Raw genomic sequence first — 57671 nt, 5'->3', positions numbered from 1 at the left:
GGCGGCACCTTTACTATCACTGCTAGCCGGCACACCCGCCTGCCGGGGATGAATCCGCATGAGCACCCGATCTGCTGCAACGATGTCCTCCCCCCGCTCGCGCCGCGTGCTGCCGTGGACGGTGGTGATCCTGGTGGCGCTGGGCCTGGCGCTCTATGGGCCGATTCCGCAGCTCGAGCACTATCACGACTTTGCGGACAAGCGCTCGTGGCTGGGCATTCCCAACGCGGGCGATGTGCTGTCCAACCTGGGCTTTGCGGTGGTCGGGTGGTATGGCCTGGCGCTGGTGCTGCACTCGCGCCGGCACCCTGCGCTGGATGCGATCCGGCCTGGCTACACGGTGTTTTTCCTTGCGCTCTTGCTGACCGCGTTCGGGTCCGGCTGGTATCACCTGGTGCCGGACAACGCGCGCCTGATCTGGGACCGCCTGCCCATTGCGCTGCTGTGCGCCGGCATCCTGTCCGCCGTGTGGCGCGAAACCGTGGGCGACGGCCGCTGGGTCGATGTGCTGTGGACCGCGCTGGCGGTGGGCAGCGTGGCGTGGTGGTGGTACACCGATCACACGTCGACGGGCGATCTGCGTCCTTACCTCTTTGTGCAGTTCATGCCGCTGGTGCTGGTGCCGCTGCTGCAATGGCGCAACGGCACGCCCATGCGCGAACGGCTGTATTTTGGCGCGGCGATCGGGTTCTACGTGCTGGCCAAGGCTGCCGAGCTGCTCGATCATCAGATCTACGACACCTTTGCGTTCCTCAGCGGGCACACGCTCAAGCATCTGTTTTCTATGGTGGCGGGGCTGATGGTGACGCTGAACTTCGCGCATCGCAAGCGCGAGGCGGATGCTGCCGTCCGCCCGTACCCGCCGGCCTGAACCGTTAGCGCTTGCGCGGCGGCACCACCATGAAGCCTGCCTCGAACTGCCTGACCGCTTTCTGATCGCCCTGGATCGTCCACATGGAAGGGGTCATGCCGGTGTTGTCGGCCAGCACCGCGCGGGGCTGCTGCACTTGCGGCGTGGTCGACGCCCCCGGCTGATACGCCGCCATGATCCGGCTGACGTAGTTGCGCGTCTCTTCAAAATTCGGGATCCGGTTGCCGGCGCGCTGCACGGCGCCTTCGCCTGCGTTGTAGGCGGCCAGCGCCAGCTCCAGATTGCCGTCGTAGCGGTCGAGCAGGGCGCGCAGGTAGCGGCTGCCGGCATCGACGTTCAGGTCCAGCTTGCGAAGATTGGCCTGCAGCGCGTCGTCCGTGCCGGGCACGCCGTACTGGCTGCCGGTGGCGGGCATCAGCTGCATCAGGCCGACGGCGCCTTTGGGCGACACCGCAAGCGTATTGAAGCCCGACTCCGCCTGCGCCACGGCATGCAGCAGGGCGTAATCCAGCCCGTGCCGCTGCGCGGCCTGTTCCAGCGCCTTGCGGACATCCGGACTGGGTTCGGCCGCGCGGCGTGCGCCGCGGCTGCCCGCGGACATGTCGCGGAACAGCAGCCGGTAGCTGTCGTCCAGCGCGGTGGGCGCGAAGTGCGCCATGCCTTGCGCGTCAAACGACACGTAGACGTCGGCGGCAAGACTTGCGGTGGCGGACAGCGACAACAAGGCCGCGCCCAGACAGCGGCGGCTTCGCAACAGAAATGCGGTCATGGCAGCAGGAATCAGCCACGGCGCGCTTCAGCCGCCAGGGCATCGGATCAACAGAACGAAGCGAATTCTACAAGAATAACAATCATTCTTATTTACAATAAGATTAAATCTTGTTAACTTTTAGCCCGTTGCTGTTGCGATATGAATCGTGATCCCATAAGCGCCTGGCTCGAAGGCGCAAGCCTCACGGCTTACCGGGATGAATTTCTGATGCGTGCGGCATGAGAAGTTCGGCGACAAACGCTGGCGGAATGAAGGCACACGCGAGCGAGGAAATTCATGCGGATACTGTTAATCGAGGACGACAGCAAAGTGAGCTATTGGCTGGCCAGCAAGTTCCAGGCTAGCGGCCACCAATGCGTGCCCGTCGACTCGGGCGAACAGGCGCTGATCGCCCTGGACCGCCAGGTGTTCGACATTGCCGTCCTGGACCGCATGCTGCCGGGCATCGACGGCATCGAGGTGCTGCGCCGCCTGCAAGGCCGTCCGCACCCGCCCGTCATCATCCTGTCAGCCGTCGACCAGGCCTCGGATCGCGTCGAGGGGCTGCGCGCCGGCGCGCAGGACCACATCGGCAAGCCCTTCGACTTTCTTGAACTGATGGTGCGCATGGAGCTGCTGGTGCAGCGGCACGACGCCACGCCGCCCAATACTGCGCGTCTGTGCGTGCAGGATCTGCAGATCGACCTGCTGCGCCGCAAGGTCACGCGGTCCGGCCGCGACATCAGCCTGACCGACAAGGAATTCCTGCTGCTGCGCACGCTGGCCGAACACGCCGGGCAGACCGTGCCGCGCGGCATGCTGCTGGAGAAGGTGTGGGGTCTGCAGTTCGATCCGCAGACCAACCTGATCGACGTACACGTCTCCAAGCTGCGCTCGAAGATCGACAAGGATTTCGCGCAGCCGTTGCTCAAGACCGTGCGGGCCATGGGATACGTGCTGAGCTGATCCGATGAATACCGTGCCGTTCGATTTTCCTGAGACCTTGCGGGCGCTCAGGCAGGGACCGCTGTCCCGCCTGTTCGGTTCGTGGCGATCATTCTGGCGCGACGGCCGCGTGCCCGAGAGCGCGTCGGAGCCGCCGCCCACGCGCACCACCAGCCATTTCCGGTACACGGCGTGCTTCGCGTTCATTTTCCTGCTGGTCACGCTGGGTTCCATCGCCTGGGGCCAGAACCTGCTCGAGCACGTCATGGTGCGGCATGTGAAGGACATGGTCGCCGCCGAAATCCGCGCGCACCAGACGCTCAGCAGCCGCGACAGCGCGGTGGACCTGGCGCGCGCGCTGCGCCAGCGCGAAGCCGCCGTGCCGCGCCGCGAGCGCGCGATCTCCGTGCAGGCTGCCGATGGCAGCCTGCTCTACGGCGCCGGCGAACTGCTGTCGCCGCTGATGTGCCGGGGCGGGCAGCAACCCTGCCGCGGCTGGCTGCGGGCGTCGCTGACGACGGGCGAAGGCTCTAGCGAATGGCTGGGCCATGCGTCGCTGCTGCCCGACGGCGGCCGCTACGTCATCGCGTACGACATCCTGCCGATGCTCAACCGCATCTATCCCGTGCCGCTGGTCGTTGGGCTGAGCGTCTTCACCGCGCTGCTGCTCAGCCTGGGCGCGGGCCTGCTGTTCAGCATCGGCGCCGCCAACCGCGTTACGCGCATCCGCCAGACCATGGCGCGGTTTGCACGCGGCGACCAGAACGCGCGCGTGTCGCTGCAAGGCAGCCAGGACGAATTCGACGAACTGGGACACGACGTGAACCAGGCGCTCGAACGTATCGACTTCCTGATGGAAGAGGTGCGCAATGCCACCAATCACATCGCGCACGAGCTGCGCACGCCGCTCACGCGCCTGCAGCAGCGGCTGAGCAACGCCGCCGAGTCGATGCGCAACAACCCCGCGGCGGAAGCGGAGATGGCGTTGGCCGAAGAAGAGGTGCGGCGCATCCTGTACCTGTTCCGCACCGTCATGCGCATCAGCGAGGTCGAGACGGGACGCTGCCACCACGAACCCGCCGAGCTGGACATCCATGCCCTGCTGGCCGATCTGCACGACTACTACGACGTGCTGGCCGAGCAACGCGGTCTGGTCCTGCAGACCCGCATCGAGGACGATCTGCCGCTGCTGGGCGACCGCGCGCTGCTGTTCCAGGCGCTGGTGAACCTGGCCGACAACGCCATCAAGTACGCGCCGTCCGGCACCGTGGTCACGCTGCTGGCGCGGCGGCGCGGCGCCTGGATCGAACTGGGCGCCGCCGACGAAGGCCCCGGCATCGACGCCGACCAGCGCGGCCAGGCCGTGCAGCGTTTCCGCCGGCTGACGCGCGACCGGACGATCTCCGGACATGGCCTGGGCCTCGCGCTGGTGCACGCGGTAGCCGCGCTGCATGGGGGGTCACTGGTGCTTGCCGACAACGATCTGGATGCGCGCGATCCGGACGCACGCGTCACCGCGCGCGGCCTGCTTGCCGTGCTGCGCCTGCCCTGTAGAAGCGCGGCCGGCAGGAGTTCCTGAACGAGTCTTAATGATTCGCAGGTTGATCGCTAGCTGCAAATGAATCCTAATATCGTCTGCGCAATGACGGCTGTCAAAGCCTTCGTTTTTTTCCTTCACGACGATTCTTTTTTGGACTTTTCCGTGACCTCCCGCATCCAACAATTCCTTCGTGACGAAAGCGGCGTGACCGCAATTGAATACGGCATCCTCGCCGCTGCCATGGCCGCCGCCGTGGGCGTGATCTTCGGCTCCGACGGCGCGTTCATCAGCGCGCTGCGCGACAAGTTCGGCGCCATCGCCAGCGACATCACCGAAGCCGGCACCGACGCCCGCTCGGGCGGCTGATCGCCGGACGTTTCGTGGCGTACTCCCTGCCCAGCATCATCCTCCTGCCCGCTCTGGCGTGGGTGGTGGTGTCCGACCTGCTCTATCGCCGCATCAGCAACCGCCTGGTGCTGGCGTTGCTGCTGGCATGGGTCGCGTATGCCGGATGGACGCTGGCGCAGGGCAACCCCGCGCTGCGCGCGTCGCTGATGACCGGCATCCTGGCCGGCGCGGGTGTGCTGGTGGCGGGGTATTGCCTCTTTGCCATGCGCTGGATGGGCGCCGGCGACGCCAAGCTGATGGCCGTACTGTGCCTGTGGCTGGGCGAGCACACCTTCGTCTTCCTCATCGTGACGGCACTGGCCGGCGGCGCGATGGCCCTGGCGCTGCCGCTGCTGCGCGCGCTGGAGCGTGCGCTGGCGCTGTTCCTGATGCGGATCAACGTCTGGCTGTCCGGCCTTGTCATTCCCACGCCGCACGCCCTGCGCGACGAGCCCATGCAAGGCATTCCCTACGGGCTTGCGATTGCCTGCGGCGCGGTCTTCGTGCTCTGGAGCGCCAGCTAGCTTTCATCCAGGCACGACCATGCGCCGACGGCGCGCCATCAGGGGTCATTGCGCACCCCCGATGCAATTGAAAAGACAAATCACTCCTATTTGCTATGAAGACCCGATCATTGATCCTGCTTGCCTCGGCGATCGCGCTGGCCGCGGGAGCGGCCCTGGTGGGCCGCGCGCTCATGCGGCCGCCGCCTCCCGTGACCATCGTCAAGCAGGTCGAGGCGCCCCGCGCGCCGGTGCGCATGGTGCTGTCGGCGGCCGGACCGCTCGCGCCCGGCGACTTCGTCGCGGGCCGCACGCTGGCGTGGCGCGAACTGCCGGCCGGCGAGATCCGGGCTGAACACTACACCGCCGACACCGACGAAGAACGCCGCAAGGTCGAGCGCGCCGTCGCCGGCTCCACCCCGCGCCGCGCCCTGCAGGACGGCCAGCCGCTGACGCGCGACGGGCTGGTGTTCAGCGGCGATCATGGCTTTGTCGCCTCGGTGCTCAAGCCCGACATGCGGGCCGTGTCGATCCCGGCCAGCGCCGTCACCAGCAACTCCGGCCTGGTGTCGGCGGGCGACCGGGTCGACGTGATCCTGCATCTGGAACGCGACACGAGCCAACCCCCCCTTCCCGGCCAGCCCGATACCTCGTTCACCACGCTGGCGTCGCAGACCATCGTGCGCAACGTGCGCGTGCTGGCGCTGAACGGCAACCCCGCCGGCATCGCGCCCGCCAGCAGTGCGCCCACCGACACGGCCGATAAGGACAAGAAAGCCGCGCCGCCTCGCAATTACTACGAAAGCCTGACGCTGGAAGTCACGCCCCACGACTCCGAGCGTCTTGCCCTCGCCCGCGAAGTGGGCCTGTTGCAGCTGGCGCTGCGCAGCGCGCAGGCCGATTCGGTTGAACAGCCGCATGACGCCATCAGCGCGGTGACGCGGATCAACGACGCGACGGACATCTTCAACAAGCCGCCGCGCCAGCCGGTCGTGGTGCAGATGTTCAAGGGCGAACAGCAGAAAGCGCAGACCTTCGACAAGGCGGCGCCGCAAGACGCATCCGCCCCGCAACCCGCCGCCCCGTAACCCATGCGCTCCCAACGCCTGCCCGCGGCGACGCCCGCGCATCCCATTGCCCTCAACTCCGTTCACGCCATGATTCCCAAGCAGCCCCGCCGCGGCGCGGCCCTCCTGTTGCCCGGCCTGTGCCTGGCCGCGCCGCTGTGCCTGACCGGCGCCGGCGTCCTGGCGGCCCCCGCCGCCGCGCCCAGCGAGCGCCCCGCGGTCGACGTCAAGAACACCCCGACGGCGTTGCCCGCCAGTCTGAAGAAGATCGCGCCGACCGGCGAGATCACGCTGCATGTGCGCGAAGGCCAGTTGCTGAAACTGAAGTCCGACGCAGCCAAGGTGCTGGTCGCCGACCCGCGCGTGGCCAGCTTCCAGGTGCCGTCGCCCAACAACATCTTCGTCTTCGCCCAATCCGTCGGCACCACGACGCTGTACGCGCTGGATGCGCAGGACAACGTCATTGCCGCGATCCGCGTCGTGGCCGAACACGACCTGTCCACGCTGCGCACACAGATCCTGCGTTCGGTGCCGGGCGCGGACATCGAGCTGGAACCGTCGCTGAACAACCGCATCATCGTGCGCGGCAACGTGCGCACGCCGATCGAGGCGCGCCAGATCGTGGATCAGGTGCAGGCCTATCTGGACGGCACGTCCGCCGGCGCCCAAGGCGGCGGCGGGGCGCGCGGCGCGGGCAGCACGCGCGATGGCGTCATCAACCAGCTCAAGGTGGAGCTGTCGTCGCAGATCAACATCCAGGTGCGCGTCGTGGAAGTGTCGCGCACGCTGTCGCACGAGCTGGGCTTTGACTGGGCCGCCACGCTCAACTCCGGCAGCGGCGCGTGGGGCATCATGACCGGCAGCGGCGCGCGCGGCTTCGCGCCCGCCACCGACACCATCAACCCGTCGCTGTTCGATTCGGTCACGGGCAAGAACTTCTCCAGCCTGATCCCCGGCCGCACGACGTCGACCTTCGCGGCCGGTGGCATGACCACGCGCGGCCGCTTCACCATGGGCGGCCTCATCTCGGCGCTGTCGGCCGAGGGTTTCGCGTCAGTGCTGGCAGAGCCCAACCTGACCGCGATGTCCGGCGAAAGCGCGGCATTCGCGGCGGGCGGCGAAGTGCCGATCGTCATCATCACCAACAACAACGTGCAGATCGACTTCAAGTCGTACGGCGTGATCCTGCGCATGACGCCGACGCTGCTGTCGGCCAATCGCATCAGCCTGCACATCGCGCCCGAAGTCAGCGAGCTGACGGAAGACGGCGCCGTGACGTTGCAAGGCATCTCGATCCCCGCGCTGAAAGTGCGCCGCGCCGACACCACCGTGGAACTGGCCAGCGGCCAGAGCTTTGCGCTGGCCGGCATGCTGCGCTCGACGCAGGCGCAGACCGTCTCCGGCGTGCCGGGCCTGAGCAGCATCCCGCTGCTGGGCCGGCTGTTTGAACACGAGGTGTCCGCCAAGGACGAGACCGAGCTGGTCATCCTGGTCACCGCCAACGTGGTCGACCCCGTGGCGGCCGGCGAACTGCAGGTGCCCGGCCAGGGCCTGGCCGGCATCGACGACCTGCTGCCGCCGCAAGCCCCCATCGGCTACCTGTACTGAACGCGGACGAGAGACACGCCATGCACCACGACAAGACCGCCTCCCCGACTGGCCGCGCGCTGCGCCGCCTGCTTCCCGCCGCGCCGCTGCTGGCGGCCCTGCTGCTCACCGGCTGCGGCACGCAGTTGAACGACATGCGCGCCAAGCGCTTCGGCGCAGGCCAGGCCGCCAAGACGCCCACCGTGGCCCCGCGCGCCGTGGCGCTGGCGCTGCAGGCCGCGCCGGACGGCAACGGCCTGACGGCCGATTCGCTGAACGCCGCCAATGAACTGCTGACCCGGCAGGGCCGCATCGACGCCCAGGTGCTGACGCTGACACCGTTCAACGCGCGCGGCGAAGCGCTGGCGCAACGCCTGGCGCAGGCGCTGGCCCGTAGCGGCGCGCGCGCCCCGCGCGTCGAATCCATGCCCCGCGACACGCAACGCCTGGCCGAGGCGGCACAGGCGGGCTGGGACCTGGAGCTGCAATCCGAAGCGCTGACCGTGCAGGCCACGCGCTGCACCGTCGCCAATCCCGACGACTGGACGATCCATCCCTACTACGGCGTCGGCACGCTGGGCTGCGCAAACCGCGCCAACCTGGCGCGCATGGTCAGCGACCCGCGCGACCTGTCCCGGCCGCGCGCGCTGGAAGGTGCGGACGGCAAGGCGGCCGCTGGCGCCGTCGACCGCTACCAGACCGGCGAAATCCGCGACCTGATCGACATCGACTTCGACAACTGACGGCCATGAGCAACACGACACCGACCCGCAACGGCGCGCCCACTCCTGGCCCCGCCGTCTTTGCCGCCCAGGCCGACCTGGCCGTCATCGGCGAGCAACTCGTCCGCCTGCAACGTCCCGCCTGCGCGCTGCAAGCGGGCGGCCCCGCCGCCGCGGCCGCCTGGTGCGCCGCGAATCCGCTGCCCGCCGTGCTGCTGGCCGACATCACCGGCGAGCCGCATCCGATCGCCGCGCTGCTGGAACTGGCGGCCCTGACCGGCCCCGCGTGCCGCATCGTTGCGCTGGGCGACAAGCAGGATGTGGACCTGTACCGCCAGCTGCTGCAGGCCGGTATCTTCGACTACCTCATCAAGCCGCCGCGCCTGGACGTCCTGGCCGACACGCTGGCACGCGCCGACGATGACGCGCCGCTGGGCCAGGGCGGCGCCGCGCGCGCCGGCCGTTCCGCGGCCATCGTGGGCGCAGCGGGCGGCCTGGGTGTCAGCACGCTGACCGCATCGCTGGGCCTGTGGCTGGCGCATTCGCGGCAGACCCCGACGGTGATGGTCGACTTCGACCGGCGCAAGGGCGACCTGCCGCTGCTGCTTGGCCTGGAAGCCGACGCGGGGCTTGCCAGCCTGCTGTCCGCGCCCGACATCGATCCGCGCCTATTGCAACGCACGCTGCTTGCCGCCGGCCAGGTGCCCGCGCCGCAGCAGGCGCAGCCTGCCGCACGTCTGCAACTGCTGGCGCAGCGTCCCGGTCCTGAAACGCCCTTCGACCCCGAGCGCGCGCTCGAAATCGGCGGCGCCCTGTGCCAGTGGTTCTCGCTGTCGCTGTGGGACCTGCCGTCGCACCGGCCCGGCGGCGCGGACGAGGTGCTGGCGCATGCCGACATCCGGGTCGTGCTGACCGAGCTGACCGTGCAAGGCGCGCGCAACACGCATCGCCTGCTGGCCGAGCTGGGCGAGGGCAGCGCCAATCAGCGTCTGGTCCTGGTGGCCAGCGACGCGCGCCAGACGCAGGCCGCCGCACTGACCGCGGCGCAGTTCGAGGAATTCGTCGGCCGGCGCATCGACCAGCATCTGCCCTACGCCGGCCAGGCGCTGGCCGCCAGCCTCCTGAAAGGCCCGCTGTCGCCGCAAGCCGCGCCCGCCTATGCCCAGGCCGTCGCGCAGCTTGGCGCGCGCATTCTCGGTCTGCCATCGGCCGCGCCCGCCGCCGAGCAAGGCACGCTGCATCGGCTGCGTTCCTGGCTGAACCGCTCGGCCCCGGCCGGCCGCGCGGCACGCGCCTGATTCCCGCAAGACTCGACAGACCGACATCATGCTGCCCCGCCGAAAGCCCGCGCCTTCCTCCTTCCCTTCAGCGGCCGCCGCCGCGCCGGCCATTGCCACGCCCGCCGCTGCCGCCCCGGCCGTCCCGTCGCCGGTCGTCGCGCAGCCTGCACCCATGCCCAGCGCGCCCGTTGCACCCGCCCCCCGGGCACCGCAGCCCGCCCCGCGCCCCGCCGCCGCCGCGCCCAACGCCGAAAGCACCGCGCAGCGCCGCGTGATCCGCAACGAGCTCTTCGAGCTGATCGACCCGCTCAAGGCGGCGGCCATGCCGCGCGACCGGCTTCAGGCGCAGATCGACGCGCTGATCCGCCGCATCTGCGACGAGCAGCGGCTGCAGCTGTCCGGCCAGGAAGAGGAACTGATCGCACGCCAGATGCTGGACGAGATGGTGGGCGTAGGCCCTATCGAACCGCTGCTCGCCGACGACACGGTCAACGACATCCTGGTGAACGGCGCCAACCAGATCTTCGTCGAACGCTTCGGCAAGCTGGAGCTGTCGTCCATCACCTTCATCGACGAAGAGCACGTCTTCAACACCGCGCAGCGCATCGCCGCCCGCGTCGGCCGCCGCATCGACGAAGCCAACCCGATGGTCGACGCCCGCCTGCCGGACGGCAGCCGCGTCAACGTCATCACGCATCCGCTGGCGCTGGACGGCACCACGATCTCGATCCGCAAGTTCATGCGGCGCGACCTGTCGCTGGAATCGCTGGCGACGCGCGGCGCGATGTCGATGGACATGGCCGTGCTGCTGCGCCGCGCGATGGAAGCGAGGCTGAACATCGTCGTGTCGGGCGGCACCGGCGCCGGCAAGACAACGCTGCTCAATGCGCTGTCGCAGAACATCAGTCCGCTCGAACGCATCATCACCATCGAGGACGCCGCCGAACTGCAGCTTCAGCAGGAACACGTCATCCGCCTGGAGACCCGCCCCGAAAGCGCCGAAGGCGGCGGGCGCGTCGACCAGCGCGACCTCATGAAGAACGCGCTGCGCATGCGCCCGGACCGCATCATCCTGGGCGAAGTGCGTGGCGGCGAGTGCTTCGACATGCTCCAAGCCATGAACACCGGCCACGACGGGTCGCTGTGCACCGTCCACGCCAACACGCCGCGCGATGCGCTGATGCGTCTGGAAAACATGGTGATGATGGCGAACATGCAATTGCCGCTGGCCGCCATCCGCCGCCAGATCGCCAGCGCCGTCGACCTCATCGTGCAGATCGAACGCATGCGCGATGGCGCCCGGCGCGTCGTATCCATCATGGAAATCTGCGGCATGGAAGAAGAAGTGATCCAGACGCAGGAGCTGCACGTCTTCCGCTCGCGTGCCGGCTCGACGGCAACGCAGGTGCTGGGCGAACACACCGGAAGCGGCCTGCGCCCGAACTTCTACACCGAGAAGTCGCACCTGTTCGACCAGGATCTCGCCTGACGGCGGCAAGGCAGTCCGGACATGCTCGACCTCTTCACCCTGCTCATTTTCCTTCTGGTGTTCATCGGCTTTTTCGCGGTGCGCGCCAACAGCCGGCGCCAGCGCCGCGAAGACGCGATGGCCGCCCGCCTGGCGGCGCTGCGCCTGCAGATGCAGCGCGAGAGCGGCCTGGCGGCCGCCGTGCTGCAATCGCCCGACTCCATCGCGCTGCCGGGCCAGGACGACCTCTTTCCGCGCTGGCCGTGGCTGGGGCAGCGTCTGGCGCGCCTGCGCGACGGGCTGCGCGCGCTGGGCTGGCTACCCAAGCTGCGTGAGCGCATCCTCATTTCGGCCGTCGTCGCATTGGTTGGCGCGCTGGCGCTGGTGCGCATGACCGGCACGCCGTTCCTCCTGGCGCTACTGGCCGCGCCACTGCTGTGGGCGGCGCTGTGCACGATGCTTTATCAACAGGCCATGGCCAAGCACCTGGCCGCGCTGGCGCGCAGCCTGCCCGAAGCGATCGACGGCATCACCCGCATCTGCCGCTCGGGCGTGCCGCTGCAAAGCGCGTTCGGCATCGCCGCCGATCACCTGCACGGCCCCCTGGCGCCCGAGCTGCGCGAGATCGAGAACTGGCTCAAGCTCGGCGTGCCGCTCAAGCAGGCCATGCAATCGTCGGCCGAGCGCGTGCCGCTGCCGGAGTACCGCTTCTTTGCCGTCATTCTCATCATCAGCCAGGAGTCGGGCGGCCGGCTCGGCGACACGCTGGAACGCCTGTCCGCCACGCTGCGCGCGCGCGCCGAACTGGGCATGAAGGTGCAGGCCAAGACGTCCGAGGCGCGCGCCTCGGCCAAGATCGTCGCCCTGTTGGTGCCGGGCGTGCTGCTCTACATGTACCTGAACTCCCCGGACGACTTCCGCTTCATGTTCAACGACGCGGCGGGCGTCAAGGTGATGATCTACGCCGCCGCCAGCGTTGGGCTGGGCCTGTTCATCACCCATCTGATGGTCAAGCGGATCCGCTGACCTTGCCCCGCGACTAGCTGCCATGCCCCTCTTTTCCGATCCCCTGGCGCCCCTGCTGCTCCTGGCCTTCATCGCCGGCATCGTGCTGGCCGTCTGGCTGCTGCGCGCCGAGTCGCGCCGCAATCCTTTGCACGAGCGGCTGGGCCGCCGTGGCCGAGGCGCAGGCGAAAGCACGGCCTCCATCGCGCTGGACTCCAGCTCGCCGCTGCCTCCCGTCGCCCAAGGCATCGCCGCCTTCGGCATGAAACTGGCCGGCACCGAGCAGGACCGCCTGGCCACCGAACGCCTGCTGGCGCAGGCCGGCTGGCGGCGCCCCGAGGCCAGCGGCCTCTTCATGGCCGCCAAGTACGGCAGCGGCGTCGTGCTGTGCGCGCTGGCCTTGTGGCTGCTGACCAGCCCGCAGACGCGCTTCGGCCTGACCGGCCTGGCCGTGGGCCTGATCTCGCTGTTCGTCGGCACCACCTTGCCCGAAGTCCTGGTCAAGCTGCGCGCCGGCCGGCGTCACGAAGCCCTGGCCCGCAGCATGCCCGACGCGCTGGACCTGATGGTGATCTGCGCCGAGGCCGGCCTGCCGTTTCCGCGCATCTTGAAAGTGGTGTCGCGGGAACTGGCCTTCAGCGCGCCCGCCATGGCCGATGAATTGGCCTTCACCAGCGCCGAGCTGCAACTGCTGCCCGACCGCGCCGCCGCGCTGCGCCACCTGGCCGACCGGACGCGCGTGCCCACCATCGAAAGCATGGTGGGGTCGCTGGTGCAGGCCGAACGCTACGGCACGCCGCTCGCGCAGGCGCTGCGCACGATTGCCGAGGAGAGCCGCAGCCGCCTCATCCTTGAACTGGAAGAGAAGGCCGGCAAGCTGCCCGCGCAGCTCAGCGTTCCCCTCATGACCCTCATCCTGCCGCCGGTGGTCGCCATCGTCGCCACGCCCGCGCTCATGCGCGTTATCCGGACCCTGATGCAATGACCGCTACCCTTCCGATGTTCCCGCTGCCCACAATGCGCCTGACCCGCGCCGCCGGCGTCGTGCTGATGGCCGCGCTGCTGGGCGCGTGCAGCACATTCAGCAAGTCCGATTCCGCCACCGCGCCCAGCAGCCGCAACCTGTTGACCCAGTCCAGCGGCAACACGGCCTCGCCGCGCCCGCTCGCCAGCAACGGCGACGCGGCGGCCGAAGGTCTGAAGCTCGCGCGCTTATTGCGCGACCAGGGCCGCTACGAAGGCGCGGCCGGCGTCTACGCCCAGCTTGAACAGCGCGGCAGCCTGAAGCCGCTGGAGCTGCTGGAGTACGCCAGCGTGGCCGCGCCCACCCAATCGCCGCGCGACAACCTGGCCCTGTTCGGCCGGGCCCGCCGCGCCCTGAACGAAGCGGGTACGACGCTCACGCCCGCCGCGACAGTCACGCTGTGCAACGGCCTGGGCCGCGCCCGCATGGCGATGGGCCAGCGCGACGCCGCCCTGCAGGACTTCGATTGCACACTCGCGGCCGACGCCAACAACGTCGCCGCATTGAACGCCAAGGGCGTGCTGCTGGACGCCAGCGGCGACCACGCGCAGGCCCGCAAGCTGCTGGCGCAGGCGTGGGAACTGGATCCCTCGGACTTCCGTGTCCTGAACAACCTGGCGCTGTCGCACCTGGCCAGCGGCGATGCGCAGGAAGCCATCCGCCTGTTGTCGCAGGCCGACGCGGTCCAGCTGCCGACACTCAAGCTGAACCTGGCCTTCGCGCAGGTGCTGCAGGGCGACGACGCCGCGGCGCGCAAGACGCTCGAAGGCATCATGGCGCCCGCGCTCGTGCCGCAGGCGCTGGCCGACTTCGCGCAGCGCCGCCAGCGCATCCGCGACGGGGCCGCCGTGGGCAGCGAATTGATGGCCGCCAGCCGCCACGTGCTGCTGCTGCGCGAAAAGGAGGCAAACGGCAATGGCTGATCACGCGTGCGGCGCGCGCCGGTCCCTGCGCAGCCAACGCGGCTCGCTGTCCGTCGAAGCCGCGTACGTCCTGCCCGTCGTCATCGCCGCGGCGATGATGTTCATGGAGCTGGCCAACATCGGACTGACCATCAACATGGGCGCCAGCGCGCTGGAACGCGCCGTGCAGCAGTTCCGCCAGGACGGCGCGGCGGGCATGCAGGACGGCGGCGCCATCGAGTCGCTGGTGCGCTCGCGCATGGTGGCGGCCTCGCACAACTACCTGGACGACGAGAACATCGCCACCGTCGAAGTCGAGCGCTTTGCTTCGCTGGACGCGATGGGCGGCGGCGGTGGCGCGGACGAGACCCAGGCGGCGGCCTTGACCAACGTGCCCGCGTGGCGCATCGAGGTCGACGTGCGCAAGGACTTCATCACGCCCCTGCCGCGTCTCCTGGGCGTGGACAGCGGCGCCTTCCGCTATCGCTATCAGCAGGTGCTGGCGTACCTGCCGCAACGCAACCAGGAATCCCAGCCGTGACCGCCGCCCCGCGTCCACCCCGCGACGCCGCGACGCCGCGCCGGCGCCAGCGCGGCGCGCTGGCCGTGGAAGCGGCGCTTGCGCTGCCCATCCTCCTGGGCGTCGGCATGATCGGCGCCGACATGCAGCGCATCCACAGCGAACGCATCCGCGTGGAGAACGCCGCGGGCGCCATGGCGCTGAACATCGCGGCGCAACCTTCCCTGACCGCCGCCGGCGTCGACATGCTGGCGCAGCTTGCCATGCAGGGCCACGAAGAGATGCAGCAGCTCATCATCCTGAACGTGCTCGAGTCCGGCCGCATCGCCTGGGCGCTGCAGCGCGGCGGCGCAGGCGACCTGTGCGACGCGCCGGCCTCCGGCGGTCAATACACCGGCGTCCTGCCGCAAGACCGCCCCGACACCGGCGAAAGCAACGTGGACAACAGCACCCTGTCGATGATCGTGGTGAAGGCCTGCCGCGACACCGCCGACATCTCCATCTGGGCCGGCATGCCGCTGCCCGACCTGCTGCAAACGGCCGCCGTGTTCCGCGCCACCTCCCGAACCATCACGCTGGATGAAACGCTGCGCGCGGAAAGCGTCGCTTCCGGCCTGGCCTACGCCCAACCATGAAGCAATGTCCCGACCGCGTCCTCTCGCTGGCCCGCCAACGCGGCGCGTCCGCCGTATTCCTGCTGCTGTTGATCGGCGCCGTCGCCGCCCTGGCCGCCTATGCCTCGGACGGCACGCGCATGACCGCCGACGCCGCACAGCTCAAGCGCGCCACCGACGCCGCGGCGCTGGCATCCGCCGCGGCCTACGCCAAGTCCCGCGACGCCGACATCCAGGACATCGCCGAACGCTACGTGGCGGTCAACCTGGGCATGGATCGCGCACAACTGGGCCGCGCGTTGTCCGTCCGGGCCGAGACCATCACGAAGAACGACATGCCCGGCACGCGCGTCACGGCGACGTTCGAAGCCTCGAGCATCCTCTCGCAGACGCCAGACCAGGCCGTCACCGTCGCGTCGGCCGCCGTCTCGCGCCAGCGCTCGCTGGAAGTGGCGCTGGCGCTGCCCAACTCGCTGGGCGAAGACGCCAACAATCTGGCCGCGCTGCGCCGGCTGGGCAAGTCGTTCGCCTCGCGCCTGCTGGAAGACGCCGACAGCGCCTGGCTCGCGTTAGTGCCCTACAGCCAGGCGGTCAGCGTCTACGATCCGGCGCAGTCCAACCGCATCCGCCTGTGGGGCAAGCCGGGCGCGCTCAACCCCGTCGAACTCACCTCGCTGTTCCGCTCCGGTTACGCGGGCCTGGCCGATCGCCGCATTCCCGACCGGCGCGCCAACCTGCTGTGCATGTACCGCGGCCTGAACCGCGGCGACAACTATTTCTGGACCGAACCGCCCGCCGGGCAGTTTGGCGTGTACTACCGCCACGATCTGCCCGACAACGGCAGCCCCGGCGCCCCGCCCATCCGCTGGATCGGCCCCAATCCGTTCTTCGGCCAGGCCAACGGCGTGAACGACACGCGCTGGATGGTCGCCGACCGCGGCTGCCCCCACGCGGCGCTGCTGCCACTGACCAACGACCTGGGCAAGATCGGCGAACGGCTCGACGAAATGAGCACGCGCTTCAACACCAACCATGCCATCGCCATGGGCTGGGCCGCCATGGCGCTGGCGCCGGCCTTTCGGGGCGGGTCCGGCTGGGGCCTGGAGGACGATCTGCCCCGCGACTTCGACGACGGCACGGGCGATCGCGTCAAGGCCATCGTGTTCCTGGCCAACTCCACGGGCCAGCGCTGGTTCGACACCGATTCCTACAACGCCTACGTCGGCCAGAAGATCGATGGCGACTCGGACAACGGCGGCGGCGACGACAACGTGGTGACCGAACGCTTCGCCCGCCTGTGCAGCAGCTTTCGCGCCCGCGATCTGAAGTTCTACCTGATCGTCACCGGCAGCGACGAGGAAACGGACGAAGACGGCCAGATCCGCAGCGCATCCAACTTCCGCCGCATTGCCGGCCCCGGCCTGGCCGTCTGCGCGGAAAAGGGATCGGACCAGATCTACCTGTCCGGCAAGGACTTCGTGGTCTCCGAAGGCCGCATCCAGAGCCGGCTCGACGACATCGTCGACGAACTGCGCCAGCTCGCGGCGCTGACCACGCTCGTCGAATAAGCCAACCCCCGCATCACCACATTTGTTCCAGGACTTCCATGACTTCCCGCCGAATCCCCACGCTCCGCCGCCAGGCATTGGCCCTGGAACCCCGCTTCCTGCTTGATGCCGCCGCCGTGACGACGGCGGTGGATGTGGCCGCGCAGGCCGTGCCGCCGACCGAGACGGCGCCCGGCGTGGACGCGACGCCGACCGAAGCGACCGTTGTCGTCACCGACACCAGCGATACCTTTGCGCCGGTCGATCTGTTCAGCGGCGTCGACGTGCACGCGCAGACGAGCGGCACGGACGAATTGACGCAACTGGTCGTTACGGTGGATCGCAGCGGCGCGAACCAGGCGCTGGTGATCGACGGCAAGACCATCGCGCTCGAAGGCGGCAGCGGCACGACGCGCGCCGATTACGACGGCTACTTCTACACGGTCGCCGTCAGCGGCAACACCACCACGATCACTCTGCAACTGGATGCGTTCAACCCGGCTCCTGCCAGCGTCGCGGCGCTGATCGACAGCATGTCGTACCAGATCCTGGACAAGTCGGTGGACGGCGGCAAGGTGTCGGTCTCGCTCAAGAGCCTGTCCGACGCGGGCGGCCAGACGACCGACCTGTCCGCCATCACGGCGACTATCGACATCGACAGCCGCATCAACGTGGCGCCCGAGGTGAAGGGCGACCTGCTGCAGGAAGCGGATCACTTTGGCGCCGGCAGCCTGGCCGGCGCCACCGAGGTCGCCTATTCGGCCGACGGCAGGTTCGTCTACGCGGCGGGCAGCAACAACACGCTGTCCATCTTTACCGTGGACGCGGCCTCGGGCCTGCTCAGCAAGACGCAGGACCTGACGGTGGCCGATCTGGGCACGGTCAATCATCTGGTGGTCAGCGGCGACGGCAAGTCGGTCTACACGATCTCCAGCAACGGCAATCTGATCCAGTTCAGCGTCGATGCGACCGGCACGTTGAGCCATGCGGCCACGCGATCGGTGGGCGGCGGGTCCACCGGCGGATTGGCGCTCTCCGAAGACGGCACGCAGCTCTACGTGGACGCGTCGAACAACTTTGGCCGCGAGGCGCACGTCTACAGCCGCGACACCGACACCGGCGCGCTCACGCAGATCCAGCGTCTGGACGCCGTGCGCAACGCCAGTCTTGCCACGGCCGGCGGCTATGTCACGGTCATTCACAGCGGCGCGGGCATCAACGCCAATCACACGCTCAAGATCTATCAACGTGACGCGGATGGCGTGCTGAATCTTGTCGACAGCCTCCTGCTGGACAAGACCGGCCAGGACGCCGTCGACTACGCGATCAGCATGTCCGCCGACGGCAAGCTGCTGTTCGTGGGCGAACCGGGCGCCAGGAACATCTCGGTCTTCCGGCTTGGCGCCGACAATCTGCTGACGCGCGCGGGCACGGTGGCCAGCGACAACATCGGCAGCCTGACGCTGAACGCGGACGGCACGCTGCTGTATGCCGCCACCACCGCCGGCACCGTCAGTGTCTACGCCGTGTCCGGCGACGGCGGCTTGACGCTGCTGGGCAGCGCCGCAGGCAAGACCAATGGCGCAGACATCTCGCTGTCCAAGGACGGCATGTCGCTGGTGGTGGCGGGCAATGGCCTGACCCGCTACACGACACTGCAATCGCTGACGCTGGGCCAGGACACCGTTCTCGGCGACCGCGTCAGCCTGTCCGACCGCAATTACGATCTGCTGGACGGCGGCGCCGGCAACTACAACGGCGCCAGCGTGACCATCAAGGCGTCCCTGCCGGGCGGCGCGTTCGGGTTTGAGAGCAGCAACGGGCTGTCGATGACCAACGGCGTCATCCTGCGCGGCGGCGTCCAGATCGCCACGTACACCATCGATGGCGACTCCCTGACGCTGCGCTTCACCGGCGACGCCACGACCGCCGTGGCGAACCAGGTGCTGCAACAGGTGAGCTACGGCAATTCGGCCGTCGCGGCCGGCACGTTCATCACGCTGACGGTGCAGGCCAACGACGGCGCGTTGAACAGCGAAGCCCTCTCCATCAGCTTCCGAAGCAACACGGGACCACAGATCGATGCCGGGGTTGCCAACGGCTACACGCCGGAGACCGTCACCACGGAGAAGGACTACCAGCTCGTCCTGCCGGAGAACCTCTTCAACGACGCGGACGGCGACCGGTTGACCTGGCGCGTCACCGGGTTGCCCGCCGGCATCAGCTTCGACCCCGAGACCCGCACCCTGTCCGGCACCGCACTTGTCGCCGGCGCCTATCCCATCCGCATCACCGTCACCGATGCGTACGGCGCCAGCGTGACCCTGGATCTGAACCTGGATGTCGTTCAGACCCCCAATCGCGAGCCCGTCGTCAGCAGCAGCGCACCGGCGTCGTTCGGGCAGGTCACCGCGGGAGAGGGCGGCTTTACCGCCACCCTGCGTGCGGACATGTTCACCGATCCGGACAGCCGTTACGGCGACACCCTCACCTGGAGCATCGTCGAAGCGCTGCCGGCAGGCCTCGTGTTCAACGCGGCCACGCGCACGCTGAGCGGCACGCCCACCACGCAAGGCGATTACATCTTGACCGTGCGCGTGACGGACAAGGCAGGCCTGACCGCGGACCACAAGATGACGCTGCGCGTCGTCTCGGCCGCCGAAGCCGCCAACAGCGCGCCCGCGTTCGACATCGACGGCAGCGATCTGAGCTACACCTCGGATGGCCGGATCAACGGCTATGACCAGTACGTCTACAGCGTTCAGGTGTCGGACGACGGCTACACCGTCATCGTGCTGGGCAACGGGACGAACAACCATCAGGTCTCCCCCGCGGGCAACAGCACGCTCAGCGTCTTCACGCGCAATCCGAACACCGGTGAACTGACGCTGGTGCAGCGCTTTGTGCAGGGCGCCGTGAACGACGGCAACGATGCCAACGGCATCGAGATCCAGGGCCTGCTCAGCGCGGCGTCGGCCGTGTACTCGGCCGACGGCAAACACGTGTACCTCGTCGGCCAGAAGGCCGACGGCGGCAACTATTTCCTGACCGGCTTCAACGTCAACACGGACGGCACGCTCACGGCCAGCGGCCACAGCGCCGAGCTTGGCAGCACGCAGGTCAAGCAGCTTGTCGCGTCACAGGACGGCCGCCTGTACGGCATCGCCGGCAACACCCTGTACGCCTACGGCATCGGCGCCAACGGCGAACTGACGGCCTCTGGCACGTACGAGAATCAACCCTTCAGCACCGCGTCCGCCATCGAGGTCGACGCGCAGGGCCGCGTGTTCGTCGCTGGCGCCAATACCCTGACCATATACGCCGCCGATCCCGACGGCAGCCTCACGCAACTCGCGACGCATTCGGGTGACGTCGGCACCTTCGCGCGCAGCATCGCGGTGTCGGGGGACACCATCTACGTGTCGGCGGGAAGCAATGGCATCCTGACGCTGCGCTTCGACCCGATCGCGAAGACGGTCACGAAGGTTTCGTCCGTGGGCGCCCAGATGTGGGGTCTGGAACTGTCGGCGGACGGCAAGACCCTCTATGCCGGCGGCTTGACCGGCGCCCTGAACGTCTACCGCATCGGCGCCGACGGCTCACCCACCCTGGTCACGACCATCGCCCATGAGGGCGCCTCGGGCAACTATCGCGCCTTCCGCTTTGGCATTTCCCCGGACGGATCGTCGATGTATGTCGGCGGCTTCTACAACGCCGCCGGGCTGGGGCACATCGACATAGAGAAGGCGCTCACGGGCGCCTATGCGGAAGGCCAGACGGTCAAACCGGCGGCCGGGCTGACGTTCGGGGATGCAGACTACGACGCGCTGGCCTCTGGCGCGGGCGACTACAACGGCGCCACCATCACGATCGGGCGCGACGGCGGCACGAACACCAACGACCGCTTCGGCTTCGACAACGCCAATGGCCTCACGCTGGCCGGCACCGAAATCCGCTTGAACGGCGACAAGATCGCCGATTTCACCAGCGCCGGAGGCATCCTCACCATCGCCTTCACCGGCCAGGTCAGCACCGCCACCGCCAACGCCGTGCTGCAGCAGGTGACCTACACGCACGACAGCAAGGACCCCGGCGCCGCCATCCGCCTGAAGGTGCAGGTGCGCGACCAGTACGCGAGCGGTGTCGACAGCGTCGCGCTGGCGCTGACGGTCGCGCAGGTGAACGACGCGCCGGTTGTTGTCTCCACGCCGGCCGACGTCAAATACAGCCCCGGTGAATCCGCCGTTGGCCTCTTCGACGGCACCACGATCTCGACCGTCGAGAATGGCCAGACGATCGCCGGCCTGACCCTCACCGTATCGCCCGTGGCCAACGGCGCCAGCGAAACGCTGACCGTGGACGGCACCCCCATCGCGCTGGTCGCGGGCAACGGCACGACCTCATCGGGCCACGCCTACACGGTCACCATGGCCAACGGCGTGGCCACCATCACGATCACGCCCGCCGCCGGCATGACGGGCGATCAGGCGGCGGCGCTGGTGGACGGCATTGCCTACGCGAACGATGCTGCCGCCCCGACGACGGGCGAGCGCAGCATTTCGCTGACCGCCGTGCGCGACAGCGGCGGCACAGACAACGGCGGCAAGGACACCGCCGAACCGGACGTCGTCGCCAAAGTGAACGTGCAGTTCGAAGCGCCGGTGCTGACCACGCCCATCGATTCGGTAGGCTCGAATGAACTGATCAGCCAACTTGCCGACGGCGCGCCGTCCAGTGCGCTGGAAGGCGTGCTCGATGTTTTCGAGGTGGACGGCAAGTTCTACCTGCTGCGCACCTCCACCGAGTGGAACATGGACGCGCAGGCCGACCTGGAGGTCAACACGCTGTACGTGCTTGAGCGCAGCGCGGACGGCACGCTGCGCATCGCGCAGGCCATCGGCAACGGTGAAGTCGGCGCGCTGGCCGGCGCCGCGGATCTGCGCGTGTCGGCCGACGGCAAATCGCTTTACGTTGTCGCCAACCAGGGTGTCGTGCTCTTCATTCGCGATGCGGCGACGGGAATGCTTACCGCGCAGGGCACCTTTGGTGCCGACATCGTCACGGAATACGGCATGATCCGCGACGTGCTCGCCACCGGCGGCCTCGTCTACGCGACGGCGGGCGACAACCTGCTGGTCTTCCGGCAGGACGGCGCCGCGCTCGCGCTGATCCATACCTATACCGACGCGGGCGACACCGGCCTGCAACTGGACGGCGCCAATGCGTTGACGCTGTCGGCCGACGGCCGCTTCCTTTTCGTGGGCACGTCCGGCGGCAGCACGCTGGCGAGCGTCTTCTCGCTGGACCCCAGCGGCGTCCCGGCGTTCGTCATGGCCGCTCAGGGCAAGGACCCCGCCGCGGCGGACCAGTTCTACTTCACGCAGACGCTGGCGGTTTCGCCGGATGGCAAAACGCTTTACGTGGTCGACTTCGACGACAACCAGCATCGCCTGCATACGCTTGCTGTGGACGCAGATGGCCGGCTCACCGCGCTGGCCGCGACGCTTCCGGCCGGAGACGTCAAGCAGATCGTCGTGTCGCCGGACGGCTCCGCCGTGTTCGTGATCGCCAGCGACCGGATCGGCGTGTACAGCCGCGGCGCGGACGGTGTGCCCGTGCGCGTCGGCGAGATCTCGGGCTATGGCGACCCGTTTGGCGACGGCGTGAGCTTCGGCGAGATCCGCAGCGCAACGATTAGCGAAGACGGCACGAAGCTCTATCTGACGGGCCAATTCTCGTTCGACGACGGCGTGCTGGTGCTGGACCTGAAGCCCGCCGCCGCGCACTACACGGAAGGGACAGCGCCTGTGGCCATCCTGCCGTCGGCCACGCTGTCCGATCCGCAGCTCGATGCGCTGAACAACGGACAGGGCGACTACAAGGGCGCCAGCATCTCGGTTGAACGCGCCGACGGCGCGCACGCCGACGACCGCTTCGGCTTTATCGACGGCGACAACCTGCGCCTTGACACCCCCAGTGGCCAGATTCTGTTGAACGACGTCGCCATCGCGACATTCTCGCAGACGAACGGCGTGCTGACGCTGACGTTCACGGGCGCCATCAGTAAGGCCGATGCGCAGAACGTGCTGCGCCGCATCGCCTACAGCAATGCCAGCAACGATCCCACCCGCGACGGCGCGACCATCGTGCTGCGCACCACGCTGCACGATGGCGACGGCCATCAGGATGAACTCCAGACCGAGATCGAGCTGGAAGGCGTCAACAATGCGCCGATCATCGACACCACGCCGCGGAACCCCACGTTCCCGGCCGAAGGCGAACCGGTCAAGCTGTTCGAAGGCACCACGGTCGACACGGTGGAATCCGGCCAGGAGGTGGCCCGCGTCATCGTCACGATCAGCCCGGCCAACGCGCAGGACATCCTGGGCGTGGACGGCGGCAAGATCCGTCTGGACAGGGATTCCAACGGCCCGCAGACCACGGCCTCCGGCCTGCAGTACATGGTGACCATCGCCGACGGCGTCACCACCGTGACCCTTTACCTGAACTCGTCGGGCGAACGCGCCGCGCAGGTCATCGACAGCCTCACCTACGCCAACGCCGCCAGCCCGCTGAGCGGCACGCGCACGATCAGCCTGACCGTGCAGGAATGGGACACCGTCAATGGCTCGACGGATGCGGATGACGCCGCAACGGTCACTTTGGCCGGCCCGACCAGCCCCAACACGCCGCCCACCGTCACCGGCGGCGACGACGTGTCCTACACCGAACGCGCCGATGCCGTCCTGATCGCGCCCGATAGCGTGATTGCCGATGCGCAGATGGACGCCTTCAACGGCGGCGCGGGCAACTACGACGGCGCTGTCTTGACGATCACGCTGGGCGCGGGCAAGAGCGCCACAGACGCGCTGGGCTTTGAGCCCGGCAACGGCCTGACGCTGGAAAACGGCGTCCTGAAAAAGGACGGCGTGGCGATCGGCGCGGTGTCGCACGCCGACGGCGTGCTGACGATCCGCTTCAGCGACGAGGCCGGTTCCATTCCCACCAAGGCCGACGTGCAGAACACGTTGCGCCAGATCACCTACGCCAACAGCAGCCATGCGCCCGTAGACAGCGTGGCCATCAGCGTGACGCTGGCCGACCAGCGCGGCCTCGCGTCGACGGCAATGGACTTCTCCATCAACATCACGGCCATCAACGATGCGCCGGTCGTCGATGCCGATCCGGTGCTGTCGCTGGGCGACCTGACGCACGTGCAGGATCTGACGACGATTCCCGGTCTGGAAAAGCCCACCGCCAGCGTCGTGTCCGACGATGGCGCGCGCGTCTACGTGGCCGACGGCAAGGGCGCCATCGCGGTTTTCAGCCGCGACGGCGACACCGGCTCGCTGACTTACGTGCGCACGTTCGCCGGCGTCGGCAATCTTGCGGGCATCAAAGAGTTGGTGAGCTCGGCCGACGGCAAGAGCCTGTACGCCCTGCGCGCGGACGGCAACGCCATTGGCGTGTTCGGCGTGAGCGCCGACGGCGCGCTGACCCACCAGGCCACCATCACCAGCAATTACGAACTGGATGGCGGCAGCCTGAACGACATGAAGGGCATTGCGTTGTCCGAAGACGGCAAAAACCTGTACCTGATCAACAGCTACGGGATCGCCTACTTCAACCGCGACGCGCAGAGCGGCGCGCTCACATATATCGGCGCCATCAGCGGCGATATGAACGCGGAGCCGTTCCTGTGGCAGCCCACCGACATCGCGGTGCGCGGCGACCTGCTCTTCGTGGTGACCAACACCAGCTCGAGTTCGACGCTTATCGTCTATCGCCGCGACGGCAGCGGTGCCTTGTCGGTCCTGACGCACATCCAGGGCGGCGGCACGGACGCGGCCGGCCAGACCGTCTCGTTCTCCAACCTGCAGCACATCGCCGTCAGCGCCGACGGCAGCACGATCTTCGTGTCCAACAGCCGCACGTCCTCGTTCAACGGCTGGACCGGCGGGTATGAAGTGCACGAGAACCCCCAGGCCATCGATGCCTTCCGCCTGAACGCGGCGACCGGCGCGCTGACGCATCTAGGCACGCTCACCGGCAGCCAGACGGTGGAGAGCATCGCACTGTCCGCGGATGGCAAGGCGCTGTTCGTGACCCTGGCCGACGGCACGCTCAACTACTACGCCACGGCAACGCTCAATCTGATCAGCTCGCAGAGCGGGCTGGCCGGGGCCGGTCAGATTGCGGTGTCGGCCGATGGCGGCGTGATCGTGGTGGGCGACGAACTGGACGTCCTGAACGCCCCGCCGGCCCCGCAGCCCGTCTACATCATCGACGGCGATGGCGTGCCGGTCGCGCCGACGCTTGCGCTCTCGGACGCCGAACTGGATGCGGCGAACAACTATCAAGGCGCCAGCGTCACCCTCGGCGGACAAGCCGGCGACCGCTTCGGCTTCCTGGCCGGCGACGGCTACACGCTCGCCGGGGACGTCATCTCGTTCAACGGCCAGCCCATCGCCACGCTGACGCAGACCGGCGACAACGCGACGCTGCGCTTCACCGGCGCCGTCGACCGCGCGCAGGCCAATGCGCTGCTGCACCGCGTGACCTACGCCAGCACCGGCGGCACGCCTGGCACGCGCAGCGTCACGATCACGCTCAACGACGGCGACATCGTCAGCGCGGGCTATGACGTGGACGTGACCGTCCGCCTGCCCAACCAGGCGCCGGTCGCGGGCGCCGACCCGTACACGCCCGAGACCGCGCTGGCCGGACGCAATTACACGGTGACCTTGCCGGAAACGCTTTTCAGTGATCCGGAAGGCGGCAAGCTGACGTGGAGCGTCAGCGGCCTGCCTGCGGGGCTGACCTTCGATCCGGCCACCCGCACGATCTCCGGCGTGCTTGCCGCGACGGGGCAATACACGATCGTCATCACCGTGACGGATCCCGAAGGCGCATCCGTGTCGCGCGACGTGATCTTCGAAGCCGTCGAGCCGCCGAACACCGCGCCCGTCGACAGCGGGATCGCGCTGACACCGGGTGTCGTCCAGGTGGGCGAGCCCTACGCATACACGTTCCCCGCCGGGCTCTTCACCGACGCCGACGGCGATGCGCTCACGTGGCGGATTGACGGCCTGCCGGAAGGACTGACCTTCGATCCGGCGACCCTGACCATCCGAGGGACTGCGACAGCCGAAGGCAGCGTTGCCGTGGTCGTGAGCGCCACCGACACGTCGGGCGCCAGCGTCTCGCGCATCATCACGCTGACGGTCGCCACCGCGCAGCCCGAGCCGAACCCGGGCACGAATCCTGGCACGGATCCTGGGTCCAATCCCGGCACGGATCCGGGCACGCAGCCCGACCCCAACGCCAACCCGAATCCCGGCAACCCCGCCGACGTGCCGCCGCCGGATCTGAGCGCGTGGCAGCGCGACCCGGTGTTTGCCTCCGGCACGACTGCCGACGACACGCGGGACGACGCGTTCCGATCGCTGCGCCAGGCGCTCGGCGGTATTCCCGCACCATCGGTCGATGCGTTCAGCGTTCCCATCCGCGACGGCCTGTCGACGCCGCCGCAATGGACATCGACGGCGCTGCTCGACGAACTGCTGGCCGACTCGCTGGAACGCCGTGACGCCGACGCGGCACGCCCGTTCACGATGGATGCGGGCGGCGGGGTCCGTTCGCCGCTCGTGGTCCTGGCCAGCCCCGACTCGCCCGGGCTCTCGTTCGCCAGCGCCGCGATTACGGGCCTCTGGCGCGCCGACGTGGCGGGCAACCGGCAGACCTACGCCTTGCCGCACGGCCTGATCCGCAGCAGCGGTCCCATCGCCTCGCTGGCGTTGCGCATGGCGGACGGCTCCGATCTGCCGCCGGGCGTGCGGCTCGATGCGGCGCGCGGCCTCATCGTGGCGCCGGGACTTGCCGACGCCCAGACGCTATCGCTGCAACTGGTGGTGCGCGCGGCCAATGGTGAAACCCGCGCCATTCCCGTCACCGTCTCCGCCGAGCGCGTGGGCGCCTGGCACGGCAGCGATGCCGTCGCCAAACGTGACGACACCCATGACGACACCCTCGCCGCCGACAAGCCCGCGCTGACCCAGCAGCTTCGCCACAGCGCCGCGCACGACGTGCTGGAAGCGGCGCGGCAGTTTCTCGCTTCCCTGGACGACGGCGCCGCGGGCGGCGCCTCCGACACGGCCGCCGGCGCCCGGCAGGCCATCACCATCAATGCAGCAAGCTGATTCCAGACATGACTCCTACCTTTGATTCCGCCACGCCCATGACACATCGCGCCCGCCGCTTCGCCCTGACCGTGCTCGCCACGGCCGTTCTCGCCGGTTGCGCCGTCACGCCGCCCGAGAAGCTGAGCACGCAGGACCTGCTGCAACTCGACCAGGCCGACCGCGGCGCCATGTTCGCGCAGCAGGAACCGGTGACGGGCCCGATTACGCTGGACGAGGCAATCGCCCGCGCCGTCAAATACAACCTGCAGCAGCGCCTGGCCCTGATGGAGCGTGCGCTGGAAGACGACCTGACCGACGTGCAAAAGCAGGGCATGCTGCCCAAGCTGACCGCCCGCGCCGGCATGCGCGCCCGCAACAACGATTACGGTTCGTCCAGCGAGTCGCTGGCCACCGGCACGCAATCGCTGGTGCCGTCCACCAGCCAGGAACGCGACACGCACACGGCCGATCTGCAACTGACGTGGAACGTGCTGGACTTCGGCCTGAGCTACTTCGGCGCCAAGGCGCAAGGCAACAAGGCGCTGGCGGCCGAAGAGCGCCGCCGCCGCGTCGTGGCCGACATCATCCGGCAGACGCGCACGGCGTACTGGAACGCCGTGACCGCGGAACGCCTGAAGGACCGCGTGTCCTCGACACTGGCCGAAGCGCGCCAGACGCTGGAATACGCGCGCCAGACGGAGCAAAAGCGTCTGGTCGCGCCCATCCTGGCGCTGCGCTACCAGCGCGATCTGCTGAACATGGTGCGCCAGACCGAGGCGCTGGACAACGAACTGGCGCAGGCTAAGGCGCGCCTCGCCACGCTGATGAACCTGCCGCCCAGCGCGGACTTCCAGCTGGCCACGCCGGACGCCGCCACCATGGCGCCGCCCGTGCTCGCTTACGAACTGCAGGACCTCGAAGCCCTGGCGATGGTCCGCCGCCCCGAACTGCGCGAAGAAAGCTACCTCGCGCGCAACGCCGTGCTGGAAACGCGCATGTCGCTGCTGCGCCTCTTGCCCAACGCGTCGCTCTTTGGCGGCCTGAACTACGACAGCAACAAGTATCTGGTCAACAACAGCTGGGCGGACGCCGGCATGCAGGTGAGCTGGAACCTGCTCAGCGTGCTGTCGTGGTCGTCGATCACCCGCGCCGGCGAGTCGCGCGAACAGGTGGCCGAACTGCGCCGCCAGGCTTTGCGCATGACCGTGCTGAGCCAGGTCCACATCGCCTGGCTGGAACGCCAGCGGGCCGAGACCGCCTTCCGCCGCGCCGATGAACTGAGCCGTTTGCAGGACGCGATTCAGGTGCAGACCGAGAACGCCGCGCGCAGCAGCGCCGAGACGCATCTGGAAGTGGTGCGCGCAAAGGTCGAGACCCTGCTCGCCACGCGTGCCCGCGACCTGAGCTATGCCGAACTCGTCAACGCGCAGAACACGATCTACCAGGCCGCCGGGATCGATCCCCTGCCCGAACGCATCTCCGATGAAAGCCTGACCAGCCTGGCGCGCGACATCGCCGAGACCAACCAGCAGATCGAACGCGGTCACGTCGACATTCCGCGTCTGGCCGTGGCGCCGCAAGCCATCGACACGAACGGACAGGCCATCGCGACACCCGTGATCGACCCCGTTGCGTCCGTGACCGAACCCGCCGCGCCGCCCGCACTGCGCACCGTCTCCGGCAATCTGTGGAGCAGCGTCGGTTCCGTCGCCAGCGCCGGCAGCGCGGACAACCAATCGGTGAAAGCGCGCTGACATGCCGATTTTGCAAGCCTCCGTATCGCGGCATGGCGCGCGCCTGCTGCTGGCAGCGGGCGTTGCCGCGTCCGCGGCCGTCCATGCCCAGACGCCGCCGCTCGTCCCCATGCCCGCCCCGGCCGCCGCCGACACGGCCCGCGCCCAACTCGTGGCCGCGCGGCGCGCGGTGATTTCCAGCAGCCTGTCCGGCAAGATCGACGCGCTGCCGTTTCGGGAAGGCGACCGCTTCAAGAAGGGCGACGTGCTTGTCGCCTATGACTGCGCGCTGAACCGCGCCCGGCTGGAACGCGCCGTGCTGGCCGAATCTGCCGCGCGCAAGAAGCAGGCGGTCGCCGAGCAGCTGGAAGCGCTGCGCTCCATCAGCCGATCCGACGTCGAACAGGCGCGCGCGGCGGTCGCCGTCGCCCGTGCCGAAAGCAACGCCGAAAGGGTACTCGTGGATCGCTGCGTCATTGCCGCCCCGTTCGCGGGCCGGGTCGGCGAAACCTATGCGCGTGCATCGGAAAGCGTGGCCGAAGGCGAGAAGCTCGTCAGCATCTACGACGACTCCGCCTTCGAACTGGAAGCGATCGTGCCTTCGCGCTGGCTGGCGTGGCTCAAGCCCGGTTCGCCGCTGCGCGTCACCGTCGACGAGACGGGACGCACGTACGAGGCGTCGGTCTCGCACATCGCGGGCGCCGTGGACCCGGTCAGCCAGTCGGTCAAGATCATTGGCCGCCTCGCCGACGCGCAGAACACGGCCGCCGAACTGCTGCCCGGCATGAGCGGCAGCGTGCGCGTCGACCTGCCCGCCGCGGGAACGCCGTGACGGACATTGCTACACGAGAAAATCTGCTGGCCGCGCTGCTCCAACTGGAAAAGCGCGCACGGGCCTGCGCGGACGCGCAGGCGCTGGCGTTCCTGATGGTCAACGACACGCATGCGCTGGCGCCGTATCGGCAGGCGGCGCTGTGGCTGCCGGGCGCCGGTGGCGACGGCGTCATCTCCGCGCTGTCGGGCCTGGCGGTGCCAGACCCGAACGCGCCCTATACCGTGTGGCTGGCCGGCCTGCTGGCAAGCCGCGCGCGCGAGGGCGCAAGCGGCCCCTTTGACGCGACGTCCGACGAGCACGCGATGTGGGCGGAGCATCTGCCGCGCCACGGCCTGCTGCTGCGCCTGCCTCTGGGCCACGCGACAGCAAGCGATGGTCTGCTTGCCCTGTGGCGCGATACGCCGTGGACGGGCGCGGAGATTGCCGTGCTGGGTCTGCTGGCGGACGCCTACGCGCACGCCTGGCGCGCGTTGGCGCCCACGCAGCGCACGGGCCGCGCGGCCGGCTGGTGGGGCCGCCTGCGCCATGGCGAACGCCGCACGCGCTGGTGGCTGGCGCTGGGCGCGGCCGTCATCGCGCTGATGTTCGTGCCGGTTCGCCAATCCGTGCTTGCGCCGGCCGAGGTCGTCGCGCGCGCGCCCATGGCCGTGCGCGCGCCACTGCAGGGCGTCGTCGACCAGATCGCCGTCACGCCCAGCCAGACCGTTGAGAAAGGACAACTGCTGGCCGCGCTGGACGTGCGCGACCTGGAAGGTCGGCTGGAAAGCGCACGCCAGGCGCTGGCCGTGGCCGACGCCGAGCTGCGGCAGAACCAGCAGCAGGCGCTGGTCGATGACCGCAGCAAGGCCACGTTGGCGCTGGCGCAAGGCAAGCGCGCGCAGGCCGCGAGCGACGTGGACTTCTATGCCAAGGCGGTGGCGCGCACGCAGCTACGCGCCGAGCGCGACGGCATCGTGCTGTTCGACGACCCCGCCGATTGGATCGGCAAGCCCGTGGCACTGGGCGAACGCATCATGATGGTGGCCGACCCGGCGGACGTCGAGCTGGAAATCCACTTGTCCGTCGGTGACGCGATTGCGCTGCCGGCCGAAGCGCCGATCCGGCTCTTCCTGAACACCGCCCCCGCCGATCCCTTGCCCGCCACGCTGCTGCGGGTGGGCTACCGCGCAGCGCCCACCGCCGACGGCGCCATGGCCTATCGCGTGCGCGCACGCCTCACCGACGACGCGCTCGCCACGCAGCCGCGCGTCGGCCTGAAAGGCACCGCCAAGCTGTACGGCGAATCCACGCCGCTCTACGGCTACCTGCTGCGCAAACCCCTGGCGACGCTGCGCGTATGGCTGGGACTGTAAGCGGCGCGCTGCCCGCGCTGCGCGAAGAGCTGCTGCTGCATCGCGCGCCGTCCAACCACGACGGTTCGCCGGCCTGGACGCTGGAGGACCCCGGCCGCGGCCTGTTCTTTCAGATCGGCTGGGCGGAAGCGGAGATGCTGGCGCGCTGGCGTCTGGGCAGCGCCGACGCGATTGCGGGTGCGGCGGCCAGTGAAACCACGTTGGAGCTCAGCGCGGACGACGTCGAGGACTTTGCAAAGTTCCTGCAGCACAACAGCCTCGTGCAACTGCGCGGCCCGGACGCGATTGCCCGCTACGCCAAGGAGGCCGATGCGCGCCGCAGCAGCCACTGGTTGAAAAGCCTGATCCACCAGTACCTGTTCTTCCGCATTCCGCTGGTCCGGCCCGACGCGTTCCTGACCCGCACGCTGCCTGCCGTGCGGCGCCTGTTTCTGTCGCGCGCCTTCCTGCGGTTGACGGTGGCGGCCGGCGTACTCGGCCTGTTTCTCGCAGCGCGCCAGTGGGATCAGTTTCTCCACACGTTCCTGCACTTCTTCACCCTGGAAGGCGCACTGGCGGCCGCCGTCACGCTGGGCGCGGCCAAGGTGCTGCACGAACTCGGCCACGCCTACGCGGCGAAGCATCACGGCTGCCGCGTCGCCACCATGGGCGTGGCGTTCATGGTGATGTGGCCGGTGCTGTACACCGACAGCTCGGGCGCCTGGCGGCTGTCCAGCCGCCGCAAACGCATGTCGATCGGCGCCGCCGGCATGCTGGCCGAAACCGCGCTGGCCGCGTGGGCGACGTTGGCGTGGAGCTTCCTGCCCGACGGTGTGCTGCGCAGCGCCGCGTTCACGCTGGCAACGACCACCTGGCTGCTGACGCTGGCCGTCAATCTGAATCCGCTAATGCGCTTTGACGGATACTTTTTGCTGACCGACGCGCTGAACGTGCCCAATCTGCAGAATCGTTCCTTCGCGCTGGCCCGATGGAAGCTGCGCGAATGGCTGTTCGGACTGGGCGACGAGCGCCCCGAAGTCTTCGCGCCCTGGCGCGAACGCACCCTCATCACCTACGCCTTCTGCGTCTGGATCTACCGCTTCTTTCTGTTCCTGGGCATCGCCCTGCTGGTGTATCACATGGCTTTCAAAATGCTTGGCATCGTGCTGTTCGCCATCGAGATCGTGGCGTTCGTGCTCAAGCCCATCTACACCGAACTGCGCGCATGGCGCGAGCGCCTGACCAGCCGTCCCGGCGGCGGTTGGAACCGGCGCAGCCGCATCACCGCAGGCGTCGCGCTCGTCGGCGTCCTTGCCGCCGTGGTGCCGTGGCGCACGCGCATCGAGGCCCCCGCGCTGATGCACGCGGCGCAGCAGGCCCGCATCGTCGCGCCCGCCGGCGCCCGCATTCAGCGTATCGACGTGCACGCCGGGCAAACGGTCAGCGCCGGCGCGACGCTCTTCGTGCTGGACGCGCCCGACATGAGCCACGAGATCGACTCGCTGACGCGCCGCATCCAGGTGCTGCAATGGCAGCAGTCGTTCCAGGCCATGACCCGCGACACCGCCGCCGCCGTGCCCGTTGCCGCCGGCGAACTGCAGGCGGCGCGCGAACGCCTCGACGTGCTATCGCGCCAACGCCAGCAGCTCACCATCCGCGCGCCGTTCGACGGCATCGTCGCGGAACTGGCCGAGCCCCTCGCGGCGGGAGAGTGGATCGCCGAAGGCGAATGGCTGGGGTCGCTGGCCGATCCGTCAGAGGCGGTCGTGCAAGCCTATGCGGCCGAAGACGATCTGCACCGGCTGCGAGCGGGCGGCCACGCGCGCTTTCTGTCCGAAGATCCCGGCGAGCCCGCCGTCGCGCTGGTTGTGTCAGACATCGCCGCCACCGCGACGCGACGCCTGGCGGCCGCGCCCGAACTCAGTTCGACAAACGGTGGCGCCGTGCCCGCGACGCAGGCGCCGCGCGGCGAAGCGCGCCCCGATCCCGAATCGCAGGGCCTTGTGCCGGAACGCGCGGTGTATCGCGTGATCCTGCGCCCGGCGGATACGTCAAACGCCGCCATGCCGCGCCTGCATGCCATGCGCGGCACGGCCATCATCGAAGGCGACGCCGAAAGCCTGTTGCTGCGCACGTGGCGCCGCGTCGCCGCGCTGCTGGTGCGCGAAACCGGCTTTTGAGGGACATGCTTCGACCGCCGCATTTCCAACGCCATCCTTTACACGCAACCGTGTACGGCATCGCTCGCACGGACACGTTTCTTAAGCATCTTTAACGTGTCATTCGGCAAGTCGTACGAAATAATAAGACTCATCATCATCCATCACCGATGGATCGCCTTCACCCATTACCCACACCGACGATGACCACCGAAACCCTCGAACGTCCCTCGCTGTCGCAGCGCCTGAAATACGAAACCGCGGCGCAGCACGAACGCATGCACCAGCTCATGGAGCGCGGCGCGCCGTTCGCAAGCCGCGATGCGTACGCCCGCTTCGTCGCCGCGCAGTATCTCTTCCAGCGCGACGTCGAATTCCTGTTCCAGGACGACGCCGTCAAGCAGGCGGTGCCTGACCTGGAAGCACGCGGCCGCGAAGACGCCTCGCTCGCCGACCTGCGCGATCTGGGCGCCGCCGCCCCCGAGGACGGCATTGCCAGCATTGGCGTGACCATGCCCGAAGCGCTGGGCTGGCTGTACGTGTCCGAAGGCTCCACGCTGGGCGCCGCCTTCCTCTTCAAGCAGGCGCAATCCGACCTGGGCCTGTCCGCCGACTTCGGTGCGCGCAACCTTGCCGCCTACCCGGATGGCCGCGCCACCGTGTGGCGCCGCTTCGTCGCCTCGCTGGACAGCGATACGCTCGACCCCGCGACGCACGATGCCGTCATCGCCGGCGCCAACGCGGCCTATGACCGTTTCGGCGCATTGCTCGAACGGCACTTCGAACTCGGCGCATGACGCCACGCAAACCGTGGGTGCGGGCGCTGTATCTGGCGCTCGCTATCGTCAGCATCGCAGTGGCCGTCGCCGGGGTCTTCATCCCCGGCCTGCCCAGCACCGAATTCGTCCTGCTGGCCTCCTGGGCCGCCGCACGCAGCTCGCCCCGCCTGCACCGCTGGCTGCATGAGCATCGCTGGTTCGGCCCGATGCTGCACAACTGGCACAACGGCCGCATGGTCACGCGCCGCGCCAAGGTCACGGCCACGGTGTCGATGACGGTCTGTATGGTCGTAATGACGCAGACCATCCCCCATCCGTGGGTCGTCTGGCCGCTGTGCCTGACGATGGTGGTGGTGCTGGTGTGGATCTGGCAGCGACCCGAGCCGCCGGGCACGCAGCGCGGCGAACCGGCTGGATCGCCGGTCCTGCGCGACGCGCATCGTTCCTGAATCGACGCGGGCGCAGCGGCCGTGTCAGCGTGCGCTGGCCACCGCTGCCAACGGCAGGTCCAGCGCCGCCCGGCGCGACAGCCACGCGCTGGGGCGATACCGGGGTTCCAGATAGCGCGCGTGCAACTGCTCGAGAATCCGCAGAATGGTGCGCGCCCCCAGCGCATCCCCCAACGCGAATGGCCCTAGCGGATAGCCCAGCGCCAGCGTCACCGTCTGGTCGATGTCCTGAGGCGTGGCGATCCCCTGCTGCGCCATGGCGCAGGCATTGTTGACGATGGTCGCCACAATGCGCTGCGCGATGAAACCCGGACTGTCCTGAATGCACGTCACCGCCACGCCATCCTCTCGCAGGATCGCGCGCGCCTGTTCCCGCATGGCCGCGGACGTCACGGGCGTCAGCATGATCGTGCATCGCGTGCGGGTGAACAGCGGGTCGACGGCGACCACGCGCCGCGCGTCCAGTTCCAACCGAACGCACGCTGCCGTCGCGTCATCGCCCACGGGCAGCACCAGACAAAGCGCCGCGTCGGACGGCGTTTCCGCGGTCTCGAGCGTGGCGCCGCTTGCGGCTACGCGCGCCGCCAGTGTGGCGCGGAAAGGAAGCGCGGACGGCGCGATCCACACGGGGATGCGCCGGTCCGCCACCACGGCCGCGCTGTCGTCGCCCTCTGCCTCCACGCGCTTTCCGTCCTCGTCGTACCGATAGAACCCCTGACCCGTCTTGCGCCCCAGCACCCCGCCCGCCAGGCGCTGCCGCGTGATGATGGACGGTTGATGCCGCGCCTCGTCGAACCATTGGCGATAGATCGATTCCCCGGCCGGATGCGACACGTCGAGCCCGGTCAGATCGAACAGTTCGAACGGCCCCATGCGAAAGCCGCACGCATCGCGCAGGATGGCGTCGATGCCGGCGAAGTCGCAGATCTGCTCGCCCGCAATGCGCAAGGCTTCGGGCTGATAGCCGCGGCTGGCATGGTTGGCGATGAAGCCCGGCGTATCGCGCGCCACGACCGGCGTGTGGCCCACGCGCCGCGTGAACGCAGCCAGGGTGTCCGCCAAGCCTGGCGCGCTGCGCAGGCCGGGAATGACCTCCGCCAGCTTCATCCGAGGCACGGGGCTGAAGAAGTGCAGACCGCCTACCCGCTCCGGCAAGTCGCATCCGCTGGCCACCTCGGTGACCAGGAGCGAAGACGTGTTGGTCGCCAGCACGCATTGCGGCGTGACGACCGCTTCCAGCTCGCGGAAGAGCGCCTGCTTGGCAGGCAGCGACTCGACAATGGCCTCGATCACCAGTTCGCAATCATGCAGATCCTGCAGCGCGTCCGCGGCGATCAGACGCGCATCGGCGCCTTCGGCCTGCTCCCGCGGAATCTTGCCGCGCGCGGCCAGCGTCGCGAGCGACGCCAGGATGTCCTGCCGCGCCTGGCTGGCGGCGCCGGCGCGCGTGTCGTGCAGGCGGACCACGTATCCCGCCTGCGCGGCCACCTGCGCGATGCCGCGGCCCATCAGGCCCGCGCCCACCACGCCTACCTTCACGCCTGGCCGGTCCAGGTCGGGAAGACCCGTCGTCGATTCGCTACCCATATGCCTCAGTCCAGTTTGATGTTTGCGTCTTGAATGACCTTCTTCCAGCGTGCCGTCTCGTCGGTCACGAAAGTCCCGAATTCGGCCGGCGTGGACGGGGTGACGATGTAGCCCAGCGGTTCAACCGTCTTGGGAAAATCGGCGCCCTTCAGCACCTCGTTCAGCGCGCTGTTCAGCTTGTCGATCACGGGCTGAGGCGTCCCCGCCGGCGCCACCAGGCCGTACCAGCCGGACACCTGGAAGCCGGGCAGGCCAGCCTCGGAGATGGTCGGCACCTCCGGCGCAAGCGACAGGCGATCCTTGCTGGCAAAGCCCAGCACGCGCACGCGGCCGCTCTGCACCATGTTGAGCGAATGCGGGCCGTCGAAGAGCCCGGACACTTCACCGCCCAGCGCGGCGGTCTGGGCCGGGCCGCCCCCCTTGTAAGGCACGTGCAGCAGATCGATGCCGGCGCTGGTCGCAAAGAGCTCGATGGCCAGATGCGTGGTGTTGCCATTGCCCGAGGAAGCCAGGGTCACCTTGCCGGGATTAGCCTTCGCATAGGCAATCAGCTCGCCCACCGTCTTGGCCGGAAACTGCGAGTTGACGTAGAGCGCCATCGGCAGGTCGGCGATCTTGCCGACCGGCGCGAAATCCTTCTCGGTGTTGTACGGCAGGTTCTTGTACAGGCTGGGATTGATGGCATGCGCCGCCAGCACCAGGCCGACGGTGTAGCCATCCGGATTGGCGCGCGCCACGGCCTGCGTGCCGATGCTGGAACCGGCGCCGGGCCGGTTCTCCACCACGATCGGCACGCCCAGCTTCTTGCCCAGCAAGACGGAAAGCGGACGCGCGACGACGTCGGCCGACCCGCCGGGCGGATAGCCCACGATGAGCTGGATGGGGCGCTCGGGGTACTCGGCGTGCGCCGTGGCCGATACGGCGGCCAAACCCAGCGTCATGGCGGCAAGAACGCCGCCCGTCTTGAACTTGTGCAACAGGGTCATGATGTCTCCTTCACTCGTTTTTATTGCGCGCGTTGCGCGTCAGGGTTCGATAAACGTCACTTCATCGGCGTAGGACAGGGGCGCGGAAGTGGCCGCCTGCAACGCTTCGCGCGTCAGGCCGCGCAACATGCGGCGCACGACGAAGCCGCGCGCCGGGTCGATGTCGATGACCGCCAGATCCGTGTAGATCACGTCGGCCACGCCTGGACCGGTCAGCGGCAGCGTGCAGGCGCTGACCAGCTTGGAATTGCCGTCGCGGTCGCAGTGCTGCATGGCCACGGCAACGCGGCGCGCGCCCGCCACGAGGTCCATCGCGCCGCCGATGCCGGGCACGTCGCCCGGCAGGCCGAGCGACCAGCTCGCCAGGTCGCCGTTGGGCGCCACCTGAAAACCGCCCAGAATGGTCAGGTCCAGATGGCCGCCGCGCATCATGGCGAACGACGTGGCCTGGTCGCAGATCGAAGATCCCGGCAGCAGTTGCACGGACACCTTGCTGGCGTTGATCAGGTCCGGGTCGGGCGTCTCGCCTTCATGCAGGCCGCGCAGGCCGAGGATGCCGTTCTCACTATGCAGGATGATCTCTTTGTCCGGCGCGATGCAGCCCGCCACCAGCGTTGGAATGCCGATGCCGACATTCACATAGCTGCCGTCGGGAATGTCGTCCGCGACAATCTGCGCCACGCGCAGGCGGGAGAGGGGTTTAACCGTCATGGCGTGCCTCCAGGCGTACGACGCTTTGAACGAAGATGCCGGGCGTGTGCACGGCGTCGGCGGCGAGCCCGCCCAGCGGCACGATCTCGTTGACCTCGGCAATGGTGTGACGCGCGGCCATCGCCATGACCGGTCCGAAGCCGCGCGCGGCCAGGCGGTAGGTCAGGTTGCCCCAGCGGTCCGCCTGATCTGCCTTTAGCAGCGCAAAGTCTGCGGGCAGCGGGTTCTCCAGCACATAGCCTTTTCCTTCATAGACGCGCTGCTCCTTGCCGTCGGCCACGGGCGTGCCGTAGGACGTGGGCGTGAAGAACGGGCCCAAGCCGGCGCCCGCGGCGCGCATACGCTCCAGCAGCGTGCCCTGCGGCACGACTTCCAGTTCGATCTTGCCCGCGCGGTACAGCGTGGTGAACACGTCCGATCCCGACGACTTCGGATACGAGCAGATCACCTTGCGCACGAGGCCTGCAGACAGCAGCGCCGCCAGCCCGTAGTCGCCCGTGCCGGCGTTGTTGCTCACGATGGTCAGGTTGCGCGGCCCCGCGTCCTTCAACGCGTGCAGCAGCGCGCAGGGCAGGCCCGAGTCGCCGAAGCCGGCCACCATCACGGTGGCCCCGTCGCCGATCACACTGACCGCCTCTTGCAGCGAGGGAGATATCTTGTCGATCATGAACTCAGCCCGCGGCGCGCGACACGCCGCAGGACTCCAGGTTGAATGAATGAAATCAGAGCGCGGCCGCAGTGCCCAGCACGGCGGTGGACTGGCTTGACAAGGTGGCGCCGTTGCCGTGGACCAGCGCGATATCGGCGGACCGCTGACGCGCGCCGGCCTGGCCGCGCAACTGCGCAACCGCCTCCAGCACCAGGAACACGCCATACATGCCGGGATGGCCGAACGACAGGCCGCCCCCGTTGGTGTTGACCGGCAGCGATCCGCCGGGGCCGATGCGACCGCCTTCCACGAAGCGGCCGCCTTCGCCCTTGGGGCAGAACCCCAGATCTTCCAGGAACAGCAGCACATTGATGGTGAAGGCGTCGTACAGGCAGACAAGGTCTACGTCCGCCACCTGCACGCCGGCCTGCGCCAGCGCGCGCGGCCCCGAGCGCGAGGCCGCGGTGACGGTCAGGTCCTGCATCGAAGAGATCTGCCGATGCCAGACCTCGGTCGAGTTGCCCAACACGTAGACCGGCGGCTGCGCCAGATCGCGCGCGCGGTCCGACCGCACCAGCACGAACGCGCCCGCGCCATCGGTCAGCAGGCAGCAGTCGCGCACGGTCAGCGGATCGCACACCGGCCGTGCGGCCAGCACCTGATCGAGGCTGAGCGGATCGCGCGACCAAGCGTCCGGATTGAGCTGCGCCCACTCGCGGGCAGACACGGCCACTTGCGCCAGCTGCTCGCGGGTGGTGCCGTATTCGTGCATGTGGCGTGCGGCAGCCAGCGCGTACGCGGTGATGGGCTGCAACGGCTCGTACGGCGCTTCGAACGGCTGCGGATCCAGCGCCGCACGCATCTTGCCGACGGCAGCGCGGTTCATCGTGCCCGAGCGCTGCGTGCTGCCATAGCAGACCAGCACCGCATTGCACTCGCCGGACATCAGCGCGTGGACGGCGGGCGCCAGATGCGCGACGAAGCTCGAGCCGCCCAGCATGGTGCTGTCGATGAACGTGGGCTTGATGCCCAGATACTCGGCCACCGGCATCGCCCACATCGTTGCCGACGCGCTGCACGTGCAGAGGCCGTCGATGTCGCTCATGCGCAGGCCGGCATCCGCCACGGCGCGCGCGCTGGCCTGCGCCAGGATTTCCATTTCAGTGAAGCCGGCGGCGTTGCCCAGGCCTGCGTGGCCGATGCCGGCAATCGCGGCCGCGCCGCGAAATGTGTTCTCTTTCATGCTTGCTCGTCCAGACTGAACACGACGCGGTTGGCGTCGCCATGGGCGCGCACCACGGCGCGCACGGCGTCGCCGATGCGGGGCCGGGCGGCAGGGGCGTTTTCGACGCGGCTCATCATGCGAAAGCCTTCTTCCAGATCGACGAGGCACACGTTGTAGTCGCCGCCCGCCTCGGGCGAACGCCGGACCGTGGTGGTCGAATGGATGACGCCGCGGCCGCTCGGCTCGAACCAGTCAAAGTCCGCGCAGCCGCACTGCGGGCAGAGCTGGCGCGGATAGAAGATCGCCAGGCCGCAACCGCCACAGCGCGGCACGCGCCACACGCCCTGCGCCAGCGAATTGAAGTACGTCTGCTCCACGCCGCCCGGCGCGTCCGTCTTGTGCACGGTGCTCATGCGCGGGCCTCCTGATGGGGATAGCCCAGCGCGCGCGAGCGGGCGCACGCCTGATCGGCCAGCGCGGGCGCCTGGCCCAGATAGTTGGCGGGGTCGGTGATGCGGGCCAGCGCCTCGCGGTCGAAATGCTTGCTGACCTCGGGCGAATCCAGCAGCGCTTCGGCCAGGCTGCACCCGCGCCCCAGCGCCGCGCGGCAGGCGTCATAAACGATGTGATGCGCGTTGTGCCGGCCCAGCGCGGGCGCCAGTTCCATCATGACGGCCTCGGCCACGATCAGGCCGTGTGTCAGGCCCAGATTGGCGCCCATGCGTTCCACGTCCACGCTCAGCCCGCCCAGCGCGAATCGGGCCTGATGCAGCGCGCCGGCCGTCAGGATGAAACTCTGCGGAATGGCGATCCATTCCGCATGCCAAGGCCCCGTTGCGCGCTCAAAGTCCTGCACCGCGGCATCCAGCATCAAGCCGGCATGCTGGCGCACGGCCTTGGCCGCCGCGAGCATCAGTTCGCTAGAGATGGGATTGCACTTCTGCGGCATCGTGCTGCTGGCGCCACGGCCCTTCACGAAGGGTTCGCGCAGCTCGCCGAATTCCGTGGACGCCATGATCATCACATCGGTGGCGACCTTGCCCAGTGAACTGGCGATCAATGCCAACAGGTTGACCACCTCGGCCAGCGAGTCGCGCGCAACGTGCCAGGTCGTGGCCGGGACGGCCAGGCCCAGTTCCTTGGCCAGTTCGCGCTGCACCGCCAGTCCGTGCTCGCCCATGGAAGCCAACGTGCCCGCCGCCCCGGCAAGCTGCACGCACAGCACGCGATCGCGCAGCTGCGCCAGCCGTTCCTGATGCCGGTCGAACATCGACAGCCAGACGCCCGCCTTGTAGCCGAACGTGATGGGCAGCGCATGCTGCAAATGCGTGCGCCCAGCCATCGGCGTTGCGCGGTGACGCTCGGCCAGCCCCGCCAGCACTTCGCGCACTTCTGACAAGTCTCGTTCGATCACGTCCAGGCCGGCGCGCACCTGCAGCACGATGCCGGTGTCCATGATGTCTTGCGTGGTCGCGCCCCAATGCAGATATCCGCCCGCGCCGCCGCATTGCGTGGCAAGCTGCTCGACCAGCGGGAGGATGGGGTAGCCCACGATGTCGGTCTGCTGACCCAGTCCGGGCAAATCCAGTTCGCCGGGTTTTACGCGGGCGGCGATCTGTTCGGCGGCCTCGGCCGGAATCAGCCCGAGGCGGGCCTGCGCGCGGGCCAGCGCGACTTCGACCTCGACATAGCGCGCAAGCGTCGCCTGATCGGAGAAAATCTCGCGGGCTTCGGCGGTGCCGAAGGCGTCACGAAAGAGAACGGAGTCGAGAACCGTGGTGGCCCCGCCCAGCAGAGAAACCGGCATGCTAACCTCGCTGAAACTACGAACATATCAATATGTTCGAACATATTCGAAGTCTAGGCATGCTCGGCGGACCGGGATATCGGGGTATACCCGCAGGTGCTTTGGAAAAGACTAGGAGCAATCCATGACACGGATGACAGCAGCGCGCCTGACGGCGGCGCTGAGCGAGGCGATCGTCGCGGGCCATCACAAGGTCGGCGCCCTACTGCCCACTGAACTGGAATTGGCGGCGCAGTACGACACGAGCCGGCACACGGTGCGGCTGGCGCTGCAAGAATTGCAGCAACTGGGTTTGGTATCGCGCCGCAAGAACGTCGGCACGCGTGTTGAGTCCGCGCGGCCCGCGGCCAACTACAAGCAGGCGCTGACTTCAATCGAGGGCGTGGTGCAGTTCGGCAAGGCGCACATGCGCGAGGTCATCGACGTGGCTGACGAGGTGGCCGACCTGACGCTGGCGCAGACCCTGGGCTGTGCCGGCGGCACGCGCTGGCTGCGCATCTCCAGCCTGCGCCGCAATCGCGACGATGTGGCAAATCCCATCGGCTGGACGGACGCGTACCTGGACCCGGCCTATCGCGACATCATTCCGCGCGTGCGCGACAACCCTCAGGAATTGATCAGCAGCCTGATCGAAGCGAACTACGGTGTGAACATCGTGCAGATCCGCCAGGACATCGAAGCGGTCGCACTGCCGGCGCGCGTAGCCGGCCCCTTGAATGCCGAGGCGGGCTCGCCCGCGCTGCGCATCCTGCGCAGCTACATCGATACGACGCGCCAGACCATCGAGATCAGCGTGACGTACCACCCCGCCAGCCGCTTCCGGCTGACGATGTCGCTGGACCGGCATACGGACTAAAGCAAAAAAGGTAGGCCACGCACCGTCACGGTGGCCTACCAAGGCCGACATCGTTGCAGCCTGCGCATTGCAGGCCGCGCATTGCAGCCCTTTCGTTGCAGCCCAATTACTTCGGCATCAGCACGGTGTCGATGACGTGGATGACGCCGTTATCCGCCACCACGTCCGTCTTCACGACCTTGGCGTTATCCACCATGACCGTGCCGCCATTGACCGTCACCGTCAGCGGGCTGCCTTGAACGGTTTTCACCTGGCCTGCCTTCACGTCCTTGGCCATGACCTTGCCCGGCACGACGTGATAGGTCAGGACCTTGGTCAGCGCCGCCTTGTCCTTCAACAGCGCGTCGAGCTTGTCCTTCGGCACCTTGGCGAAAGCCTCATCGGTCGGCGCAAACACGGTGAACGGCCCCGGTCCCTTCAGCGTGTCCACCAGGCCGGCCGCCTGCACGGCGGTCACCAGGGTGTTGAACGACCCCGCGGATTTGGCGGTGTCGACGATGTCGGCGGCCTGCGCCGTGCCCAGCGCCAGGGTGAGCGAAATACCTGCCAGAAGACGTTTCATGATTGACTCCTTGTCCCGTGAACATCCGCGAAAAGCGGGGTTTGCGCAAAGCGGCGCTGAGATCGAAAGCGAACCGCTTGAGGAGAAAATTTACGCGACGAACGGCTTCTCGTCCACGTTTTGAACCGCTATTATCCAAACTTATCGGTTCAATATCGGGTCACCTAAAACCATGGAAACCAAGCAACCGGATGACGGCCGCATCACCTACCGCAGCGGCGTGGCGGCGCGGCTGGCGGGACTGTCGCCCGAAACCTTGCGCGTCTGGGAACGCCGCTACAACCTGTCGGGCGCGGAACGCTCGGCGCGTGGCCAGCGGCTCTATTCCGCCGAGCAGGTCCGCCGGCTCAGCCTGCTCAAGCAGCTGGTCGATCAAGGTCACGCCATCGGCGTGCTTGCACCCATGTCCGTGGATCAGTTGCAGGAACTGGCGGGCGCCGCCGCGCACCAGCCCAAGGCGCACGGGCCGTTGAGGCTGGGCGTGGTCGGCGCCAACCTGGCGCGGCGCATTGCCGGCAGCGGACGCGATGGCCTGGACGTGATCGTCCAACATAGCTGGCCCCACCTTGAACAGGTCGCGCTCACGCCGCAGGACACCGGCGTCGAGGTACTGGTGATCGAACAGTCCGAATTGCACGAGAGCGCCTTGCCGCTGATCGTGGCCGCCGCGCAAGCATGCGGCCAGGCGGCCGTCGTGGTGCTGTACCGGTTCTGCGCCAGCGCGACCATCCGCGCGTTGCGCGCGCACGGCTGCCTGGCCGCCCGCGTTCCCGCCGACACCGGCGAGCTGCTGCAGTTGTGCCGGTCCGCGCTGGCGGGCGAGCGGTTGCCGACCGCGCCACAGCATCCGACCCTGGAGCTGCGCTTTGACGAGCATGCGCTCTTGACCATCATGGCGTCCGGTAGCGGCCTTGCCTGCGAATGCCCGAAGCACCTGGCCGACCTGTTGCTGATGGTGGGCAGCTTCGAACGCTACAGCGTCCAGTGCGCGTCCCGCAACGAAGACGACGCGCAACTGCACAGCGAACTCGGGCGCGCAGCCGGGCAGGCTCGCGCCATCCTGGAAGTTGCGATGGAACGCCTGGCCAGAGCCGAAGGGCTGCCGTTGCCCGCCGGGATGCCGAAGACGGAAGCCCAAAAGAAAGCGCGCTGAGGGCAGGGCCGTAAGACCCTGCCCTCAGCGCGTGGCGCGTGCAAAGGAACGAACCCGGATTCCAGCCCGTTGCCGTTCAGGCATCGGCATTGAACCGGCCGCGCTCCCTGCGCCTTAGAAGCGCGTCATCAGCTTGAACATGCCCGACTGCTGGCGATTGCCGCCGCCAAACTGCGCGTCGTACGCCACGCCAGCCGTCGTGTTGCGCGTGATCGCCACTTCGGCGCCCAGGCCCAGCACGGCCGCGTTCTGCGCGATGGGAACGCCCGACACCGTGAAGGTGCTGCCGCCCTCGAAAGCCAGCTTCTGCGTGGGTTTGACATCGCCCATCGCATGGCGCCAGCCCACCGTTGCCGTCAGGCGGCCCGGTGCGCTGTCCGTGCCGATCAGCATGGCGCCGCGCAAGCCCAGCGTGGTGCTCGTCACATCGTCCGTGCTGCCTTGACCGCGCAGGGCCGCGCTGCCGCCCGTTTCCTGGAAGTCGCGCGTGCGGACCTGGTTCCATGCCACGCCGGCAAAAGGTTCGATGGCGTAGGCGTCGCCCAGCGGCAGCTTGTAGCCCAGTTCCGTGAACACTTGCGTCGACGACGCGTTATACGACGACTCGAGGCGCTGGTTCAGGCTGCCGGCCGCAATATTGCGCTTGGAATCGATCTCGTGCCAGGTGTAGGCCGCGCCCGCCATGAAGCGCACATGCCCGGGACCGGCTTCGAAATTCTTGCCGCCGAAGACCGTGGCCGTGTAGCTGTCCACGCTCATGCGCGACGACACGTCGGAGATCGAGTTGTGGCTGCCGGTGTACCCGACCGCGCCGCCCAGACGCCAACCGCCGCCCACGTCGCCGTCGCCGCCGACAAAGAGACCGCCCGCGGACTGATGCACGGTGGATGCGTTGCCGTCGCCACGGAAGGTGCTCCAGTTGCCGAAGGCCTGCGCCCAGATCGGCGATGCGCCGCTTTGCGGCAAGGCGTCGGACGACGACGCGCCCAGCTGCGCCGTCGGCCGGCCCGCGCGCATCGGCGCGTCGAGGTTGCCGCGCAGATGCGACAGCGGCAGGGTGGTCACCGCGTCGCCCTGGGCCTGCAGCACGCTGCCTGTGCTGGCGTACGCTTCGCCGGACAGTTGCTTCAGGGCCGCGCGCGCCTGCGCGGGAGACATGGCCAGCACGGCCGCCGTCACCTGGCTTGCACCCGTCGTCTTGCCTGCGCCATTGCCGCTGGCGATCAGCGACGAGTCGGCGCCGGGCGTGACTGGCGTGGTGACGACCGGGGCGGATTCATTGCCGTTGCCGGTGCCGGTGCCGGTGCCGGTGCCTGCCGTCGCCGAGCTATTGCCCGTCGTTGCGGAACCGTTGCCCGTCGATGCGGAGCCGTTGCCCGTCGATGCGGAGCCGTTGCCCGCCGATGCGGAACCGTTGCCCGCCGATGCCGAGCCATCGCCCGTCGATGCGGATCCATTGCCCGTCGATGCGGAGCCGTTGCCCGTCGATGCGGAGCCGTTGCCCGCCGATGCGGAGCCGTCGCCCGCCGATGCGGAGCCGTCGCCAGCCGACGCCGAGCCATTGCCCGTCGATGCGGAACCATTGCCCGCCGAAGCCGACCCATTGCCGCTCGCAGGCGGCGCTTCCTGATCCAGCGCACCGCCCACGTTCGTTTCATTCTCCGAACCGCCCACGCTGCCGATCGGCACGTCGTTACGCGAGAGCGTCATGAAAGCATTCTTCGCGTCATAGCTGAGCGACGGCGTCAGGAACGCGTAGTTGCTCGACACGCCCGTGAACCGGCCTTGAATGCCGCCGTCCGCGGTCAGGATGTTGTACGTCGTGCGCGGCGCGTAGTTGCCATTGGGCCCCACATGCGCGACCGTGCCGTCCAGCGTGGCGACGCCGGTCACATGGATGCGGTCGCTCAGCGTGCTGGTCGGATCGGCGTGCACGCGATAGATCGTGTCCTGGCCGAAGTTGAGATTGCCGTTGACCGTCAGCGTGCCCATCGGCGTGCCGTCGTTACCCGGCGAAATCACCGCCGTGGGGTACAGCGTCGTGCTGCCGACTTGGCCGACACCTGCCAGCACCACTTCGCGGCCGATGTCCATCGGGCCGTTCAGCTTGCCGTTGATCTCCAGCGCGCCGTCGGCGATGAAGATGGGGCCGGTCAGGTTGCTGCTGTCGCCGTTCAGGATGATCGAGCCGACGCCGGTCTTCACAAAGCCTTCCGTGCCTTGCAGCGGGTTGTCGATGATGTCGACGAACTGGCCGGCGGCATACGTGCCGTCGCCAACGACGATCACGGGCGGGTTGCCGCCCGTGCCCGCCAGCGTGATCGGCGCGCCTTGCAGGCGATAGCGGTCCGTGGCGAACTGCAAGCCCGACGCACGCACCGGACCGGCGCTGCCGTCCACGGTGACCGTGCCCGCCGCGCCCGTGAAGATCGCGTAGCCGCCGCTGGGCAGGGCGCCCGTGGCGTTGGTCGGGCTGCTCCAGTTGCCGCTCGCCGCGGTCCACGTGCCGCTGCCGCCGCCCGCAGTGGCCGCGGAGGCCGCGCCATTGCCGTTCCACAGATTGGTGGTGCTGGGACCCAGGACCAGGTTGATGTGCTTGTCGCCCGTCAACGTCTGGATCGTCGCGGCCGGCGCCGAGTCGCCGGAGACCGTGCCCAGCGTCAGGCCGCCACTCAACGTGCCGCCGTACGACATGATGCGGTAAAAGCCCGCGCTGACCCCGTGCGTGCTGACCTTCACGTTCAGCGTCGCGTTGTTCAGGGCAACATTGCCGCCCACCTTGATGTTGTCGCCCGTGCCGGGTTGCGTGATGGGCAGTCCGGCGTAGCCGGTTTCGAAATCAAAGACGCCGTTGTTGATCGACAGATTGCCGTTCACCACGAGATTGCCGTTGGAGACCCCCGTCGGCGTGTCCACCCAGTATCCCGGCGCAACGCGGGAATTTCCCGTCACGTTCAGGTCGCCACCGATCGACCCGAAACCCGCCACCGTGCCATTCGACATGGCATTGACGTTGCCGCCGATCGCCACGCCCGCACCGCCGCCATTACCGCCAATAACCGCCGTGCCGCCGTTGACATCAATGCCGCCGGGAAAGTTGGCCGACCCGTCAAACACCTGCGTATTGCCCGACCCGATGGTCAGGTCCGCAGCGGTGACGTTCCCCACGTAGGACGCGCTCAAGGCGAGCGTCGCCGTCAGCCACTTCTTTGTGCCGTATGCCAAAACTTCAATCCTCCGGATTAATCGAGCTTCCTTTCACACATTGCCGATATGTTTAAAAAGTATCGGCAAGTAATAATGCAGCCGGCGTGAATTTAGGGTCAGCTCTCGAAAAAAGGAGGCAATGTATAACGATTTTTTTTACGTCCCCGTTAATAAACGGGGTTATATCCCGTTAATTATCAAAATAGGTCTACGGCATACGACCGATATTTGTAGGAAGCACTACGCGCGGGTTATCCGAAGTATTTATATTGGTCGATCGGATACCATCTTTGCGAGGCGAACAGCCCAATTTGGATACCATCCGTTCCCCTTCCGGTGCCGATTATCGGACAGCGACTCACATACATTTCCGAAACAAAATGACACGACGGACTGGTCGACCCTTACCTTTTTGATTAATCCGGTCGGCGCTCCGCGCCCAACCTCAAAATGCGTATGAGCCGGGTAATTAACACCGCTAGTGAAAACGCCGCACGGGTTCTCACAGTTTTGGAACCGCATTCAGGGCACTGCGTGGCAACGTCGTGCCTCGCCACCAAGCGTTCCACGGACCGCTTCAGTCCACCATTACGCTGCTCAAGCTGGCGGATCCGCTGCAATTCGTCCCGGCTTTGGACGGCGCGCAGATAAGCGCGCAGCCCGTCGAACGGTGGCCGTGTCTCACTGCGGCAGTCGGGCGTTTCCATGTTCTCTCCACCCACCTATTGCGCGGGTGAGGCGGCGGCCACGGCGTCCGGCAGCGGAAACGTCACGCTCAAGCACACGCCACGCCCCTCGGCGCCGTCCTCCAACGTGACGCGCGCATTGTGCGAGCGGGCGATCCTTGCCACCAGGGCCAGCCCCAATCCGCTACCGTGGCTTGGCGCACCGGGCCCGCGGTAGAAGGGGTCGAAGATGCGCTCGCGCAGCGGCCGGGCGATGCCCGGGCCGTTGTCCGACACCGCCAACGTGACACTGTCGGCCGCCCGCTCCACCGCTACCCGGATCGAACTGCCGTCGCCGCTGTACCGGCCTGCGTTGTCCAGCAGGTTGCGCACCAGGATGCCCAGCGCGTCGACCTGACCCAGGATCTGGCCCGGGACGGCATCCACGGTGAGCTGCTGGCCGCGATGGACAAACGACGCCTGCATGTCCCGCAGGACAAAGCCCACGACGGCAGCGAGATTCACCGGTTCGAGCACGATGTCGCTCCTGTCGGTGCGCGCCAGGTCCAGCAGCTGCTCGACGATGCGCGCGCTGCGGCGGGTCGTCTCGGCGATCTTCTGCATCAGCATCTTCGCTTTGACGGGATCGTTGACCCGATATGCCGTGTCCGCGTACACGGCCAGCACCGCCAACGGCGTGCGCAGCTCGTGGGCGGCGTCGCCGATGAATCGCCGCTCGTTCTCGACGAGCGTCAGCACCCGCCGCTGCCGCTCGTTGATGGCGCGTATCAGGGGTCCCACTTCGGCGGGCACCGCGCGTTCGTCAACCGTCACGCCGTCGGTCACGCTGGCCTGCGCGATCTCCCGGCCGGCGCGGCCAAGCTTGCGCGTCGAACGGCAGACCACGAACATCGTGACGCTGCCGATCCCCGCAAACATCAGCAGCGTGATGATCGAGCCCAACTCGAAGCGGTCGGCAAGCCCCGCGTAGAACGCGCGCGTCGGCGTCGCGGCAACGATCTCGAAGCGGGCCGTCTCGTCCAGTCCCGCATAAACGCGCCAGGTGTCGCCGCCGAAGAGGACGCACGAGAACCCGATGGAATTGACCTGCGCCATCTGCGTGCGCGGCGCGTCCGTCGACGCCAGCACCAGCCGGTTCGTCACGCGGTCCCAGACCTGGATCTCGGTCTTGCCGATGGACTGGCGCAACAGGAAGGGGGGCACCGGCAGGTCGCGGGTGATGTCCTGCGTCACCGGCACCATCGCCAGAAAGAACGCAACGCTGTCGACCACCGCCCTCAGCTCATGATCGCGCGCCCCGGACTCGGTCCGCGTCAGGCTGTTCCAGTACAGACCGAACTGCACCAGCCACGACACCAGCAGCGCGCTGAAGATGCCCAGCAGAATCTGCGCCCGCATCGAATTCGTGACCCGGCGCATCAGCTGCTGTCCCGGGCGAGGCGATAGCCTTGGCCGTGCACATTCTCGATGGCGTCCTTGCCCAGCTTGCGCCGCAGGGCGTGAATGAACACGGCGATCGTATTGCTTTCGCCGGGCCGGTCGGCGCCGTAGAGATGCGCGCGCAGTTCTTCGGTGGACACCAGCCGGTCGGGATGCCTGAGCAGCATCTCCAGCGTGCGGAACTCCTGCTCGGACAGGCGCGTCGGCACCTCATCGACAAAGGCCTCGCGGCGCCCCGGGTCCAGCTTCACATGACGCCAGGCCAGCACCTTGTCGCCCGCCACGCCGCTGCGCCGGAGCAGCGCGCGCATGCGTGCAAAGAGCTCTGTGGGCTCGAACGGCTTGATGACGTAATCGTCGGCGCCCAGATCCAGCCCCTTGATGCGGTCGCTCAAGGCATCCCGCGCGGTGATCAGGATCACCGGCACCGCGTCGCCACGCCGGCGCAGAAAGCGCAGCACGTCCAGCCCCGACCCGCGATGCAGACCGATATCGAGCAGCACGATCGTGAAGGCATGCTCCAGAAGCAGCACCTTGGCGGCGTCGACTTCCTGCACCAGCGTCACCGCAAAGTCCAGCTCCTCGAGGGCCAGCGTCAGTGCGTCCGCGAACATCGCGTCGTCCTCGACCAACAGCACCCGCATGTCAGTTCCCCTGTGTGGGCGTTGGCAGCCTCTGCGCGGCGCGGCGGGCTTGCCGCGCATGCCGCATCATAAAGGTCTGCCGCCGGCTCAGGCGTGCGCGGGCGCGGCCAGCGCCAGCGGCTCGTAGCGCGCGCCCGGATGCGCTGCAGTGGTTCGCCGTTCCGTCTTGAAGCGCGCCACGGCCTGCAGCAGCTCCTTCGCCTGCGTGGCCATTGCGCCTGCCGCCGCGGCCGATTCCTCGACCAGCGCGGCGTTCTGCTGCGTCATCGTGTCCATCTGCGACACCGCCACGTTCACCTGTTCGATGCCGCTGGTCTGCTCCGCCGAGGCCGAGGCGATTTCCACCGTCACCTCTTTCAGGCGCGCCACCGCGTCCAGCACCTTCTGCATCTGGTCGCCCGCCGTGGCCGCCAGCGACTCGCCGCCTTGCACCGCGCGCTTGGAATTCTCGATCAGGCCCTTGATCTCCTTGGCTGCCGTCGCGCTGCGTTGCGCCAGCGCGCGCACTTCGGTGGCCACCACTGCGAAGCCGCGGCCCTGTTCGCCGGCCCGCGCGGCTTCCACCGCCGCATTCAGCGCAAGAATGTTCGTCTGGAACGCGATGCTGTCGATCACCGAGACGATCTCGCCGACGCGCTCGGCATCGGTCGAGATCGCACCGATCGCCTCCACCACCTGGCCCACCACGTGGCCCGCCTCAACCGTGAGCTGGCTGCAATCCACGGCGAGACTGCTGCCGCTGGCAGCGTTGTCCTGGTTCATCCGCACGGTCGAGGTCATTTCCTCGATGCTGGCGGCCGTTTCCTCCAGCGACGCGGCCTGTTCCTCGGTGCGCTGCGACAGGTCGGCGTTGCCTTCCGCAATCTGGGCGGACGCCGTCGAGATGGACTCCGCCGCGCTGATGATGGTTCCCACCGTCGTCGCCAGTTGCATGCGCATCGTCTCCAGCGAATACATCAGGCTCGACCGGTCGCGTCCGTCCAGCGTGAGCGCCGTGGTGAGATCGCCGCTTGCAATGGCGCCTGCGAGTTTCTGCGCATCGGCAGGCTCGCCGCCAAGCTGACGCAGGATGCTGCGCGTGATCAGCCAGGCCGACAGCACACCGGCCAGTACGGCGATCGCCATGATCACGACGATTGCATTGCGCAGGCGTGCCGACGTCTGCGCGGCCTCTGCGGCCGATTCGTCACTGAGTTTGGTTTCCAGGTTGGCTAGCGCCATCAACTGGTCGAGCCAGGCGTCCTGCTTGCCGCGCAGCTCTTCACGCAGAATCCGGGCGGCTTCCTGCGCATTGTTCTGCCGTCCCGCTTCAAGGGCGCGCATGTAGATAGGCGTCGCTTCCTGCTGCGCACGGTGCGCGGCGGCCAGCAGATCGGTCTCGGCGGGCAGCGTCCCTTCGTCCTCGGCAAACATCTTTGCAAGCTGTTCGCTGGCTTGGCGATAGCGCGTCGCCATGTCTTCCGATCGGGTGATCTCATTCGCCACGGCTTGCGGGTCCGTGTACAGCACGATGTTGCGCACCACGATGGCCCGGCCCTGCACCAGCTCGCGCATCTGCAACGCCAGCTTCAACTGCTGGTTGTTCACGTTGACGATGTCGGACATCGACTTGTCCAGCGTCCGCACGGCATACAGGGACAGGCCCCCAAGCACCAGCAGCGCCAGGATTAGCAAGAGGAAGCCGATAGCGAGGCGAGACCTCACTTTCATGGTTGCAAGATTCATCATTCGCCTTTGTTGTGATCGGCAACCGGCTCATGACTATTCGCGCTATTGCAGCGCTGGCCCCACTGACAGGCGCCGCGCCGGCTGACGAGCGCGACTATAGCGAGGCAACAATTAATGAATCGTTAAGCCTCGCCAAGACTAGAAGCTGTGCCGCAACCCCAGCGCAATGGTCTGAGGGCTGGCGCCGGCAGTCACGCCAAGTTCATTGATGGCGAAATCGTAGGCCGCGTTCGAGCGGTTCTTGATCTTCGAGTAATACGCATACACGGACGTGCGCTTGGACAAGGGCTGCTCGTAGCCGAGCGTGTATTGGACCGCGCCGGTGTTCTCGCCGCTACGGACATAGCCCACCTGTTGCGTGGACGGCCCCGTGCCGTTGGCGGCGTAGCCGACGGACGCGTTGAGGCTGCCTGAACCCAGCTTCTGCACCAGCGACACGTAGTAACCCTTGCGGCGCAGATCGCCGGTGGGCGTCTGGTAGCGCAGCTGCTCGACGACGAGGTTGATCGTGGTGGTCGGGAACGAGTACGAGGCGCCCAGCTTGATGGCATCGTCGTGCGAATCGGCCATCTGGTAGTTCCTGTGCAGCTCATAGGCCGCCACCAGCGCCAGCGGGCCTTCCTTGTAGGCCGCGGACCACGAGAAGAGCTGGGGATTGCGCGGCGTCGTCATGCGCTCCTGCGGCAGGCCCCACGTGAAGCCCGCGCTCAGGCCATGCCAGTCGGCCGAGCGGAAATGCAGCGAGTTCTTCTGGCGCCGGTCAAACGAACTGGTGTTCTCGACGTTGCCCGAGCTGGAGGCCGAACCGTTGCCCATCAGCGCCATGTACCCGGCCGTCATCGGATAGTACGGGTCCATTTTCATGGTCGACTCGGTGTAGGCCGTGTGCCAATTGCCCAGGAAGAACGTGCCGTAGGGCGATGCCAGCCCCAGCCGCGTGTTCCGGCTGGCGATCTCGCCTTGCCCGGTATTGAGCGCGATGCCGCTTTCGATCTGGAAGATTGCCGAGAGACCATTGCCCAGGTCCTCTTCGCCGCGCAGGCCGAAAACCGACCGGTTGTTCGTCATGCGCGAGCCGGAGCCGGCATTGTCGCCGCCGCTGATCCAGGCGTATTCCAGTGCGGTGTTCAGCCGTCCGTATAGCGTGACGGATGACTGCGCCGTCGCGCTGCCCACTGCGCCACACAGCGCGGCCACCGCGCATCCACCAACCAGAACCCGTTTGCGCGCGTCGCGGCCAACCTTCATCTCATGCTCCTGTGCTTTCCGTGGGAATCCTGCGCGATGAACCCATGGGCACGGGATACGAGCGACCCCGGAACTGCAAGGCAGCACGCAAACCGGAAGACGATACGCGTGCATGCCGTGCCGGCGCCATTCGTCGATGGTATAGGGTGACGAACCTAATGTCGGATTGCGCCCGGGCGGGCACCATGAAAACCTAGCCACCGCGAAATTAATCGAGGAGAGTGGCATGGCTTCGCGTCGACAAGTCCTGGGAGCGGCGTCTTCGCTGGCTTCAGCGTTTGCGCTCAACAGCATGTGGGCAGGCCGGGCGAATGCCGGGTCGCAGAACCAGACCGGCACGCCGCTGGCGGACGGCCCCCCGGAAGTGATCTTCTACAACGGCCGCTTCACCACGCTGGACCGCGCCAATCCGGAAGCGGGCGCCGTCGCCGTGAAGGCCGGCAAGTTTGTCGCGGTGGGCAGCGACCGGGAAGTCCTGCGCCTGGCGGGATCGAACACCCGGCTGGTGGACCTGAAAAAGAAAGGCGTTCTGCCCGGGCTCTACGACAACCACACGCACGTCGTGCGCGGCGGCCTGAACTACAACATGGAGCTGCGCTGGGACGGCGTGCGGTCCCTGGCGGACGCCATGGAGATGCTGCGCCGCCAGGTCGCCAACACGCCCGCGCCCCAATGGGTACGCGTGGTGGGCGGATTCACCGAGCACCAGTTCATTGAAAAGCGCCTGCCGACCATCGAGGAAATCAATGCGGTTGCGCCGGACACCCCCGTGTTCCTGCTGCATCTGTACGACCGCGCGCTGCTGAACGCCGCGGCGCTGCGCGTGGTGGGTTACACCCGGGACACGCCCGACCCCGAAGGCGGTCAGATCATCCGCGATTCGAACGGCAATCCGACGGGCCTGCTGCTGGCCAAGCCCAATGCCACAATCCTGTATTCCACGCTGGCCAAGGGTCCGAAGCTGCCGTTCGACTACCAGCTGAACTCCACGCGCCACTTCATGCGCGAGCTGAACCGGCTGGGCGTCACGGGCGTCATCGACGCCGGCGGCGGCTATCAGAACTACCCGGACGACTATGCCGTCATCCAGAAGCTGGCCGACGACAACCAGTTGACCGTTCGCCTCGCCTACAACCTCTTCACGCAGAAGCCCAAGCACGAGAAGGAAGACTTCCTGAACTGGACGTCTTCGGTGAAGTACAAGCAGGGCGACGATTATTTCCGCCACAACGGCGCGGGTGAAATGCTGGTGTTTTCGGCCGCCGACTTCGAGGACTTCCGCGTCGAACGCCCGGACATGCCGCCGGAAATGGAAGGCGAACTGGAAGAGGTCGTGCGCGTCCTGGTCCAGAACAAATGGCCCTGGCGCCTGCACGCCACGTACGACGAAACCATCTCGCGGGCGCTGGACGTCTTCGAGAAAGTGCATCGCGACACGCCGCTCACCGGCATCAACTGGTTCTTCGATCACGCCGAGACGATCTCGGACAAGTCGATCGACAGGATCGCCGCGCTGGGCGGCGGCATTGCCGTGCAGCACCGCATGGCTTACCAGGGCGAGTACTTTGTCGAGCGCTACGGCGCGAAGGCCGCGCAGGCCACGCCGCCGGTCAAGCGCATCCTGCAAAAGGGCGTGAAGACGTCCGCCGGTACGGACGCCACGCGCGTCGCGTCCTACAACCCGTGGATCTCGCTGTCGTGGATGACCACGGGCAAGACCGTGGGCGGCATGCCGCTGTATCCGCACGAGAACCTGCTGGACCGCGAGACGGCGCTGCGCATGTGGACCGAGAACGTCGCGTGGTTCTCCAATGACGAAGGCAAGCGCGGCCGCATCCAGGTGGGCCAATTCGCCGATCTGATGGTCCCGTCCCAGGACTACTTCACGGTGGCGGACGAAGAGATCTCGTTCCTGACGTCCGACCTGACCGTGGTCGGCGGGCGCGTGGTCTACGGCGCGGGCGACTTCGCCAAGCTCGACGAGAACGCGCCGCCGCCCGCCATGCCCGACTGGTCGCCCACGCGCCTGTTCGGCGGCTATGCCGCCTGGGGCGACCCGGAAGGCGCGGGCCGCAATTCGCTGGACTACAAGCGCTTTGCCGCTGCCTGCGGTTGCGCCAGCGCGTGCGGCCTGCATGGCCACAGCCACGCCAATGCGTGGGCGTCCAGCGTGCCGGCCTCCGACCAGAAGTCGTTCTTCGGCGCCCTGGGCTGCTCGTGCTGGGCCGTGTAAGGGACTGAATCCATGTCGAGCATTTCAACCTCGCTGGCCGGCGTCGCGCGCCCCGTTCTTGGGGGCCGCGTTGCCCGCTTTGTCGCCTATCTGGGCTTGTGCGCAGCGTATCTGCAGGGCGGGCTGGTCAAGCTGACCGACTTTCCGGGCGCCATCGCGGAAATGACCCATTTCGGGCTCACGCCCGCGCCGTTCTTCGCCGTGGTCGTGATCGCGCTGGAGATCATCGCCTCGCTCATGATCCTGACCGGCTGGCACCGCTGGATCGGCGCCCTGGCGCTGGCGATCTTCACGCTCCTCGCCACCTTCGTCGCCCTGCAGTTCTGGGAAATGCCGCCCGGCCAGGCGCGCTTCTTCGCCGCCAACTCGTTCTTCGAGCACCTTGGGCTGGTCGGCGGATTCCTGCTGGTGATCTGGCAGGACCTGAACGAACGGCGGTAACGGCCTCTTTCGCAGCGCCCGCCGCGCTGGCCGCGCCGCCGGTCCAACGGGCACTGCGTCTTACACGCTTACCTTGCACATCATGGAACAGACACCCGTATCTCCCCGATTCACCGGCCTCCTGGGCTTTAACGCGGGATACGTCGATACGGCGGGGTTCCTGGCGTTGAATGGCCTTTTCACGGCGCACGTGACCGGCAACTTCGTCACGCTGGGCGCCGCCTTCGTCCACGGCACGACCGGCGCCTTTGCCAAGCTCCTGGCCTTGCCGCTCTTCTGTGCCGTCGTCGTCCTGACGCGCCTGTTTGCGTCCGGCCTCGCGGCCGCGGACACGGCCATGTCGAAACTCATGTGCGCGAAGGTGCTGCTGCTGGCTGCGGCGGCCGCCGTCCTCATCGCCTACGGCCCGTTTTCCGACAGCGACGCGCCCTTTGCCGTGATGGGCGGCATGCTGCTGGTCGCGGCCATGGGCATCCAGAATGCGATCCAGCGCATGCACCTGGGCAGCGCGCCGCCGTCCACGCTGATGACCGGCACCACCACGCAGGTGATGATCGACCTTGCCGACCTCTGCAAGGGCGTGTCGGGCGAGGCCCGCACGGCCGCCGTCGGCCGCCTGCGCAAGATGCTGCCCGCCCTGGCGGCCTTTGCGTCCGGCTGCGCCATCGCCGCGTTGTTGTACTGGGCGTCACTCATGTGGTGTTTCGTCCTGCCGCCCGTCGTCGCCGCCCTGGCCACCCTGGGCATCAAGCGTGCCCCCGCCTGACCCTACCTGAAGGGGGGACGCGCCATACCTTCGAACAATGTCGAAATGCGAACGTTTCCCATATCCTGACGTTCTCGTTAAAGCCCGCGGCACAGCGGGCGAATGAGGCATCTTCATGCAGCCAGGCGCTATGCGTCCCCCCCCTCTGATTCAATCTTCCAGGTGATTTTCATGTCCCAAGCAAAGCTCGAAGTCCTGACCCCGCAGAACAGCCAGATCATCTTCATCGATCACCAGCCGCAAATGGCCTTCGGCGTGCAGTCGATCGACCGCCAGACGCTCAAGAACAACGTCGTGGGTCTGGCCAAGGCGGCCAAGGTCTTCGGCGTTCCGACCACCATCACCACCGTCGAAACCGAGTCGTTCTCGGGCTACACCTACCCCGAACTGCTGGACGTGTTCCCGAACCAGAAGGTCCTGGAACGCACCTCGATGAACTCGTGGGACGACCAGAAGGTGCGTGACGCGCTGGCCGCCAATGGCCGCAAGAAGGTTGTCGTCGCCGGCCTCTGGACCGAAGTCTGCAACACGACGTTCGCCCTGTGCGCCATGCTGGAAGGCGAGTACGAGATCTACATGGTTTCGGATGCGTCCGGCGGCACGTCCAAGGAAGCGCATGACATGGCCATGCAACGCATGATCCAGGCCGGCGTCGTGCCGGTCACGTGGCAGCAAGTGCTGCTGGAATGGCAGCGCGACTGGGCCCACCGTGACTCCTACGATGCCGTGATGGAAATCGTCAAGGAACACTCGGGCGCCTACGGCATGGGCGTGGACTACGCCTACACCATGGTGCACAAGGCCAAGCAGCGCACGCAGACCGCCCACGACGCCATCGCGCCCGTCGCCGCGCCCGTCATCGCCCGCTGATGCCCCAACGGGCCCGCAGCCGCTCTCGCAGCGGCCGCGGGCCTTTTTGCTTTCTTTTGCAGCCTGCCCGCCATGACGACCGCCGACATCCGACCCGCTGACCCAGCCCCGCCTTCCTCTCCCTTCGCCTACTCCGCCTTCACGGTGATCTGGGTCGCAACCGTCCTGTCGAACATCGGCACCTGGATGCACGACGTGGGCGCGGGCTGGCTCATGACCTCGCTGTCGCCATCGCCCATGTTCGTGGCGCTGGTGCAGACGGCGGGCGCGCTGCCGGTCTTCCTGCTGTCGCTCCTGGCCGGCGCGCTGGCCGACACGATGGACCGCCGCAAGCTGTTGCTGATGGTGCAGATCGCCATGGGATTCATCGCCCTGGCGCTCGGTCTGGTGGTCTGGTTCGGTCTGACCACGCCGTGGGTGCTGTTGGGCTTCACGCTGCTGATGGGCATCGGCACCGCATTGTCGGCGCCCGCGTGGCAAGCCATCGTCCCAAGCCTCGTGCCGCGTCCTTCGCTGCAGCAGGCCATCGCCACCAACAGCGTGGGCATCAACGTCAGCCGCGCCATTGGTCCGGCGCTGGCCGGCGTGCTGATCACCAGCCTGGGCGTGGCGATTCCGTTCTTTGTGAACGCGGTCAGCTTCATCGTGGTTGTGGCCGCACTGATCTGGTGG

The 57671-nt window shown here is 67.7% G+C and carries 46 protein-coding genes (1 of these 46 running past the window's edge); 31 read left to right on the top strand and 15 right to left on the bottom strand.

From position 1 onward, the window contains the following. The first annotated feature begins 58 nt into the window (after positions 1-58). On the top strand, positions 59-871 hold the full coding sequence (locus tag B2W22_RS14760; protein ID WP_286938350.1) for a hypothetical protein: 813 nt from the start codon (positions 59-61) through the stop codon (positions 869-871). 4 nt (positions 872-875) lie between these two features. Here B2W22_RS14760 and B2W22_RS14755 read toward each other — a convergent pair whose 3' ends face one another. Beyond that, on the bottom strand, positions 876-1640 hold the full coding sequence (locus B2W22_RS14755) for a lytic transglycosylase domain-containing protein (protein ID WP_286938349.1): 765 nt from the start codon (positions 1638-1640) through the stop codon (positions 876-878). 279 nt (positions 1641-1919) lie between these two features. Between B2W22_RS14755 and B2W22_RS14750 the strand changes: the two genes are divergently transcribed. The 22 genes from B2W22_RS14750 (at position 1920) to B2W22_RS14645 (ending at position 34200) form a co-directional block, all read left to right on the top strand. Beyond that, complete coding sequence (locus B2W22_RS14750; protein ID WP_105237018.1) at positions 1920-2588, top strand: response regulator transcription factor; 669 nt, start codon at positions 1920-1922, stop codon at positions 2586-2588. Between the two features lie 4 nt (positions 2589-2592). Continuing rightward, positions 2593-4146 carry a sensor histidine kinase gene (locus B2W22_RS14745; RefSeq protein WP_286938344.1) on the top strand — a complete coding sequence of 518 codons (1554 nt, stop codon included), beginning with the start codon at positions 2593-2595 and terminating at the stop codon, positions 4144-4146. A 39-nt stretch (positions 4147-4185) separates the two neighbouring features. Continuing rightward, positions 4186-4473, top strand: a complete 288-nt coding sequence (locus B2W22_RS14740) for a Flp family type IVb pilin (RefSeq protein WP_286938342.1) — start codon at positions 4186-4188, stop codon at positions 4471-4473. A 14-nt stretch (positions 4474-4487) separates the two neighbouring features. After that, on the top strand, positions 4488-5018 hold the full coding sequence (locus B2W22_RS14735) for an A24 family peptidase (RefSeq protein ID WP_286938340.1): 531 nt from the start codon (positions 4488-4490) through the stop codon (positions 5016-5018). A 95-nt stretch (positions 5019-5113) separates the two neighbouring features. Beyond that, the gene (gene cpaB, locus B2W22_RS14730; protein WP_286938338.1) at positions 5114-6085 is read left to right on the top strand and encodes a Flp pilus assembly protein CpaB; all 972 of its coding nucleotides are present in this window, start codon (positions 5114-5116) and stop codon (positions 6083-6085) included. A gap of 3 nt (positions 6086-6088) precedes the next feature. Beyond that, positions 6089-7672, top strand: coding sequence for a type II and III secretion system protein family protein (locus B2W22_RS14725; RefSeq protein WP_286938335.1), 1584 nt, complete (start codon positions 6089-6091; stop codon positions 7670-7672). A gap of 20 nt (positions 7673-7692) precedes the next feature. After that, positions 7693-8394: a CpaD family pilus assembly lipoprotein gene (locus B2W22_RS14720; protein ID WP_286938333.1), complete on the top strand. Its 702-nt coding sequence runs from the start codon at positions 7693-7695 to the stop codon at positions 8392-8394. Between the two features lie 5 nt (positions 8395-8399). Further along, a complete protein-coding gene (locus B2W22_RS14715; RefSeq protein ID WP_286938331.1) occupies positions 8400-9671 on the top strand; it encodes a hypothetical protein in 1272 nt (423 codons plus the stop codon). Between the two features lie 28 nt (positions 9672-9699). Next, complete coding sequence (locus tag B2W22_RS14710; protein ID WP_175123815.1) at positions 9700-11142, top strand: CpaF family protein; 1443 nt, start codon at positions 9700-9702, stop codon at positions 11140-11142. A 21-nt stretch (positions 11143-11163) separates the two neighbouring features. Further along, on the top strand, positions 11164-12147 hold the full coding sequence (locus tag B2W22_RS14705; RefSeq protein ID WP_286938329.1) for a type II secretion system F family protein: 984 nt from the start codon (positions 11164-11166) through the stop codon (positions 12145-12147). 22 nt (positions 12148-12169) lie between these two features. Continuing rightward, on the top strand, positions 12170-13111 hold the full coding sequence (locus B2W22_RS14700; RefSeq protein WP_175123817.1) for a type II secretion system F family protein: 942 nt from the start codon (positions 12170-12172) through the stop codon (positions 13109-13111). Then, complete coding sequence (locus tag B2W22_RS14695) at positions 13108-14073, top strand: tetratricopeptide repeat protein (protein ID WP_286938328.1); 966 nt, start codon at positions 13108-13110, stop codon at positions 14071-14073. Before B2W22_RS14700 ends, B2W22_RS14695 begins: the two co-directional genes overlap by 4 nt. Continuing rightward, positions 14066-14593 carry a TadE/TadG family type IV pilus assembly protein gene (locus tag B2W22_RS14690; RefSeq protein WP_286938325.1) on the top strand — a complete coding sequence of 176 codons (528 nt, stop codon included), beginning with the start codon at positions 14066-14068 and terminating at the stop codon, positions 14591-14593. The genes B2W22_RS14695 and B2W22_RS14690 overlap by 8 nt, the downstream gene beginning before the upstream one ends. Next, the gene (locus tag B2W22_RS14685) at positions 14590-15207 is read left to right on the top strand and encodes a hypothetical protein (protein ID WP_175123820.1); all 618 of its coding nucleotides are present in this window, start codon (positions 14590-14592) and stop codon (positions 15205-15207) included. Before B2W22_RS14690 ends, B2W22_RS14685 begins: the two co-directional genes overlap by 4 nt. Further along, positions 15204-16754 carry a hypothetical protein gene (locus tag B2W22_RS14680; RefSeq protein ID WP_286938322.1) on the top strand — a complete coding sequence of 517 codons (1551 nt, stop codon included), beginning with the start codon at positions 15204-15206 and terminating at the stop codon, positions 16752-16754. The genes B2W22_RS14685 and B2W22_RS14680 overlap by 4 nt, the downstream gene beginning before the upstream one ends. Positions 16755-16792: 38 nt before the next feature. Beyond that, entirely contained in the window at positions 16793-26932 is a 10140-nt protein-coding gene (locus B2W22_RS14675) for a putative Ig domain-containing protein (protein WP_286938321.1), read from the top strand. Positions 26933-26940: 8 nt separating this feature from the next. Then, positions 26941-28668, top strand: coding sequence for a TolC family protein (locus B2W22_RS14670; protein ID WP_254594978.1), 1728 nt, complete (start codon positions 26941-26943; stop codon positions 28666-28668). A 1-nt stretch (position 28669) separates the two neighbouring features. Continuing rightward, entirely contained in the window at positions 28670-29479 is an 810-nt protein-coding gene (locus B2W22_RS14665) for an efflux RND transporter periplasmic adaptor subunit (RefSeq protein ID WP_286938318.1), read from the top strand. Further along, positions 29476-30834: an efflux RND transporter periplasmic adaptor subunit gene (locus B2W22_RS14660; protein ID WP_286938317.1), complete on the top strand. Its 1359-nt coding sequence runs from the start codon at positions 29476-29478 to the stop codon at positions 30832-30834. The genes B2W22_RS14665 and B2W22_RS14660 overlap by 4 nt, the downstream gene beginning before the upstream one ends. Continuing rightward, positions 30819-32993, top strand: coding sequence for an HlyD family efflux transporter periplasmic adaptor subunit (locus B2W22_RS14655; protein ID WP_286938315.1), 2175 nt, complete (start codon positions 30819-30821; stop codon positions 32991-32993). The genes B2W22_RS14660 and B2W22_RS14655 overlap by 16 nt, the downstream gene beginning before the upstream one ends. A 182-nt stretch (positions 32994-33175) precedes the next feature. Next, a complete protein-coding gene (locus B2W22_RS14650) occupies positions 33176-33769 on the top strand; it encodes a biliverdin-producing heme oxygenase (protein ID WP_175123826.1) in 594 nt (197 codons plus the stop codon). After that, positions 33766-34200: a YbaN family protein gene (locus B2W22_RS14645; protein ID WP_175123827.1), complete on the top strand. Its 435-nt coding sequence runs from the start codon at positions 33766-33768 to the stop codon at positions 34198-34200. Before B2W22_RS14650 ends, B2W22_RS14645 begins: the two co-directional genes overlap by 4 nt. A gap of 24 nt (positions 34201-34224) precedes the next feature. Here B2W22_RS14645 and B2W22_RS14640 read toward each other — a convergent pair whose 3' ends face one another. The 7 genes from B2W22_RS14640 to B2W22_RS14610 are packed head-to-tail and all read right to left on the bottom strand — an operon-like array spanning position 34225 to position 41165. Further along, positions 34225-35787, bottom strand: coding sequence for a 3-hydroxyacyl-CoA dehydrogenase (locus B2W22_RS14640; protein WP_286938313.1), 1563 nt, complete (start codon positions 35785-35787; stop codon positions 34225-34227). A 5-nt stretch (positions 35788-35792) separates the two neighbouring features. Beyond that, positions 35793-36773 carry a Bug family tripartite tricarboxylate transporter substrate binding protein gene (locus B2W22_RS14635; protein WP_175123829.1) on the bottom strand — a complete coding sequence of 327 codons (981 nt, stop codon included), beginning with the start codon at positions 36771-36773 and terminating at the stop codon, positions 35793-35795. Positions 36774-36812: 39 nt separating this feature from the next. Then, positions 36813-37484: a 3-oxoacid CoA-transferase subunit B gene (locus tag B2W22_RS14630; RefSeq protein WP_286938311.1), complete on the bottom strand. Its 672-nt coding sequence runs from the start codon at positions 37482-37484 to the stop codon at positions 36813-36815. After that, complete coding sequence (locus tag B2W22_RS14625) at positions 37474-38151, bottom strand: 3-oxoacid CoA-transferase subunit A (RefSeq protein ID WP_286938310.1); 678 nt, start codon at positions 38149-38151, stop codon at positions 37474-37476. The genes B2W22_RS14630 and B2W22_RS14625 overlap by 11 nt, the downstream gene beginning before the upstream one ends. A gap of 55 nt (positions 38152-38206) precedes the next feature. Continuing rightward, entirely contained in the window at positions 38207-39376 is a 1170-nt protein-coding gene (locus B2W22_RS14620) for a thiolase (RefSeq protein ID WP_286938308.1), read from the bottom strand. Then, positions 39373-39771, bottom strand: a complete 399-nt coding sequence (locus B2W22_RS14615) for a Zn-ribbon domain-containing OB-fold protein (RefSeq protein WP_286938306.1) — start codon at positions 39769-39771, stop codon at positions 39373-39375. The genes B2W22_RS14620 and B2W22_RS14615 overlap by 4 nt, the downstream gene beginning before the upstream one ends. Then, positions 39768-41165 (bottom strand): class-II fumarase/aspartase family protein, encoded by a 1398-nt coding sequence (locus B2W22_RS14610; RefSeq protein WP_286938304.1) that lies wholly within the window; start codon positions 41163-41165, stop codon positions 39768-39770. The genes B2W22_RS14615 and B2W22_RS14610 overlap by 4 nt, the downstream gene beginning before the upstream one ends. A 124-nt stretch (positions 41166-41289) precedes the next feature. Between B2W22_RS14610 and B2W22_RS14605 the strand changes: the two genes are divergently transcribed. After that, a complete protein-coding gene (locus tag B2W22_RS14605; RefSeq protein WP_286938302.1) occupies positions 41290-42021 on the top strand; it encodes a GntR family transcriptional regulator in 732 nt (243 codons plus the stop codon). Positions 42022-42127: 106 nt separating this feature from the next. On the opposite strand, the gene B2W22_RS14600 is transcribed toward B2W22_RS14605, so the two are convergent. Continuing rightward, positions 42128-42583, bottom strand: coding sequence for a fasciclin domain-containing protein (locus tag B2W22_RS14600; RefSeq protein ID WP_056565359.1), 456 nt, complete (start codon positions 42581-42583; stop codon positions 42128-42130). Between B2W22_RS14600 and B2W22_RS14595 the strand changes: the two genes are divergently transcribed. Together B2W22_RS14595 and B2W22_RS14590 are read left to right on the top strand one after the other, a co-directional pair. Continuing rightward, complete coding sequence (locus tag B2W22_RS14595; RefSeq protein WP_286938300.1) at positions 42582-42707, top strand: hypothetical protein; 126 nt, start codon at positions 42582-42584, stop codon at positions 42705-42707. The genes B2W22_RS14600 and B2W22_RS14595 overlap by 2 nt on opposite strands. 48 nt (positions 42708-42755) lie before the next feature. Continuing rightward, positions 42756-43736: a MerR family transcriptional regulator gene (locus tag B2W22_RS14590; protein ID WP_286938299.1), complete on the top strand. Its 981-nt coding sequence runs from the start codon at positions 42756-42758 to the stop codon at positions 43734-43736. A 114-nt stretch (positions 43737-43850) separates the two neighbouring features. Here the strand turns inward: B2W22_RS14590 and B2W22_RS14585 are convergent, their stop codons facing one another. The 6 genes from B2W22_RS14585 to B2W22_RS14560 all read right to left on the bottom strand — a co-directional run bounded on the left by B2W22_RS14585 (position 43851) and on the right by B2W22_RS14560 (position 52689). Then, the gene (locus B2W22_RS14585) at positions 43851-46961 is read right to left on the bottom strand and encodes an autotransporter outer membrane beta-barrel domain-containing protein (protein ID WP_286938297.1); all 3111 of its coding nucleotides are present in this window, start codon (positions 46959-46961) and stop codon (positions 43851-43853) included. Between the two features lie 398 nt (positions 46962-47359). Further along, positions 47360-47650, bottom strand: coding sequence for a hypothetical protein (locus B2W22_RS14580; RefSeq protein ID WP_175185606.1), 291 nt, complete (start codon positions 47648-47650; stop codon positions 47360-47362). 15 nt (positions 47651-47665) lie between these two features. Continuing rightward, positions 47666-49048, bottom strand: coding sequence for a sensor histidine kinase (locus B2W22_RS14575; protein WP_286938294.1), 1383 nt, complete (start codon positions 49046-49048; stop codon positions 47666-47668). Further along, entirely contained in the window at positions 49048-49713 is a 666-nt protein-coding gene (locus tag B2W22_RS14570; RefSeq protein WP_175123841.1) for a response regulator transcription factor, read from the bottom strand. Before B2W22_RS14570 ends, B2W22_RS14575 begins: the two co-directional genes overlap by 1 nt. 87 nt (positions 49714-49800) lie before the next feature. After that, the gene (locus B2W22_RS14565) at positions 49801-51423 is read right to left on the bottom strand and encodes a methyl-accepting chemotaxis protein (protein ID WP_175137107.1); all 1623 of its coding nucleotides are present in this window, start codon (positions 51421-51423) and stop codon (positions 49801-49803) included. A gap of 156 nt (positions 51424-51579) precedes the next feature. After that, complete coding sequence (locus B2W22_RS14560; RefSeq protein ID WP_175137106.1) at positions 51580-52689, bottom strand: porin; 1110 nt, start codon at positions 52687-52689, stop codon at positions 51580-51582. A gap of 343 nt (positions 52690-53032) precedes the next feature. Here B2W22_RS14560 and B2W22_RS14555 point away from each other — a divergent pair, with 343 nt between their 5' ends. The 5 genes from B2W22_RS14555 to B2W22_RS14535 all read left to right on the top strand — a co-directional run. Then, on the top strand, positions 53033-54922 hold the full coding sequence (locus B2W22_RS14555) for an amidohydrolase (RefSeq protein WP_254594989.1): 1890 nt from the start codon (positions 53033-53035) through the stop codon (positions 54920-54922). A gap of 12 nt (positions 54923-54934) precedes the next feature. Further along, positions 54935-55363: a DoxX family protein gene (locus B2W22_RS14550; protein WP_175123845.1), complete on the top strand. Its 429-nt coding sequence runs from the start codon at positions 54935-54937 to the stop codon at positions 55361-55363. Positions 55364-55445: 82 nt separating this feature from the next. Continuing rightward, positions 55446-56129, top strand: a complete 684-nt coding sequence (locus tag B2W22_RS14545) for a YoaK family protein (protein WP_175123846.1) — start codon at positions 55446-55448, stop codon at positions 56127-56129. 171 nt (positions 56130-56300) lie between these two features. Continuing rightward, a complete protein-coding gene (locus B2W22_RS14540; protein WP_175123847.1) occupies positions 56301-56999 on the top strand; it encodes a hydrolase in 699 nt (232 codons plus the stop codon). Positions 57000-57071: 72 nt separating this feature from the next. Further along, a protein-coding gene (locus B2W22_RS14535; RefSeq protein ID WP_286938291.1) for an MFS transporter crosses the window boundary here: on the top strand, positions 57072-57671 show its 5' end (the start). The gene runs 1008 nt beyond the window's last position; only the first 600 of its 1608 coding nucleotides appear in the window; its start codon is at positions 57072-57074; its stop codon lies beyond the right edge, outside the window.

This window comes from Achromobacter sp. UBA4530 (genome assembly GCF_002388205.1).
GTDB classification, from domain to species: Bacteria; Pseudomonadota; Gammaproteobacteria; order Burkholderiales; family Burkholderiaceae_B; genus Achromobacter; species Achromobacter animicus.
Note: the sequence above shows the minus strand (reverse complement) of the source record. Positions and strands in the feature narration are given on the sequence as shown.

Bases quoted from the DNA above. Each gene is read 5' to 3' on its own strand.
- B2W22_RS14630 (WP_286938311.1), bottom strand. From the start codon at position 37,484: ATGACGGTTAAACCCCTCTCCCGCCTGCGCGTGGCGCAGATTGTCGCG.
- B2W22_RS14565 (WP_175137107.1), bottom strand. From the start codon at position 51,423: ATGAAAGTGAGGTCTCGCCTCGCTATCGGCTTCCTCTTGCTAATCCTG.
- B2W22_RS14690 (WP_286938325.1), top strand. From the start codon at position 14,066: ATGGCTGATCACGCGTGCGGCGCGCGCCGGTCCCTGCGCAGCCAACGC.
- B2W22_RS14700 (WP_175123817.1), top strand. From the start codon at position 12,170: ATGCCCCTCTTTTCCGATCCCCTGGCGCCCCTGCTGCTCCTGGCCTTC.
- B2W22_RS14615 (WP_286938306.1), bottom strand. From the start codon at position 39,771: ATGAGCACCGTGCACAAGACGGACGCGCCGGGCGGCGTGGAGCAGACG.
- cpaB (WP_286938338.1), top strand. From the start codon at position 5,114: ATGAAGACCCGATCATTGATCCTGCTTGCCTCGGCGATCGCGCTGGCC.
- B2W22_RS14670 (WP_254594978.1), top strand. From the start codon at position 26,941: ATGACTCCTACCTTTGATTCCGCCACGCCCATGACACATCGCGCCCGC.
- B2W22_RS14680 (WP_286938322.1), top strand. From the start codon at position 15,204: ATGAAGCAATGTCCCGACCGCGTCCTCTCGCTGGCCCGCCAACGCGGC.
- B2W22_RS14760 (WP_286938350.1), top strand. From the start codon at position 59: ATGAGCACCCGATCTGCTGCAACGATGTCCTCCCCCCGCTCGCGCCGC.
- B2W22_RS14655 (WP_286938315.1), top strand. From the start codon at position 30,819: ATGGCTGGGACTGTAAGCGGCGCGCTGCCCGCGCTGCGCGAAGAGCTG.
- B2W22_RS14645 (WP_175123827.1), top strand. From the start codon at position 33,766: ATGACGCCACGCAAACCGTGGGTGCGGGCGCTGTATCTGGCGCTCGCT.
- B2W22_RS14695 (WP_286938328.1), top strand. From the start codon at position 13,108: ATGACCGCTACCCTTCCGATGTTCCCGCTGCCCACAATGCGCCTGACC.
- B2W22_RS14550 (WP_175123845.1), top strand. From the start codon at position 54,935: ATGTCGAGCATTTCAACCTCGCTGGCCGGCGTCGCGCGCCCCGTTCTT.
- B2W22_RS14715 (WP_286938331.1), top strand. From the start codon at position 8,400: ATGAGCAACACGACACCGACCCGCAACGGCGCGCCCACTCCTGGCCCC.
- B2W22_RS14600 (WP_056565359.1), bottom strand. From the start codon at position 42,583: ATGAAACGTCTTCTGGCAGGTATTTCGCTCACCCTGGCGCTGGGCACG.
- B2W22_RS14740 (WP_286938342.1), top strand. From the start codon at position 4,186: ATGAATCCTAATATCGTCTGCGCAATGACGGCTGTCAAAGCCTTCGTT.
- B2W22_RS14540 (WP_175123847.1), top strand. From the start codon at position 56,301: ATGTCCCAAGCAAAGCTCGAAGTCCTGACCCCGCAGAACAGCCAGATC.
- B2W22_RS14710 (WP_175123815.1), top strand. From the start codon at position 9,700: ATGCTGCCCCGCCGAAAGCCCGCGCCTTCCTCCTTCCCTTCAGCGGCC.
- B2W22_RS14560 (WP_175137106.1), bottom strand. From the start codon at position 52,689: ATGAAGGTTGGCCGCGACGCGCGCAAACGGGTTCTGGTTGGTGGATGC.
- B2W22_RS14675 (WP_286938321.1), top strand. From the start codon at position 16,793: ATGACTTCCCGCCGAATCCCCACGCTCCGCCGCCAGGCATTGGCCCTG.
- B2W22_RS14625 (WP_286938310.1), bottom strand. From the start codon at position 38,151: ATGATCGACAAGATATCTCCCTCGCTGCAAGAGGCGGTCAGTGTGATC.
- B2W22_RS14745 (WP_286938344.1), top strand. From the start codon at position 2,593: ATGAATACCGTGCCGTTCGATTTTCCTGAGACCTTGCGGGCGCTCAGG.
- B2W22_RS14610 (WP_286938304.1), bottom strand. From the start codon at position 41,165: ATGCCGGTTTCTCTGCTGGGCGGGGCCACCACGGTTCTCGACTCCGTT.
- B2W22_RS14580 (WP_175185606.1), bottom strand. From the start codon at position 47,650: ATGGAAACGCCCGACTGCCGCAGTGAGACACGGCCACCGTTCGACGGG.
- B2W22_RS14570 (WP_175123841.1), bottom strand. From the start codon at position 49,713: ATGCGGGTGCTGTTGGTCGAGGACGACGCGATGTTCGCGGACGCACTG.
- B2W22_RS14665 (WP_286938318.1), top strand. From the start codon at position 28,670: ATGCCGATTTTGCAAGCCTCCGTATCGCGGCATGGCGCGCGCCTGCTG.
- B2W22_RS14545 (WP_175123846.1), top strand. From the start codon at position 55,446: ATGGAACAGACACCCGTATCTCCCCGATTCACCGGCCTCCTGGGCTTT.
- B2W22_RS14620 (WP_286938308.1), bottom strand. From the start codon at position 39,376: ATGAAAGAGAACACATTTCGCGGCGCGGCCGCGATTGCCGGCATCGGC.
- B2W22_RS14640 (WP_286938313.1), bottom strand. From the start codon at position 35,787: ATGGGTAGCGAATCGACGACGGGTCTTCCCGACCTGGACCGGCCAGGC.
- B2W22_RS14635 (WP_175123829.1), bottom strand. From the start codon at position 36,773: ATGACCCTGTTGCACAAGTTCAAGACGGGCGGCGTTCTTGCCGCCATG.
- B2W22_RS14720 (WP_286938333.1), top strand. From the start codon at position 7,693: ATGCACCACGACAAGACCGCCTCCCCGACTGGCCGCGCGCTGCGCCGC.
- B2W22_RS14605 (WP_286938302.1), top strand. From the start codon at position 41,290: ATGACACGGATGACAGCAGCGCGCCTGACGGCGGCGCTGAGCGAGGCG.
- B2W22_RS14705 (WP_286938329.1), top strand. From the start codon at position 11,164: ATGCTCGACCTCTTCACCCTGCTCATTTTCCTTCTGGTGTTCATCGGC.
- B2W22_RS14650 (WP_175123826.1), top strand. From the start codon at position 33,176: ATGACCACCGAAACCCTCGAACGTCCCTCGCTGTCGCAGCGCCTGAAA.
- B2W22_RS14725 (WP_286938335.1), top strand. From the start codon at position 6,089: ATGCGCTCCCAACGCCTGCCCGCGGCGACGCCCGCGCATCCCATTGCC.
- B2W22_RS14590 (WP_286938299.1), top strand. From the start codon at position 42,756: ATGGAAACCAAGCAACCGGATGACGGCCGCATCACCTACCGCAGCGGC.
- B2W22_RS14755 (WP_286938349.1), bottom strand. From the start codon at position 1,640: ATGACCGCATTTCTGTTGCGAAGCCGCCGCTGTCTGGGCGCGGCCTTG.
- B2W22_RS14750 (WP_105237018.1), top strand. From the start codon at position 1,920: ATGCGGATACTGTTAATCGAGGACGACAGCAAAGTGAGCTATTGGCTG.
- B2W22_RS14575 (WP_286938294.1), bottom strand. From the start codon at position 49,048: ATGCGCCGGGTCACGAATTCGATGCGGGCGCAGATTCTGCTGGGCATC.
- B2W22_RS14595 (WP_286938300.1), top strand. From the start codon at position 42,582: ATGATTGACTCCTTGTCCCGTGAACATCCGCGAAAAGCGGGGTTTGCG.